A 57,671-nucleotide genomic window follows, 5' to 3' on the forward strand; every position below is an offset into this window, starting at 1 on the left:
GATCCGGTAATCCTGTGTGGCAATGCCGTCGGGCCCCAGAACGCGGGACCGTTCAGGCAATTGGGCCTGAATGGTCGAGACAGGTTGACCGATAGAATTGGCAAAGGGCTCACCCAGACAAAACGCCAGATCAACCGGCGCAGGTTCGGGCGACAGGGGCGCGTCCTCGGGCGCGGGTGTCTGGGTGCAGGCGACCAGCAAGGCCAGCGTGGGGATAAAACGGTACATTGGCGTTCCTTTTTCCGGCAATGTCGTTTCTGCAATATCAGATGTTTAACAAACCTGTCACCAAAGCGCAGTTGAAAACCTCCTGCGATTGCCGCAGGGTCGGGGCAAAGAAGACAGGGAGACAACGATATGCGTACCCGTGCCGCCGTCGCCGTTCAGGCGGGCAAACCTTTGGAAGTGATGGATGTGAACCTTGAAGGCCCCAAAGCGGGTGAGGTTCTGGTGGAAATCAAGGCCACCGGCATTTGCCACACCGATGAATTCACCCTGTCGGGTGCCGACCCCGAGGGGCTGTTCCCCGCGATTCTGGGCCATGAAGGCGCAGGCGTCGTGGTTGAGGTCGGCCCAGGCGTCACCAGCCTGAAGCCAGGCGACCACGTGATTCCGCTTTACACCCCCGAATGCCGCGAGTGTGAATACTGTCTGCATCCCAAGACCAACCTGTGTCAGGCGATCCGTGAAACGCAGGGACAGGGCCTGATGCCTGATGGCACCTCGCGCTTTTCGACCCTGGATGGTGATCCGATCCTGCACTATATGGGCTGCTCGACCTTCGCCAACCACACGGTTCTGCCCGAGATCGCGCTGGCCAAGGTGCGTGAGGACGCGCCCTTCGACAAGATCTGCTATATCGGCTGCGGTGTGACCACCGGTATCGGCGCTGTCATAAACACTGCCAAGGTGGAAATCGGCAGCCGTGCCATCGTATTCGGTCTGGGCGGCATTGGTCTGAACGTGATTCAGGGCCTGCGTCTGGCTGGGGCCGATCAGATTGTTGGCGTTGACCTGAACCCGGCCAAGGTCGAGATGGCGACCAAGTTCGGTATGACCAATTTTGTGAATCCGGCCGAGGTTGAAGGCGATCTGGTTCCTTATCTGGTCAACCTGACCAAAGGCGGCGGCGATTACACCTTTGACGCCACCGGCAATGTGGGCGTAATGCGCGCTGCGCTGGAGTCGGCGCATAAGGGCTGGGGTGAGTCGATCATCATCGGCGTGGCACCTGCGGGGGCCGAGATCTCGACCCGTCCATTCCAGCTGGTCACGGGCCGCTCGTGGCGCGGGACGGCCTTTGGTGGCGCGCGGGGCCGGACCGATGTGCCGAAAATTGTCGACTGGTACATGGAAGGCAAGATCGAGATCGACCCGATGATCACCCACACCATGGGTCTGGACGACATCAACCACGGTTTCGACCTGATGCATAAGGGCGAAAGCATCCGCTCGGTTGTGGTCTACTAAGGCCCTGAACCTGCGATTTTGAGGACGGCGCGCTGTGAACGGCGCGTCGTTTTTATTTGCCGGGACGGCTTGCGCCTGTGTCGGACCGGGGCGAGCGGACCCTCAGAACCGGGGTATTGACCGACGAGGTGTTCGCCCGGCTTTCGCGCCAGACCACATAGACGCCTGAGGCGATGATGATGCTGGCCCCAACGGCGACCCAGCCATCGGGCCGCTCGTTGAAAAAGACCATGCCGAACAATGTAGCCCAGATGATCTGACTGTATTGGCTGGGGGCGACCACGCCTGCAGGCGCGGCGCGATAGGCAAGGATGATCAGGTGTTGGGCGATGACCGAAAACACGCCCACCAGCGCCATCATCGCCAGATGCAGCAGCGAGGGTGGTTGGTAAACAGCGGGCTGCATCAAGCTCATGACCACAATGGCCAGCAGCATCGGATAAAGGATCAGTACGGCCGAGCGTTCCTCATTCCCGATCTTGCGTACCAAAACAGACCCTAACGCGCTGGAAAACGCCGCAGTGAGGGCCGCGAGATGGCCCAGAGTTATATCCGTGGCACCGGGGCGCAGGACGATCAGAACTCCGATCAGGCCACAGCCGACGGCGGCCCAACGCTGTGCGCGCACGACTTCCCCCAGGATCGGGATCGACAGGACTGTGACGAACAGAGGGAAGGCGAATAACAGCGAGTAGACCTCGGCCAGCGGCAGCGCCGAGAAAGCGTAGAAGGCGCAGACCATGGATGTCACCATCAGGGCCGAGCGCAGCAGGACTAGCCACGGATGATGTGGTCGGAAATTGCCCGTTGTCCGGTCGGTCAGGATCGTCACCGCCATTGGCACAAAGGAAAACAGCGTTGCGAAAAAAATGATCTGCATCACCGAATAGGTGCTACCCAGCACTTTGATCAGCACATCGTGGCTCGCAAAAACGGCAAAGCCCGCAAACGCATAGCCAAGCCCCCGAAGGGTGGTGTTCTGAGTGCTCATGAGGCGGCCTCGGGTGATGTGTCGGTGTAGGGGCGCAGCGCATTGGGGCTGTCGTACCCCTGAGTAAACCCATTTGGCCGACCCGCATAGCCCCTATTTTACCGCTAACATGGCAAAACCGCCATGTCCTGGGATCAACGCAGGATGGGAGGGGCGTCTTTGGGTTGGCGTGCAGATTGCACACCGGCCTTCATCCCCACACCGATCCGCCGGGCCAGAGCAACCCAAGGAGTCGCGGTTTCAGACGGCAAGGTCTGGATTGCGACCTCTTCGAACAGGTCCAGCCAATGCGCGAACATGTCGGGCTGCACGTCGGGCCGTTCAATATGGACCCGCTGCGGATTGCCGTCATAGCTGCGCTCATACAGGATGGCGTTGCGCCAGAAGGCGGCGATCTTTTCCTCATGCGTGGACCAGTCTTGGACATGTGGGTTGAAGACCGGTCCTAGCACCGCGTCCTCGCGCACGCGGGCGTAAAAGGCGGCGACCTGAGCATTGATCTGATCTGGGGTCGCGGGAAAGCGCGGCGGCAGCGTGGGGCGGGTCATGTTTGGTCCGTTTTCGACTCTGTTCTGGGCGATACCCGGTTTGGGCGTCACGCAACAGGTGTGGTTTTGTCGCGCGGCTCGGGCGTCAGCAGATGCCGGATCAGGGCCACTGGATGCGCCTTGAGGCTGAGGCGGGTGGCCACGTAATCTTCGACTACCTGCTCGCCTAGCGTCATCTGTGGCAGATAGGCTGCGGGCTCGTCCATCGCCTCGCCCTCCAGATCCTGCGAGAACAGCGGCAAGGGCTTCGCGGTGGCAATCGCTTTGGCCTGCCACAACGCCTCGCGCCTTGTCAGATCGCAGGCGGAGAAGGCATCGGCCTCAGCCAACCGTTCGATTACCGAGGGGCCAAGTCCGGCACGACGCCACACATCATCCACCTGATGGTAGCCATTACCGCGCGCGGCGGTCAGCCAGCTGGCATCTTCCTCGCTCAGGCCCTTGATCTGGCGGAACCCCAGCCGCAGAGCCAACCCGCCGTGACCGTCGGGTTCCATCACATTGTCCCAGAAACTGGCATTGATACAGACGGGGCGCACCTGAACCCCATGTTCACGCGCATCGCGCACGATCTGCGCTGGGGCATAGAACCCCATGGGCTGTGAATTCAGCAGCGCGCAGGCGAAAATCCCCGGATGGTGGCATTTGATCCAGGCCGAGGCATAGACTAGCAGCGCAAAGCTGGCCGCGTGACTTTCGGGGAAACCGTAAGAGCCGAAGCCTTCGATCTGCGAAAAACAGCGTTCGGCGAAATCCTGTTCATAGCCGTTCCGCTCCATCCCGCGCAGGAACAAGGACCGGAATTCGCTGACATTACCATGTTTCTTGAACGTCGCCAGCGACCGCCGCAGCCGGTCCGCCTGTTCGGGGGTGAAGCCCGCGCCGACGATGGCGATCTGCATCGCCTGTTCCTGAAACAGCGGCACGCCCAGCGTTTTGCCCAGCACCTCACCCAGCGCGTCCGAGGGGAAGCTGACCTCCTCTTCGCCATTCCGGCGGCGGATGTACGGGTGGACCATGTCGCCCTGAATGGGGCCGGGGCGGATGATGGCGACCTCGATCACCAGATCATAGAAATTGCGCGGACGCATTCGTGGCAGAAAGTTCATCTGCGCGCGCGATTCCACCTGAAACACCCCGACCGAGTCCGCCTTGCACAGCATGTCATACACTGCCGGATCCTCGGGCGGCAGGGTGGCAAGGGTATAGCCCGTCTGATGGTGCTGGGTGATCAAATCGAACGCCTTGCGGATACAAGTCAGCATCCCAAGGCTGAGGACATCGACCTTCAGAATACCAAGACTGTCGATATCGTCCTTGTCCCAGCAGATGACTGTGCGGTCCTCCATCGTGGCGTTTTCGATGGGGACGAGTTCGTCCAACCGCCCCTCGGTGATGATGAATCCGCCGACGTGTTGCGAGAGGTGGCGGGGGAAGCCGTCGATCTCATAAACCAATGTTAGAGTCTGTTTTAAGCGGCGATCTTCGGGATCAAGGCCGATTTCGCGCATCCGTTCCGCCTCGAGCCCCTTGGCCGAGAAGAACCCCCATAGCTGTGAGGACAGAGCCGAGATCGTGTCTTCGGTCAGGCCCATCGCCCGCCCGACCTCGCGGATGGCGCGCTTGCCGCGATAGTGGATCACGGTGGCGCAGAGGCCCGCGCGGTGGCGGCCATAGCGGTCATAGATGTGCTGAATCACCTCTTCGCGGCGTTCATGTTCGAAATCGACGTCTATGTCGGGGGGTTCGTCCCGCGCCTCGGAGACGAAGCGTTCGAACACCATCGTGCCCAGCTCGGGGCTGACCTCGGTGATGCCGAGGCAGTAGCAGACGACGGAGTTGGCTGCCGAGCCGCGCCCCTGACACAGGATATCGCGGGATCGGGCGAAGGTGACGATGTCACGGACGGTCAGGAAATAGGGTTCATATTTCAGCTTGCCGATCAGGGTCAGTTCATGCGCCAGCATCTTTTTGGCTTTTTCCGAGGCTCCTGCCGGATACCGCCATTTCAGCCCCTCATGCGCCAAACGGTGCAGGCGTTGGGTCGGGGTTTCCTGGTCACTGCCCTCGCTGGGGTATTCGTAACGCAGCTCATCCAGCGAGAATTGCAACTGTTCGCTGAGCATATGGGCGCGGGTGACAGCGCCTTCATGGCCTTTGAAAATGCGCAGCATCTCGGATTCCGAACGCAGGCGCTGCTCTCCATTGGCCAGAGCGTCGCGGCCCAGATCGTCGACCTTGCGGCGCAGTCGGATGGCGGTCAGCACATCGGCCAGTTTGCGACGGGTACCATGGTGCATCATCGGCGCAGCGCTGGCGAGGGTGGGAAGGTTGAGTTGCTTTGATTCAGTCTCTAATAAAATGAAATATTCACTGTCTGCGCCATCATACCGAGGATGCATCAACAGATGCATCCGCCCGGCAAAGCGGCGCGTCAGCTGTTGCGCCTGTGTCCGCCAAGCACTCGCGCCGCCCTGCGACCGGGTCGCTTGTGGCCAGAGCAGCAGGTGCAGACCGTCAGAGAATTCCAACAGGTCGGACAGGTGCAGGATGCAGTCGCCTTTTTCCGCACGCAGGCGGCCTTTCGACAGGATACGGCACAGGTTGCCCCAGCCCTGCCGGTTCAGGGGCAGGGCGGTGACGGTGGGCGCGTCGGTGAAGATCAATCGCGCAGCAGGGATCAGGCGTGGCACGGCGTGGATCGGGTAGGAGGGCGGTTTGGGAATGTGATCGGGGCAGGGCGGGCCGATGGGCGTGTTCTGCCCTTCCCATTCGATACGTTCGCGCACCTTTCGGGCAATCTCGCGCGCCTGGGTATGGGCACGCACGATCCCGGCGACCGAGTTGTCATCGACAATCGCGATGGCGGGCAGACCAAGTGTGACGGCACGCTGCATATACTCCTCGGGGTGCGAGGCCCCGGTGAGAAAGGTGAAATTCGACGTGATCGACAATTCGGCATACATGGCGATTCCACATTATATTCACCTTTTGTTCTTTTTCGAGTCCTTTGCGCAGGAAACGGGTCGCTTGCAGTGTCCCCTCTGGGCAGGGTGGCAGAAAAAGGAGACCCGAGATGTTCAAGATCACAGCATTGCCCACCCGCCAAGTCCGCGCGCTTCAGGCCGGAGGGCCGGACGCATATGGCGCCTCTCCCGAGCGCGCCGTTTCCGAAGGTGCGGGCAATCCATGCCGCCATTGCCTGCAGAACATTCCGGAAGGAAAAGAGATGCTGATATTGGCGCATCGCCCTTTTTCAGAGACACAACCCTACGCGGAAACGGGTCCGATCTTTCTGTGTGCCGCCCCGTGTGAACAGTATGAAGGGGATGAGATGCCCGAGATTCTGACCACCTCTCCCGACTATCTGATCAAAGGGTATGGGTTGGATGATCGGATCGTCTATGGCACCGGAGAGATTACGCCCACAGATCGGATCGGCGCAAAGATCAGTGATATCTTTGCTCGTCCCGATGTGGCCTATATCCACATCCGGTCCGCGCGGAACAACTGTTATCAGGCGCGGATAGATCGAGTCTAACGGTCAAATTCTTATCCGCGTGCAGATGTCAGGGCGAGGAACACATCCTCGAGGTCTGCCTCTTCGGTGCGGACGTCGCGAATACGGATGCCTGCGGTGCGGACCGATTCCAGAACTTGTTCGGCGCTGGTCGCAGTGCTGCGATATTGCAGCACCAGGCTGCCATCGTCACGCAGAGTGGCCTCGACCCCTTGCGTTGTTGGCAGTTCGGTCACCGGGCTGTCCGGAGCAATGACCATTGTCCGGCTGTCCATGCGACTCAGCAGGTTGGAGGTGCTGTCCTGCGCGATCTTTTCTCCGTGGTTGATGATCGCGATCTCGTCACACATTTCTTGCGCTTCTTCCAGGTAATGCGTGGTCAGGATGATCGTCATGCCCTGTTCGTTCAGCTTGCGCACATTGGTCCAGAGCATCTGACGCAGTTCTATGTCCACGCCCGCCGTGGGTTCATCCAGGACCAGAATGCGGGGATGATGCACAAGAGCCTTCGCCAACAGCAGCCGCCTACGCATACCCCCAGACAGAGTGCGCGCATAGGCTTCGGCCTTGTCGCCAAGGCCGACCAGTTCCAGAATCTCGTCGCTGCGGCGCTGGGCCTTGGGGACGCCATAAAGACCGGCCTGAACCTCTAAAGCGCCACGCGGGGTGAAGAACGGATCGAGGTTCAGCTCTTGCGGCATTACGCCAATTGCTGCGCGGGACTGGCGCGGATTTTTATCTTGATCAAACCCGCCGATAGAGACCGCTCCGGCCGATTTAACCACTAGCCCGGCAAGAATGTTGATCAATGTCGATTTCCCGGCCCCGTTTGGCCCCAGCAATCCAAAGACCGACCCGCGCGGGACCGTCAGGTCAACGCCTTTTAGCGCGTGCTTCTCGGGCTGTGCCTTGCTGCCGCGATAGGTCTTGTGCAGACCTTCGATCCTGATTGCCGCATCGCTCATGTGGCTCTTGCCCCCGGTTTGCTCATCGCTCATAAACGCACCTAATACATGCCCGCGAGGCCGACAACCGAAGAAGGATCGCCAGCCGTGACCATCGAAGCGCCGGAAACCAAGATCGTGGAAACCACCCGTGTCGCCTGTGACGGTGGCGAAGGGGCACTGGGCCATCCACGTGTCTGGCTGCAAATCCCTGAAGACACTGGTTGGGTCGAATGCCCCTATTGCGATTGCAAATACATTCTCAAAGGGTCCGCGGCCGAAGAGGCGCAATCAATCTGACATAAAACTGTTACAAGGGCTGACGCCGGGCAGGATATGCTGTAGCGTGCTGCGTCAGAATTCTTGTGTCATTTCCACGCGGATCCGGAATGATCTTTCCAGTGCAACTGGTTCACCTGTCCGACAAAGATCTTGTTGCCACAGGTGGCCACAGAAACGTCTACGCCTACCCTGACCAATCCGATCTTCTGATCAAGGTGACGCGCCCGCGCACGCGGCCCAACCGATCTTTTGCCAAGCGCGTTGTGCGGTATTTGCTGCCGGACTCGGTCTATCGCAATGCATTGAAAGAGCTGGAGTGCGAGATGAAGGCGGCGTTGAAAAGCGGCCCGGATATCGCGAAAATGCCATTGGCGCGGTCTTTTGGCGTTGTGCAAACGGATGCCGGGCCGGGCATTGTGGTCGAGCGTATGGAATCTGAGGACGGCTCGCTGGCGCAGGATTTGATGTCGTTGTCCCAGCAGCGCCGGCTGCCCCCCGAGGTTCTGAACAAGCTGAATGATTTTGTTCACAAGCTGTTCGACTTTCAGATCGTGGGTCGCGATATTCATGCGCAAAATATCGTTTACGGCAAGCGCGACTCAGTGCCGATGTTCGTGCTGATCGACGGGTACGGGGAACGCAATCTGGTCCCGTTGCGCAGCCTAAGCCGTCGACTGAATGACAGGTCGTTGAACAAGCAGATGCACGAGATCGCTGTAAAAACCGGATTGCGATGGGATGCGGCAACCAGAGCGTTCAGCGCCCCATAGCTTTGGTTTGCTGCTTGCCTGATGGCGGATCGCTGAATCGAAGAGATATGGTCATACAGGCACAGTTACGGTGCGTTTTCTGCAAGCAATAGTGTTCTCCCAAATACTGCCGTGGTTTTATGCTATGGCCGATTTGCAGATATTGGGATGAGTTCGATGACGGATGTTGCATCTACTGACACAGCCAGTCCGGTTTTCGGCTGGATTGGGTTTGGTATTGGTGCCCTTGCGCTGTTTGCCGCGTTGTTCGTGTTTTGGGCAGGGCCGTTTGCGCCGCAGCAATCGACGGGCGTTTCACTGGGCGAATTGGCCGCCGAGATCGGCAAGTCCACCCTGCGCTCGGCCGCGGGGCTGGAACAGCCCGAGCCCGTCGCGCGCAGCCGTGATCTGGATGACTTTCTACAGATCGGCGTGGCCATGCTTGGGGCCTTGGCAATCGTTGTATCTGTGATTGGGCTGCTGCGTCACGAAAGACGGCGCCCTGCAATTGCCGGTACCGTGATTGGCGTAGGTGCGATTCTGTTTCAGTTTTTTGCCATGGCCTTCTTCGCCTTTTTGGGCGTGCTGGTTATCATGGCGCTGCTCAACAGTTTTTCTGACATGTTCAGCGGCTTGTTCGGTGGCTGACGCGCGTTCTTGACTGGCCACCTGATCGGCCCTGTGGCACAACGTCCCCTGACCGACAGGGAGAGCGCGCATGAGAAATTTCGGAAAAGGATGTCACCTGCATCTGATCGACGGATCGGCCTTTATTTTCAGGGCCTACCACGCGCTGCCTCCGCTGACACGTAAGTCGGATGGCTTGCCAATTGGCGCGGTGTCAGGTTTCTGCAACATGCTGCAGAAATATGTCGAAGGGAACGCGGGGCCGGATGCGCCGACCCATGTGGCGGTGATCTTCGACAAAGGGTCACACACGTTCCGCAATGATCTCTATGACCTGTACAAGGCCAACCGCGAGGCCATGCCCGAAGATCTACGCCCGCAGATGCCCCTGACCCGCGAGGCGACCCGCGCCTTCAACATCGCCTGCAAAGAGTTGGAAGGCTATGAGGCCGATGACATCATCGCCACGCTGGCCGTGCAGGCGCGCGAGGCTGGGGGGCGGGTGACTATTGTCAGCTCGGACAAAGACCTGATGCAGCTTGTGGGCGGCGGCGTTGAGATGCTGGACGCGATGAAGAACAAACGTATCGACAAGGATGGCGTGTTCGAGAAGTTCGGTGTGGGTCCCGAACGCGTGGTTGATGTGCAGGCGCTGGCAGGCGACAGCGTAGATAACGTGCCCGGCGCGCCGGGGATCGGGGTCAAGACCGCCGCCTTGCTGATCAATGAATATGGCGATCTGGAGACCCTGCTGGATCGCGCTGAAGAGATCAAGCAGCCCAAACGCCGCCAGACCCTGATCGAAAAGCGCGACCAGATCGAGCTGTCGAAGAAACTGGTGCAGTTGGACGAAAACACGCCGCTGGATTTCACGCTGGACGATTTGGAGGTGCAGGACCCCGACCCCGAAACCCTGCTGGGGTTCCTGGCGGATATGGAGTTCCGCACCCTCACCAAACGCATTGCCGACAAGCTGGGGGCCGAGGCTCCGGTGATCGCTGATGCGCCTGCGCCCGAAGTGGTGACCGAGGCTGAGGATATCCCCTTTGACGCCTCGAAATACGAATGTGTGCGCGATGCGGCGGCGCTGCAGGCGTGGATCGACCGGGCCTATGAAACCGGCTGGGTGGCTGTCGATACTGAGACCACCGGATTGAACGAAATGATCGCCGATCTGGTGGGCATTTCTCTGTGTGTCACGGCGGGCGAGGCTTGTTACATTCCGCTGACCCACCGCGATGGGGCCGCTGATGATCTTTTCGGGTCGGATGCACTGGCCGAGGGGCAGATGCCGTTGGATGAGGCTCTAACTTTGCTCAAACCGATGCTTCAGGACGCCTCGATCCTGAAGATCGGGCAGAACATGAAATACGACGCCAAGATTTTCGCGCGTTATGGCGTAGAAGTGGCGCCGATCGACGACACGATGCTGATGTCTTATGCGATGCATGGCGGTGAGCACGGGCATGGGATGGATACGCTGTCCGAGCGTTACCTGAATCACACGCCGATTCCGATCAAACCGCTGCTGGGGTCCGGCAAATCGGCCATCACTTTCGACAAGGTGCCGATTGACGAGGCGACGGCTTACGCCGCCGAGGATGCGGATATCACCCTGCGCCTGTGGAAGCTGTTCAAACCGCAACTGCATCAGGTGCAGGTGACGACGGTTTATGAGACGCTCGAACGCCCGCTGGTGCCGGTTCTCAAAGAGATGGAGATGCATGGCATCAAGGTGGACCGCGATGTCCTGAGCCGCATGTCCAACGCTTTTGCGCAGAAAATGGCCGGGCTAGAGGCTGAAATTCATGAACTGGCTGGTGAGAACTTCAATGTCGGCTCGCCAGCGCAACTGGGTGAGATCCTGTTCGACAAGATGGGACTTGAGGGCGGTAAGAAGGGCAAGACCGGGAAGTTTTCGACCGGGGCGGACATTCTGGAAGACCTTGCCACCGAACACGAGTTGCCCCGCCGGGTGTTGGATTGGCGGCAGCTTTCCAAGCTGAAATCGACCTATACCGACGCGCTGCAGACCCATATCAACCCGGATACAGGCCGGGTGCATACATCTTATTCGATCACGGGGGCGAATACGGGGCGTCTGGCCTCGACCGATCCGAACCTGCAGAACATCCCGGTGCGCACCGAAGAAGGTCGCCGCATCCGCGAGGCCTTTATCGCCGAGCCAGGTAATGTGATGGTCAGCCTCGACTACAGCCAGATCGAGCTGCGCATTCTGGCTCATATCGCTGAGATACCCGCGTTGAAACAGGCCTTTGCCGATGGTCTGGACATTCACGCCATGACCGCCTCCGAGATGTTTGACGTGCCGCTTGATGAGATGACGCCTGATATCCGCCGCCAGGCTAAGGCGATAAACTTTGGCGTGATTTACGGGATTTCAGGCTTTGGTTTGGCGCGCAACCTGCGCATTCCACGCGCCGAGGCGCAGGGTTTCATCGATCGGTATTTCGAGCGGTTCCCGGGTATCAGAGCCTATATGGACGACATCGTCGCGTTCGCCAAAGAACATGGGTATGTGCAGACGCTGTTTGGCCGCAAAATCCACACGCCCGAGATCAATGCCAAGGGGCCGCATGCCGGGTTCTCGCGTCGAGCGGCGATCAACGCACCGATTCAGGGGACAGCGGCAGATGTGATCCGGCGGGCGATGGTGCGGATGCCGGAGGCGATCAACGGGCTGCCTGCCAAGATGCTGCTACAGGTGCATGACGAATTGCTGTTCGAAGTGGCCGAGGATGCGGTGGACCAGGTGATCACTGTGGCGCGCGACGTAATGGAGGGGGCATCGGACCCCGCTGTTAAACTGGATGTCAAGTTGAGCGTCGATGCCGGACAGGGCGCCAACTGGGCCGAAGCGCATTAAGGGCGCGCTGCTCATCAGGCCCGGCGGGCCCTCTTTGCAGCGGGTCAATCCTGCGTCTTGACCCAACCTTCGACCATACGTTTGACGAAAGGTCCAAGGCTTAGAATAACAAGAAATGCGATGGGCCAACAAAAGGCCCAGGACCCGAACCAGTCACCCAGGGTGGTGGGACCAAAACCAACTGCCTTGACGGTTGCGATACCTGTAACGATACAGGACATCAGTCCTGACATGATCAGACCGAAAAGGGCGTGGGCGAAACGGGCTGGTATCATTGAGGGCGCTTTCGAAGTCGAGACGTTCTTCATTTGCTGGATTTTTTGTCAAGAATCCAGAGTTATGGGGTCATCCAACCAAGACTGTCTGCGGAATTTTGCGTGGACGGGGTGTATTCGGCACTGACCCAACCTGTGTACCCATGTTGGTCCATTGCCGCGAACAGGGCCGCGAAGTCCGTTGGGCCTTTGCCCGGTTCAGCCCGGTTCGGTGCGGCGCCGATCTGAGCATGAACAACATGTGGGCGATAGCGGTTCCAGATTTCCAGCGCGTCGCCATGGATCATATGCGCGTGAAAGCTGTCGTATTGCAGGCCGATATTGGGGCGGTCTACCTGGGTCAGAACCTCGGCGGCAAGCGCGTAGTCGTTCAGGAAGTAATCCGGTTGCGAGACAGGGTTCAGCGGCTCGATCGTGAACTGCTGCTGTGGCGCTGCATCGGCGGCCCATTGCAGGTTACGCACAAACGTCTCAAGCGCATCAGGGCCCGAAGAATAGCCCGACATGATGTGGATCAGCCCCGGTTTCAGCACTTCCGCATAGCGTATCACCCGGCGGATATCGGACTGAAATCGCCCTTCGCCGCCTGGTACGGCCGCATAGCCCGGCTGCCCGCCGGTATAGTTGGGCGGCGGGGCGTTGATCAGCACAAGTTCAAGCCCATTGGCCAGCAGGGCGCGGCGGGTTTCCTTGGCGGCCAAATCATAGGGAAACAGGATTTCGACGGCTTTGAACCCGGCCTCAGCCGCCGCTTGGAACCGGTCGAGATAGGGCAGTTCGGCGAACAGCAATGAGATATTGGCGGCAAATTTCGGCATGATCAGACCCGGTTTGATGGTGGCTGGACCTTAGCGGGCCGGGTTTGGCGGTGAAAGGGCCTGAAAACGACAGATTGTCGAAAATCGGCCAGAACGCCCGGCGCAGATCAGAGACATTCGGGACAATGCGGCGAATCATTTCCGGTCGCCGATCCAACAGAAGGTCTGACACCATGGCGATGAGCCCTGACCCCGTGCGCGGGAACGCTCTCTCTGTGTCTGCCGGGCGCAGTTCTGCCTTATCGGGCAATGGCTTGGCGGTCGCCAGTATGCTGACGTGGGCGGCAGGGTTTCCGGCGGCTGAGGTGCTGCTGCAAAGCTGGCCTCCGGTCGCGTTGCTGGTGGCGCGGCTGGCGTTGGCGGTGCTGGTTATGGTGCCGATCTGGGTGCTGTTTGACGGCCCGACCCGTGTGCTGCGAGCACGTTGGGGTCATGCGATGCGGGTCGGCGGCACGCTGGGCGTGGCAATGTTCCTGATCATCCTCGCGCAGAAGCTAACCGATCCCGTGACCGTGGCGATCATCGCATCCTGCGCGCCCTTGTTCGCAACGGTATTAGAAGTGGCGACGGGCGCACGGCGGCTGCGGTGGAATTTTGCGTTGGGCGTGATCGTGTCGATTGTCGGTGGTTTAATTGCCACCAGCGCGGTGGCCCCGGCGCAGCTGGGCTTGGGTGCGGTTTGCGCCATTGCGTCCACGGGCCTGTTCTGTTGGGCCAGCATGGCGATTGCGCGGGATTTCCCCGATCTCAGCCAGACAGGGCGCAGCACCATCACCTTTGTCGGGGGGCTGGGAACCGCTGCCGTGTTGTTCGCCGGTGCCGCGCAGATGGGGATGGAGGTGATGCCTACAACCGCACTCGACATGCAGCAGGCGGGGATGCTGGTGATTTATGCGCTGATCTCCATGGGGTTGAGCCAGGTGTTTTTCATCGCATCCGTGGGCAAGATCGGCGTTGCGTTGGCCTCATTCCACATCAATATCGCGCCATTTTACGTGATGCTGATCATGCTGGTGCTGGGCGAGGAGTGGAACTGGACCCGTGCGCTGGGCGCGGGGATCGTGGCAGTGGCCGTGATACTGGCGCAAGAGCGTCGAGCGCAGGTGGTTTAATCCGGTAGATCATCCGAGCGGATCAGATGGAAAAACTGCCCGCCGGACCAGACGCCGAACCACTCACCACTATGCTCGGCGATGTCGACCAGCCGGTAAAAACTTTTGCGGTCGATCCGCGCCTCTAGGTTTGCGCGTACCAATATATAGGGGGCAGGCTCCTCTGTTTCGGTATCAATGACAATCCGGAGCGGATGGTCCGCACCTGCGACTGCCGTGTCGCCCACATGTGTGGTGAATGTCAGCTTTTGCGTCTCGCCGCTGCCTTCGACCTCGAAATCGACGGCTACGAAAGGCACGTCCTCGACAGTGATTCCCACCTTCTCGACCGGGGTGACGAGGTAATATTTTCCGTCTTCTTTCTTAAGAATTGACGAAAACAGCTTCACAAGCTCGAACCTGTTGATCGGCGACCCTAGATAAGACCACGAGCCATCTTTGGCGACATTAATGTCCAGATCGCCACAAAACGGAGGATTCCAAAGGTGAACCGGCGGCGAACCCCGCGTTTTGGCAGCTTTGACTGATGCTTCAATGCCATCTGGTGACGGGGTCACAGGTTTTTGTCCGCTCATTGCTTTTGCCATTTCCTCTCAGCGCGATACACTCTGCTTATAATAGTCCACGGAAGGGAAAGTCATGACCGAACCTGCCGACCTCGTGTCCGAGATCGAAGCGCTGGAATCGAAACTGCAAGAGGCGAAGGCCTCGATCACCCGTCGCTTTATCGGACAGGAAAGGGTCGTGGACCTGACCCTGACCGCGCTGCTGTGCGGCGGGCATGCGTTGCTGATCGGTCTGCCCGGTCTGGGTAAGACGCGACTGGTTGAAACGCTGTCGACCGTAATGGGCCTGCACGGCAACCGCATCCAGTTCACGCCGGACCTGATGCCTGCCGACATTCTGGGGTCCGAGGTTCTGGATACCGCCGAAGATGGCAGCCGCCATTTCCGCTTTATTTCGGGTCCGATCTTTTGCCAGTTGCTGATGGCGGATGAGATCAACCGCGCCAGCCCCCGAACGCAATCGGCACTGCTGCAAGCGATGCAGGAGCGTACGGTGACAGTGGCGGGCGAGGATCGCTCGCTGGGTACGCCCTTTCACGTGTTGGCGACGCAGAACCCGATTGAGCAGGAAGGCACCTATCCGCTGCCCGAGGCGCAGTTGGACCGCTTCCTTGTGCAGATCGACGTGGAATACCCCGATCGCCAGACCGAACGTGACATTCTGCTGGCCACCACGGGCGTCGAAGAAGATGACGCGCATGAGATTTTCACCAAAGAAGAGCTGCTGGCCGCTCAGGTTCTGTTGCGGCGCATGCCCGTCGGAGATTCGGTGGTTGAGCTGATCCTCGATCTGGTTCGCGCCTTCCGCCCGGATGAGGCTGGCGTGTCCGAACGGGTGGCGGAAACGGTCGCTTGGGGGCCGGGTCCACGTGCGGCGCAGGCGCTGATGATGACAGTGCGCGCGCGGGCGATGTTGCAGGGACGATTGGCCCCGAATGCCGAGGACGTCTTGGATATGGCGCGCCCTGTGCTCAGCCACCGGATGGCGCTGAACTTTGCCGCCCGGGCGCGCGGGGACAGCCTTGCTGATCTGATCGAAAGCACCGCTGCCGGCTTGATCCGCACCGAGGCTGCGGCGTGAATGCTGCACTAACCCTTCGTGAAAGATCCGAGGCCGAGGCGTCTCGGCTGCCGCCGCTGTTGGCGCGGGCTGAGCATCTGGCCGGAACCGTTCTGCTGGGCGATCACGGGCGCAGGCGGTCGGGTCTGGGTGATGATTTCTGGCAGTACCGCCCGGCTCAGATCGGGGACAGCCGTCGGATGATCGACCATCGCCGCTCGGCGCGCGGGGATCAGCAATTTGTGCGCGAACGCGAATGGCAGATTGCGCAATCGGTGATGCTGTGGGTCGATCAGGGTGCCTCGATGCGATTTGCGTCTGACAAGAACCACCCGACCAAGGCCGACCGTGCGCGTCTGCTGGGGCTGGCCACGGCCATCCTGCTGGTGCGAGGCGGAGAACGCGTGGGCCTGACCGGCACCACCCTACCGCCACGGCGCGGCAACGCACAAATCGTGCGGCTGGCGCAGGCCTGGTCCGAAGATGCCGAGGCCGATTATGCGCCGCCCGAACACCGCGCCATGATACCACATGCGCGGGCTGTGTTCATTTCCGATTTTCTCGGACCGATGGATGAGGTCGAACTGGCCCTGACCAAGGCTGCCGACCGGGGCGTGCGCGGTGTTCTGTTGCAGGTTCTGGACCCAAACGAGGAAAGTTTTCCCTATCGCGGTCGGACAATATTCGAAAGCGTCGGCGGCACGACCCGCCACGAGACATTGAAAGCCGGAGAGCTGCGCGATCGCTATCTGGATCGGCTTGCCAAACGCAAGGATGCGCTGACGCAGTTGTGCCGCGCGACCGGTTGGCAGCTTGGGTTGCACCACACGGGTGACAGCGCGCAGGCGGCTCTACTGTGGCTCTATCGTGCGTTGGATCGGGGGTCTGTATGACGGTTTTGGCGGGTATTGGCTTTACTGCGCCTTGGGTGCTGCTGGGTTTGCTGACCTTGCCGATCCTGTGGCTGATCCTGCGTGCTGTGCCACCTGCGCCGATCCGTCGGTTGTTCCCGGCGGTGACGTTGTTGCTGGGCTTGAAAGATGAAGAAAGCGTCTCGGATCGGACACCCTGGTGGCTATTGCTGTTGCGAATGCTGGCAGCTGCGGCGATCATCATCGGGCTTGCAGGTCCGGTTCTGAACCCCTCGCGTGATCAAGCCGGGTCAGGACCGTTGATGTTGGTGCTGGATGCCAGTTGGGCCGGGGCCACGCAGTGGCCGTCGACGCTGGACCAGATCGATGCGCAACTGGCTGAGGCTGGGCGCGCTGGGCGGACCGTTGCAATCCTGAGCCTGACCCAACCTGAGATGCCGGTGTTCCAGTCTGCCGAAGACTGGCGCGGCAGGTTGCCCGGTCTGGCGCCCGCCCCGTGGCAGCCAACCGAGATCCAGATAGAACAAAGCGCTGCTGCGTTGAACCAGCTAGATGGCGGGTTCGATACGCATTGGTTCAGCGACCGATTGGACTATGACGGGTATGACGCGATCCTTGCAGAGTTGCAGCGGCGGGGCGAAGTGACGGTGTATCAGTCTGCCTCGCCTGTATTTGCGATCCTGCCGGCGTCTTATCAGGACGGGCTTATACAACTGACCGCGCAACGGTCTGAGGCCGGACCGGCTGAGGAAATCTCTGTTCTAGCACAGGGCCGCGATCCAGCCGGTGCGATGCGTGTTCTGCAGTCGGTGGATATGACGTTCGACAGCGGTGAAACACAGGCCCAGGTCGATCTTTCCTTACCGTCCGAGTTGCGCGCCCGCATCACGCGGTTCGAAATCCAGGGCCAACGCTCGGCCGGCGCTTTGACACTGACCGATGACAGCCTGCGGCGACGCGAAGTTGCCCTGATCGCCGGCACCTTGAACCGCGAAGGGCTCGAGCTGTTGTCACCGCTGCACTACCTGACGCAGGTGCTGATCCCAACGGCAGATTTCGTCGAGGGTGGTTTGCTGGACGTTTTGCCCGCCAACCCGGACGTGATCGTTCTGGCTGATGTGGCGAAACTGTCCGCGGGTGAGCAAGAGGCCGTGGTCGAATGGGTTGAACAGGGCGGGTTGCTGTTGCGCTTTGCCGGGCCACGTATGGCCGCCAGCGATCTGGGTCGCGACGCCGAGGATGCTTTGCTGCCGGTGCGCCTGCGCAGCGGGGGCCGCTCGGTCGGAGGTGCGATGAGCTGGGGCGAGGCCAAGGGGCTGGCTCCGTTCCCGGAAGAATCGCCCTTTTACGGGCTCGAGGTGCCGTCGGACGTTTCGGTGACCACGCAAGTAATGGCCCAACCCGACCCTAATCTGGCGGATCGGGTGATTGCCTCGCTTTCGGATGGCACACCGCTGGTGACGCGCAAGGCTTTGGGTCTGGGTCAGGTGGTGCTGTTTCATGTGACTGCAGATGCGGAATGGTCCAGTCTGCCGCTGTCGGGTCTGTTCGTCGAAATGCTGGACCGTCTGGCGGTCGCGTCGGCGGCCAAGTCACGGCAAGAGTCACAGTTGCAGGGCACCACGTGGGAGCCGATTCAGGTAATGGATGGCTTTGGTGCCCTAACGGATGCGGGCAACCTGTCCGGTGTGGACGGTGTCGATCTTGTCTCGGGCCAGATCGGCCCGGATCTGCGTCCGGGGCTGTATGAAAGTGGTAAACAAAAGCTGGCGCTGAACGTTCTGACCGAGGATGCGGCTCTGACCCCTATTTCCTGGCCAGCAGATGTGCCGATCAAGGGGCAAGAGATCAGTACCGAGACCCCGATCGGCGGTATCCTCCTGAGCCTCGCGCTTTTGCTGCTGACGTTGGATGTTATAGCGTCACTTGCGCTGTCAGGACGTCTGGGATTGGCCCGCGCTGCGGCTGTGGCGCTGGGCGCTGTACTGATTGCGCCGGACGCGCAGGCGCAGACGCCCGAAGATACCGAGTTTGCCTTGAATGCCACGACCGAGCTGGTGCTGGCGCATGTGTTGACGGGCAACGCAGAGGTTGACGATATCGCAGGCGCGGGCATGCGCGGGCTGGCGCAGACGCTGTTCTACCGTACATCGGTCGAACCGGCCGACCCAATCGGAGTGGATCTGGAACGTGATGAGCTAGCCTTTTTCCCGTTGCTATACTGGCCGATCACTCCGGATCAACCGCAACCCTCGGCCGAGGCATATTCCAAGCTGAACGCCTATTTGCGGTCGGGCGGGATGATCCTGTTTGACACGCGCGATTCAGATGTGGCGCGGTTCGGCGCCGCCAGTCCCAATGGCCGCAAGTTGCAGCAACTGGCAGGACCGCTGAACATCCCATCGCTCGAACCTATTCCCCGTGACCATGTGCTCACGCGGACCTTCTATCTGCTGCAGGATTTTCCCGGTCGGTATGCAAGCACGGATGTTTGGGTCGAGTCTGCACCGCTGGATGCCGAGCAGATCGACGGGATGCCGTTCAGGAACCTCAACGACAACGTGACGCCTGTGGTGATCGGCGGCAATGACTGGGCCGGGGCATGGGCCGTGGATCGAAATGGTCAGGCGCTTTTGCCCGTTGGGCGCGGCTATGCCGGGGAACGTCAGCGTGAGCTGGCCAACCGCTTCGGGGTCAATCTGGTGATGCATGTGCTGACCGGAAACTACAAATCGGATCAGGTACATGTACCTGCGCTGCTAGACAGGTTGGGACAATGACCGGAACCGTACTTTTTGATCCGTTGATCCCGTGGACGGTTTTGGCGGTTGTGGCTGCCATTGCCGTGGCGGGTGTGGCGTTGGCCCTGTGGCGTGGGCTGTCGGGCTGGGCGTTGCGTGGTTTGGCGGCGCTAGTGGTGGTCGCGGCATTGACTGGGCCCGTTTATCAGGTCGAAGATCGCGCTCCGCTGACCGACATCGTATTGATGATCGAAGACGAAAGCGCCAGCCAGACTTTGTCGGATCGGGCTGAACAAACGGTCCAAACTGTCGATAATCTGGCCGCCGAGATCGAGTCTCGCGACAATACCGAACTGCGTCGTATCAAAGTTGGCGACGGCGAGGGCGACGAGGGTACTCAGGTCATGGCTGCGCTGAACGAAGCGCTCGCCGAAGAGCCCCGCGCCAGAATTGCGGGCATTCTGGTCGTCTCGGACGGTATCATCCACGACGCAGAGCAGGCGCCGGACCTTCCTGCGCCGATGCACCTTTTGCAGACGGGACGTGCCGATGATTGGGATCGTCGTCTGATCGTTCGTAACGCTCCGGCCTTTGCCATTATCGGCGAGCCCGTCACCCTGACATTGCGGGTCGAAGACAGCGGTGCCGCTCCGGCGGGTGCGGCAACCGCCCCGCTAGAAATCTCGGTCGATGGCGCCGAGGCAGAGCAATTTACCATTCCCATCGGTGTCGATGTCGAGTTGCCCATCACTCTGCCCCATGGCGGGCGCAATGTTCTGCAGTTCACGGTACCACAGGCCGAGGGCGAGCTGACCGACCGCAACAATACAGCGCTGATCCAAATGAACGGTGTGCGCGACCGGTTGCGGGTGCTGCTGGTCTCGGGCGAGCCGCACCCCGGCGGGCGGACTTGGCGGAACCTGCTGAAATCCGACAGCTCGGTTGATCTGGTGCATTTCACCATTCTGCGCCCACCCGAGAAACAGGACGGTGTACCGGTTGACGAACTTTCGCTGATCGCTTTTCCAACGCGCGAGCTGTTTCTCGAGAAGATCAACGATTTCGACCTGATCATCTTTGACCGCTACAAGCGTCGCGGCATTCTTCCGGCGATCTATCTGGACAATGTCAGCAACTATATCAACGAAGGTGGCGCTGTGCTGATCGCCGCGGGGCCGGATTTTGCCAGCGCCGACAGTATCTTTCGATCTCCGCTTGCGCCCATACTTCCCGCACAGCCGACCGCGCGTGTGATCGAGGAGCGGTTTGTTCCGATGGTAAGTGATCTGGGTCGCAGGCATCCGGTGACGACCGATTTGGGCGACTCGGATCAATGGGGGGCGTGGTTACGCCAGATCGACGTCAAGCAACGCAAGGGTGACGTGCTGATGACCGGAGTGGAAGACCGGCCATTGTTGGTGCTGGACCGGGTGGGCGAGGGTCGCGTGGCCATGCTGGCCTCGGATCACGCCTGGCTGTGGAGTCGCGGCTTCGAAGGCGGCGGGCCGCAGTTAGAACTGTTGCGCCGTCTGGCGCATTGGATGATGAAAGAGCCCGAGCTGGAAGAAGAGGCCCTGTGGGCCGAAGCCAACGGCCAAGTCATGCGCATTATTCGCCAAACTTTGGAAGATGAAGTTGGCCCGGTCACTGTCACGCAACCCAATGGCGAAACGCTTGAGGTGACATTGGACGAGGTCTCACCCGGTCGGTTCGAAGCGCAATATTACGGGCCTGAGATTGGCCTTTACCGTTTGCAGGAGGGTGAGCACTCGGCGGTGATCGGCCTTGGCCCGGCCGCGCCAAAAGAGTTCGAGCGCACGATTGCCACCTCGGAGGTGCTGGACCCTATTCTGGCGGAGTTGCGCGGAGGCACCATCCGGATCGAGGATGGTATGCCGTCAATCCGCAATGTGCGGGCCGGTCGACCGGCCTCGGGTCGCGGTTGGATCGGCCTGACGCCGCGCAACGCTTATGAAACGCGGGATGTGACTCAGGCCGGATTGTTGCCGCCATGGTTGGTTTTGCTGTTGGCTGGCGGTTTCCTGATTGGTGGATGGATGCGCGAAGGGCGGCGTTGATCCCGAAGTCTCTGACGACAAGGCCCCGTTTGGTCAGAGCACCGAGCGTCGTTCCGCCCGCTGGCAACAGGGTGGTCAGAGTATTTGGCATGCAAGCTTGGGCAAACCGATCTGGCCGTCTGTTACGCATTCTGACAGCGTCGAGCGACAGGGCCGATGGCTGACAATTTTCTGTGCGCGGCATGAAGCTCCTTAGGTTTCATCCAATCCCTGATCCACGATCAGCTGCTCAGGTGACGGCTTAAACACTTCTTCACGCTCTGCCGCGATGCTGGGTTGGAAATGCTTTGGGATCGTCACGGATGAGTCTTGCAACAAAACTGGCACAGGAAAGACGCGCGCGGCTGGCTGCCGAACGGTTGCTTGAGATGAAACAGGCCGAGCTGTCGGCGGCCAATCGCAAACTTGGCTTGCACGCGATGGCCCTGACCAAACGTATTGGCGAAACGCAGGCCGAGGTTGAGACCGTTCGCGATGAGAACGAAAAGGTCAAATCTGATCTGACGCTGGCCAATGCCAAGATCGAAGTGGCCGAGCGTCGGCTGTGGCATTCGATACAGACATTCCATGACGGGTTTGCGTTTTTCGATGGCGACAATCGCCTGATCGGAGCGAACACGGCCTACCTGAGTGTGTTCGAAGGTATTGACGAGGTTGCGCCCGGTATCGCCTATCCCCGTATTCTGGAAATTCTCACGACCGAGGGATTGATTGATCTTGGCGATGAGGCTGCGTGCGATTGGATACGGCGAATGCAGGCCAGGTGGGCGAAAACGAACCCCGAGCCTGAAATTATTCGCCTTTGGAACGGCCACTACTTCAAACTGATTGACCAGCGCGGCAACGGGGGGGACGTGGTCAGCCTGGCGCTGAACATTTCTGCGTCGGTCCAACACGAGGCCGAGCTGAAAGCCGCACGTGAAAGGGCTGAAGCCGCAAACCGCGCAAAGTCTGCGTTTTTGGCAAATATGAGCCACGAGATCAGAACCCCGATGAATGGTATCGTGGGCATGACTGAACTGATGTCGGAAACGCCACTGGATGAAGAACAAAGGCTCTATCTCAATACTATCCGCAATTCCGGCGAGGCGTTGTTGGTCATCATCAATGATGTTTTGGACTATTCGAAGATCGAAGCTGACAAGCTGATCCTGCATCCCGAACAATTCGATTTTGAGCGATGCATACTGGAAGTATCTATGCTGCTGCAGCCCAGTGTTCGGGACAAGGGGCTGACATTGCTGGTCGACTACGACCTGTTCCTGCCTACTCTTTTCGTGGGGGATCCGGGGCGCGTGCGTCAGGTTTTGACCAATCTGGTTGGCAACGCAGTTAAGTTCACGTCACACGGTCATGTGCTCATTCGGGTAACAGGAGTACCCAATACGGATCTGCGCACCTGCGATATCCATTTGGCAATCGAGGACACCGGGATAGGTGTCGATGCCGAGAAAATTGACCATATTTTTGGTGAATTCAACCAGGTCGAGGATGAACGCAACCGGCAGTTTGAAGGAACAGGGTTGGGTCTGGCCATCACTAAACGGTTGATCGCTTTGATGGGTGGCACGATCTGGGTTGAAAGTGAACCACGCGAGGGCTCGTGCTTCGGGTTCCGAATTTCTCTGCCGACAATTGAAGGCCCCCAGCCCGAACCGCCTGATCTGGCGGAGGGGCCGAGGCACGTCATCGTGGTCGAAGATATGGCTGTAAACCGTGCCATCCTGGCCAAACAGTTCAGTCGTCTGGGCGCTCGGGTAACGGTTTGTAGCTCTGGCAGCGAAGCGTTGTCGAAGATTGACGACAGCGTGGGACTAATTCTGTGCGATCACGATCTGCCTGACATGGATGGAATAGAGCTTGCCACCACACTCAAAGATCGGGGATGGGACGACCTGCCCATTGTCCTGATGTCGGCCAACCCAGCTATGATCCACGCCAATCCAGCCCGCCATCTTATTGAAGGTGTTCTGCAGAAACCCATACCCAGAGCCGAACTCTATTCGCGACTGACCGCTTTGGGTCGCGCAGCGCAAACGGATGACGTGCCGCCTGTTACAATCATAGCGGCTTCCTTGTCCAACGGGTCGCAAAAACGGCTCATGCGGGTTCTGGCCGCCGAAGACAACAGGACCAACCAGTTGATCCTGCAAAAAATGGTCAAAGATCTGAACATCGATCTGCGCTTTGCAGAAAACGGGACTGAGGCTGTTGAGGCTTATCAGGACTTCGACCCCGATCTTGTTTTCATGGACATATCTATGCCAGGCATGGACGGCAAACAGGCGACGGCAGAAATCCGACGACGAGAGATTGAGACGGGCCGCCACGTTCCCATCATCGCCCTGACTGCGCATGCAATGGCAGGAGATGATCAGGGTATCCTGTCGGCAGGGTTGGACCATTATCTGACCAAGCCGCTGCAAAAGCGGAAAATTCATCAGATGATCCAAAACCACCAACCTGATGGGACACACCCGTTGATTGCCGAGGCGTATGTGCCGGGCTAGGCTTTCACAATGACTGAACTCCGCGGCTTTCACCCTCGCGCCTTGGGCGAGATCGCCATCCGCTGCGCTGATATGGCGGCGATGGTGGCATTTTACGAAGACGTCATCGGCCTGCAGCGCCTGAGCGGCGACCACAACAGCGCCATCACCTTTTTCCGCATTGCCGAAGGCTTTGCAGGTCATACGCAGGTGCTGGCCCTGTTCCATTATGCTGCCGCCCCACGACCGGGGCTGCACCCCAGCGCTGCCGACCGACCTGCCACAGGGGCCGGATCATCGCTGCACCACATCGCGCTGTCGCTACCGTTCGAGGAGCAAGAGGCCGTGATGCGCTGGTATGACAAAATGGGCCAACCCTACCGGGTTGAGCAGTTCGGCTGGATCGGGTGGCGAGGGATTTTCACCGAAGACCCCGAGGGCAACACTGTGGAGTTGGTAGCCTATGATCCTTCAATGCTGAATCAGGACGAATAGGGGCGCACAAAGACCGGTTTATCGTCAGACGAAAGGTCGGGACGATAGGCATATCCGCCAGTGTTGAAATCCAACAGACCAGCCGGATCGGTTAGGCGGTACTGAATGATATAGCGGGCCATGGCCCCGCGCGCTTTCTTGGCGAAAAAGCTGACGATCTTGGGGGTGCCCGCCTTGTCCTCCATGAACACAGGAGTGATCACCCGCAGTTTAAGCGCTTTGGGATCAACCGCGCCGAAATATTCCTGACTGGCGCAGTTCACCAGCACGTCCGACCCAATCTGCGCGCCCTGCGCGTTCAAAGCCTTGCTCAGCTGATCGCGCCAGTATTCATACAGGTTCTTGCCGCGCCGGGTTTTCAGCTTGCTGCCCATCTCAAGCCGATAGGCCTGAATGGCGTCCAGCGGACGCAGCACGCCGTAAAGCCCCGACAGAATGCGCAGGTGATCCTGTGCCCGTGCCATTTCATCTGCATCCAAAGATGCGGCTTCAAGCCCCTGATAGGTGTCACCGGCAAAGGCCAGCGCTGCGGGGCGGGTCAGATCGGCCTCGGGCGCATCAGAAAAGGTGCGATAGCGGTCGCGGTTCAGGCGTGCCAGATCATCACTGAGGTCCATCAGCTTTTTCAGATCGCCCAGCGTCAGGTTGCGGGCGGTTTTCGACAGCCGGATCGCGTCGTCCTGAAAATCGGGTTGGGTGACCGTCACATCGCGCTCGGCCCAGTCCAGCCGCTTGGCCGGGGAAATCACTACCAGCATATCCGCCCTTACTCCTTGCCTGATAGGGCGTATTTAGCCCGCCTGTTCCAGCACGTCCAGAAAGGCAGCGCCAAACCTTTCGTGACGACGGCCGCCCAGCACCTGTTCCAGCCCGCGCTGATCGCCGGGCCGCAGTTGGGCCACCTTGGCCAGTTGCGAGGCCGAACATGTCAACGGTTTGTCGATCCCGTCCGGCCCGCGGGTCAGGTCATTCTGTGCGGCCAGAAGCTGGTCGTAAATCTCGCCCTGATCGCGCCCGGCCAGTTTGCGGCGGGCCGGGTGCAGGGCGGCGGCCTCACCCGCGATCACTTCAAGGAAAGTATCGCCATAGCGTTCCAGCTTTTTCGCGCCAATACCCCCGATCCGGGCCATATCGTCCAGCGTCATCGGGCGGGTTTCCGCCATTTCGATGAGGGTGCGGTCGGGAAAGATGACATAGGCCGGAACCCGTTGGGATTCTGCCAGCGCGCGGCGTTTGGCCTTGAGCGCCGACAGCAGCGGCGCGTCTTCTTCGGCCACCATAGCCTTGACGGCGGGGCGCCGGGTGGCTTTGCGGATAGTGTCCTTGCGCAGGTTGATCTGCGCCTCGCCCTTCAGGATCGGCTTGGCGGCCTTGGTCATGCGCAGCGCGCCGTGGCGGTCGGGATCGGGACGGACCAGATCATGTCCCATCATCTGCCGGAAAATCGCCTGCCATTGCGGGCGGGACCAGTCCTTGCCAATGCCCCATGTGGACAGGGCGTCATGCCGCCGCGCGCGGACCTTGTCGGTTTCATTGGCCAGCAGGATGTCGATCAGATGGCTCGATCCAAACCATTCCTCGGTGCGCAAGATGGCAGACAAGGCCATGCGGACGGGGGTGGTGCCGTCGAACACTTCGGGCGGGGTGTCGCAGAGATCGCATTTGCCGCAGGGCTCGGCCTTTTCGCCGAAATAGCCCAGCAGGGTTTGACGGCGACAGACCAGCGCCTCGGCCAACCCAAGCAGAGCATTCAGACGGGCATGGTCGGCCATACGCCGTTCAGCCGGGGCCAGCCCTTCGTCGATTTGCGAGCGGCGCAGGCGGAAGTCATCGGGTCCAAACAGGGTCAGAGTCTCGGCCGGGCCGCCGTCGCGGCCCGCGCGGCCGATCTCCTGATAATAGGCCTCGATGGACTTGGGCAGGTCCGCATGGGCGACCCAGCGGATGTCGGGTTTGTCGATGCCCATACCAAAGGCGACGGTCGCGACCACGATCAGCCCATCTTCGCGCGCAAAGCGGGTTTCGACAATGCGGCGATCTTCGGGCTCCATACCGCCGTGATAGTGACAGGCTGAGTGCCCCTCGGCGCGCAGGGCCTGCGCCAGCACCTCGGTCTTGTTGCGGGTGCCGCAATATACGATGCCGGATTGCCCTTTGCGCGCGGCGGCGAACTCCAGCACCTGTTTGCGCGGGCCATCTTTGGCGGCAAAGGCAAGATGGATGTTGGGCCGGTCAAACCCGCGCAGGAACTTGCGCGGCGCAGTGCCATCGAACAGTTTCTCGACAATCTCATCCTGCGTTTCCGCATCCGCTGTGGCGGTGAAGGCTGCCAAGGGGACGTTCAGCGCGCGCCGCAGCTCTCCGATCCGCAGGTAATCGGGGCGGAAATCATGGCCCCATTGGCTGACGCAATGCGCCTCGTCCACCGCAATAAGGCTGACATTGATCCGGCGCAGCATCCCCAATGCCGACCCGGCGGCCAGACGTTCGGGGGCCATGTATAGAAGTTTCAGCCGCCCGGCCTCCAACGCCTGCCAAACCGCATCGGTTTCTTCGGGAGTGTTGCCCGAGGTCAGCGCGCCAGCCTCAACCCCGGCCTCTTGCAACCCGCGCACCTGATCGCGCATCAGGGCGATCAGGGGGGAAATCACCACCGTCACGCCGTCGCGCAGCAGGGCAGGTAGTTGGAAACACAGGGATTTGCCGCCACCCGTGGGCATGATGGCCAGAACGTTCTCGCCTGCCGTCACGGCGTCGACGATCTCTTCCTGACCGGGTCGGAAATCGTCGAATCCAAAGACATCTCGCAGCAAAGGCGCGGAGTCGAACATCTGCGGGGTTGCCCTGTTTTAAGGTTTATCTGCTCTTAAGACAGGACAATCACATACTAAGATTCGGTGAACAAGAGGTCAGACGAAATAGACCATATTGTTGATCAGAATGATCCGCGCCGCATAGACGCCGACCAGCACGACCAGAGGCGTCAGGTCCAGCCCGCCCATATTGGGTAGGATACGGCGGATCGGGCCGTATATCGGCTCGAGTATGCGGTTCAGGCCGTACCAGATTTGCGCCACCAGCTGTTGATGCAGGTTTAGCACCTGAAAATTGATCAGCCAGCTCATGATCACATGGGCCAGAATGATGAACCAGACAATGTCCAGGATCAGCAGAAGGATTTGGATCAGCGACAGCATGGGGCCTCCGGGGTATTGCTTTGTCGAGACGTAAGCGCCCCGGCGTCAAAGAGCAAGCCCGCGCCAACACAACCCTTGCGAATTGGGGTAAAGCCCCGTCTTATAAAGACAACGATAACAGGGGCAGTCATGGCAGAGATTTCCAAGCGCAAGCGCATCTGGGGCTGGTGGTTTTTTGACTGGGCCAGTCAACCCTATCACACATTGCTGGTCACTTTTGTATTTGGCCCCTATTTTGCAGGCGTTGCGGCGGGGTACTTCAGCGGCACCGGGCTGGATGCACAGGCCGCCGCCGCGCGGGCGCAAACGGTTTGGGCCAATTGCCTGACGATCACCGGGCTGATCATCGCTTTTGGTGCCCCCTTGTTGGGCGCTATGGCGGATGTATCTGGGCGGCGCATCCCATGGATATTTGCGTTCTCGGTGATGTATGCGGTGGGCTCGGCTGCGCTGTGGTACACGCTGCCTGATGGGTCGAACATGTGGCTGATGCTATCGGCCTTTGGTCTGGGCTTTGTGGGGGCGGAATACGCGCTGATCTTCATCAATTCGCAATTGCCTGATCTGGGCGATGACAGCGAAGTGGGTGAGATTTCGGGATCGGGCTTTGCCTTCGGTTATTTCGGCGGGCTGATCTCGCTGGCGATTATGTTGCTGCTGTTTGTGGAACAGCCCAATGGCAAAACACTGATCGGTCTGGACCCGGCCTTTGGATTAGACGCCGCCGCGCAGGAGGGGACGCGCTTTGTCGGCCCCTTCACCGCGTTGTGGTTCGTGCTGTTTATGGCGCCTTATTTCTTGTGGGTTCGCGACGATCCGCAGACCGAGAAAACAGGTAGCCTGGCTGAGGCGCTGCGGTTGCTGGGCAAATCCATCTCGGATCTGCGGCACCGGGTCAGTCTGGCGACCTATCTGGGGTCATCCATGTTCTACCGCGATGCGCTGAACGGGCTTTACAGCTTTGGTGGCGTTTACGCGCGGTTGGTGCTGGAATGGGATCTGATCAAGATCGGCGTTTTTGGGATTGTCAGCGTTCTGGCCTCGGCCATCTTTGCGTGGATCGGGGGCAAGGCGGACAAGAAATACGGCCCTAAACCAGTGATTTTGATCGCGATCTGGGTGCTGATCTTTGTCTGTATCACAGTGGTGTCGATGGACCGGACACAGATTTACGGCATTGCTTTGCCCGAAGGGTCGGGCCTGCCGGATATGGTGTTCTTTGGTTGTGGCGTCCTGATCGGCGGTATGGGGGGCATCCTGCAATCGGCCAGCCGGTCGTTAATGGTGCGCCACACGGACCCAAAAGCCCCGGTCGAGAGCTTTGGCCTGTATGGCCTGTCGGGCCGGGCCACCGCATTTGCCGCGCCTTTGTTGGTGGGGATTGTCACGGCGGCCACAGGAAGTGCGCGTCTGGGGGTGTCACCGATCATTGCTTTGTTTATTCTGGGCTTGTTCCTAATGCGCTGGGTTAAACCGGAAGGGGATCAGAGCAGATGATTTTATTACGTTTTTTGACCGTATTGGCGGCCATAGCATGGGCAGGCGCAGTGGGCGCACAGCCGCTGGCCAAACAGCTTTTCGGGGCGCAAAAGCAAAGTTCGCAGCAAAAACCAGCCGCGTTCGGCAGTTATTCGCGCGGATGTGCCGCCGGTTCGGTGCAGCTGCCCGAAACTGGACCCACGTGGCAGGCCATGCGCCTGTCGCGCAACCGCAACTGGGGGCACCCAGTGGCGATCGACTATGTGCAGGATCTCAGCCGGTTTGCTGCGAAACAGCCAGGCTGGAATGGGCTTTATATCGGGGATATCAGCCAGCCGAGGGGCGGGCCGATGACATCCGGTCACCGCTCGCACCAGTTGGGCCTCGATATCGACATCTGGATGCTGCCCGGCGACAACATGCGACTGGGGCGCAAAGCGCGCGAGAACATCTCGTCAATTTCCCTGCGCCGGTCCGCAGGGGCCTTTGTGAATGACAACTGGACCCGACAACACCACGAGATCCTGAAAGCCGCCGCCAAGGACAAGCGCGTGGCGCGGATTTTTGTCTTTCCTGGCGCCAAGGTGCAAATGTGCAAGGATGAAAAGGGCAACCGCGCCTATTTGCGAAAAATTCGGCCATGGTGGGGGCATCACTATCATTTCCATGTTCGACTGGCCTGTCCGCGTGGTTCGAAAGGATGCGTCAATCAGGACCCGCCACCCAAGGGCGATGGCTGTGATCAAGCGCAGCAATGGGTGAACAACATTCTCAACCCGCCTCCGCCCGATCCCAATGCGCCTGCACCGAAGCCCCGGCGTGAATATCGTTTGGCCGATCTGCCTCAGCAATGCGCCGCCGTTCTGCAATCCAACTGATCTGCGCGCTGCCCTTTGCGGGGGCAGCAACAGCGGTCGAGGTCAAGTCCGCGATCCATCTGCAAAGCCATGTGTGGCGTCACACCGCTGATTGGTTCGGCGGGTTTTCGGCCCTGCAGATGTCAGAGGGTGGCCGCAAGATGGTCGTGCTTAGCGATCGGGCGACGTTGGTGAGCGCGACCATTGCGCGGGATAAGAACGGTATCCGAGATATCCAAATCACAGGCCACTGGCCGGTTCTGTCCAGCAAGGGGCGACCTTTGACAGGAAGGGTTGGCGATTCCGAGGGTATCGCCTTTGCGTCCGATGGCAGCTTTTACATCTCATTCGAGGCCCTGCACCGCGTGGCGCATTATCGCGCCCCAAGTGCCAAAGCCAGTGTGCTACCCCGGTCGCAAGCATTCCAAACCCATGACCTGAACGGGTCTTTCGAAGCTTTGGCAATTGACGCTGCAGGTCAGCTTTACACCATGCCCGAGAAAAGCCGGACTCCGCATGGCGACATCCCCGTCTATCGCTGGGATGGGCAAGCGTGGTCGACACCGTTTGTGCTGCCGCAGAGCGGAAAATTCCTGCCTGTATCGGCCGATTTCGACCCCGACGGCAGGCTTTACGTGTTGGAACGGGCGCTGGGGTGGACGGGGTTTAAATCCCGGTTGCGGCGCTGGCAGATTGACGCAGACGGGCCTCAGACCGAAGAAACCCTGTTCCAGACCGGCACCGGCGCGCATGACAACCTGGAAGGTCTGTCCATCTGGCGCGACGATCAGGGGCGGCTGCGGGCAACGATGATCTCGGATGACAACTTCCTGGCCTTACAACGCACCGAGCTGGTGGAATACCTGCTGCCCGATTGACTTAGGTCCCCCAAACGTCTAAACGCACGGCTTGCCTTGGGATACCCCCTGGCCAAGTCGCCGCTACCTTGACAAAACGGGCATCAAAATATGCAACGCGCTTATATTCCCGGCATTCTTGCCATGGCCGCCATCGTCGTGGCCTCGAACATTCTGGTCCAGTTCCTGATCTTTGACGGGCTGTTGACCTGGGGTGCTTTCACCTATCCGCTGGCCTTTCTGGTCACAGACATCATGAACCGCGTCTACGGCGTGGCCACGGCCCGCAAGGTTGTGTTCGCAGGTTTCATCACCGGTATCATCTGCTCGCTGATCGGCAGCCAGATCATGCTGCAGGGCGACGGGTTCACCTATGCCGCCGTGCCGCTGCGCATCGCCGTGGCCTCGGGCACCGCGTTCCTGATCGCGCAGCTGACCGACGTCACCGTGTTCAATGCAATGCGCGGAGGCCGCTGGTGGCGCGCGCCGCTGGTCTCGACCCTGGTCGGATCGGCGCTGGATACGGCGCTGTTCTTCACCATCGCGTTCTCGGCCTCGATCACCGTGTTTGGCGCCAATGCCGACGCCGCGATCAACTGGGCGTGGGAGCCGGTACCCTTCATGCTGACCGGTCCAATGGCCCCCCTGTGGGTGACGTTGGCTTTCGCGGATTGGCTGGTGAAACTGTCGCTGGCCATGATCGCGCTAATCCCGTTCAAAGTGATCGTCTCGCGCCTGACCGCACAGCCTGCGTAAAAAAACGTTTGGAGATTGGCGCATCTTGTGTCACCATCCTTATCAACCGCAACAGATAGATAAGGAGGTGATCCAGTGTCGAGAAAGAGATTGGAGAGAGGTGTCGGAACAACCGGGGGGATCGCCTGTTAGGGCAGCCCTTGGCGGAGCGCTCGCTCCGGCTGGTCGATTGATCTAACCGACCCAACCTCCTGAACTTTCGAAGGGCTGTCCCGCCGGGGCGGCCCTTTTTGTTTTGTGCTCGGGCAGTTAAGGTCGCGCCTATGTTGCGCATCACCGACGATATCATTCTGCAAGACTGGGAAATGACCGAAAGCTTTGTGCGGTCCTCCGGTCCCGGCGGGCAGAACGTGAACAAGGTCTCAACTGCCGTTGAGCTGCGGTTCGAAGCTGCGCGGTCTCCGTCGCTGCCTGATCCGGTGAAAAACCGGCTGAAAAAGCTGGCCGGGCGACGCTGGACTAAAGAGGGCGCGATCATCATCCAGTGCGAGGAAACCCGCAGCCAAGCCCGCAACCGCGAGTTGGCCCGTGCCCGTCTGGCCGAGCTGATCGCCCGCGCACTGGTCAAGCCTAAACGACGGGTTGCGACCAAGCCCACCTATGGCTCGGTCAAACGGCGGCTGGCGGCGAAAAAAGCGCGCGGAGACGTCAAGGCGCTGCGTGGGCGGGTCAGCGAAGATTGAACTGGCAGTTTCCCCGCGCCTTGCTAGTCTGACCTCCAAACGGGAGGGCAAGACCATGAGGCTTCAGGGCAAGACCGCAATCGTCACCGGCGGCGCGTCGGGTTTTGGTGCCGGTATCGTCGAGCGGTTCCTTGAAGAAGGCGCACGGGTCATGATCGCCGATATCAATGGCGATGCGGCGCAGGCATTGGCGCAACAGCACGAAAACGCCACCGCCCAAACGGTCGATGTGGCCAACGCGGCCTCAGTTCAGGCCATGGCCGATGCGGCCGGCGATGCGTTCGGCCCCGTCGATATTCTTGTCAATAATGCGGGCGTCACCCATCTGCCAACCCCGCTCGAGGACGTGTCCGAAGATGATTTCGACCGTGTCTTCAACGTGAATATGAAATCCGTCTACCTGACAGCGCGCGCTTTTGTTCCGCATATGAAGGCGCGCGGCGCGGGTGCAATCCTGAACGTGGCCTCGACGGCGGGCCTGTCACCGCGCCCGAACCTGAACTGGTACAACGCTTCGAAAGGTTGGATGATCACCGCCACCAAAACCATGGCCGTCGAACTTGCCCCATCAGGCGTTCGCGTTAACGCCATCTGTCCCGTAGCGGGCGAGACTCCGTTGCTGAAATCCTTCATGGGCGAGGACACCCCCGAAATCCGTGCCAAATTTCTGTCCACCATCCCGCTGGGCCGCTTCTCAACCCCGCAGGATATGGCGAACGCCGCCCTGTTCCTGTGCTCGGACGAGGCCAGCATGATCACCGGCACAGCTTTGGAGGTCGACGGTGGCCGCTGTATCTGATCCGCTCTTCATCTGGCCAAAAATATCTCCGCCGGAGGCAGCGCGCCTGCGCGCTTCCCCTCCCCACACGATTACCTAGAAATGACGCCCGGACCGAAAAACCTGATCACCGATATCCCCGGCCTGCGCGTCGGCAACGCGCAAGACGGCGCGTTGAAATCCGGCACAACAGTGCTGACGGCGGACGCGCCCTTTACCGCCTCGGTACATGTGATGGGCGGTGCGCCTGGGACACGGGAAACCGACCTGCTGGCCCCGGACAAATCGGTGCAGCGGGTGGATGCGATCACCCTCTCTGGCGGTTCGGCTTTTGGGTTGGACGCGTGCTCGGGTGTCTCAGACGCCTTGCGCGCGGAAGGCAGGGGCTTTGTCGTCGGCCCCGCCATCGTCCCCATCGTTCCCGGAGCCATCTTGTTCGATCTGCTGAACGGGGGTGATAAGACATGGACCGAGAACCCTTATCGCGCGCTGGGACGCACCGCGTTCGAAAACGCAGCCTCTGATTTCGCGCTGGGCACAGCGGGCGCAGGCACAGGAGCTTTGGCCGCCCGACATAAAGGCGGGCTGGGTTCTGCCTCGGTGGTGCTGGAAAACGGTGTCACTGTCGGCGCATTGGTTGCCGCCAACCCGCTGGGCAGTGTCACCACGGCCAGCGACCGTCATTTCTGGGCCGCCCCGTTCGAACAGGGCGGCGAATTCGGCGATTTAGGGCCTGATCCGACCTCGGGGCTTGGACAGCCCGCGCCCAGCCTCAAGGCGCAGGTCATGCACCCGGCAGCACCTGACAAGGGCAATACAACCATCGCCATTGTCGCCACGGATGCAACCCTATCGAAACCGCAATGTCAGCGGTTGGCGGTTGCGGCTCATGACGGCATCGCCCGTGCGATCCTGCCCGCCCACACCCCCGGAGATGGCGATCTGGTCTTTGGAGTCAGCACCGGCGCGCGACCCCTGACGTCGGATGCGGATCTGGCGCTGATCGGCCACACGGCCTCGATCTGCCTTGCACGGGCCATTGCCCGCGCCGTCTATCTGGCCACACCCGAGTTGGGCGATCTGCTGCCATGTTGGTCACAGACGCACGACTTTGGTTAAGGACGACTAAAGTCGGGTTGTGACACTGTGTCGTTGCGCGGCAATCTGCGCGTTGACTCTTTTCTGTGCCGGCGTTCCATTCGGTGCAGCCAATATGTATCGGAGCAAAAGCCATGAATCGCATTCTCGCGACTGCAATTGTCGGCCTTCTGGCCCTTCCTGCCTATGCTGAAGGTGACGCAGAAGCTGGCAAGAAAGCCTTCAACAAGTGCAAATCCTGCCACATGATCGCTGATCCGGATGGCGAAGTGATCGTTAAAGGTGGCAAGACCGGCCCGAACCTGTACGGTATCGCGGGCCGCACTGCTGGCACGGTTGAAGACTTCAAATACGGTGACAGCATCGTGGCCGCAGGTGAAAACGGTCTGGTCTGGGATGAGACAACCTTTGTCGAGTACTCTCAGGACCCCAAAGCCTTCCTGAAAACCTATCTGGATGACACAGCGGCCAAGTCGAAAATGACCTTCCGGCTGAAATCTGGCGGTGAAGACGTCTATGCCTATATCGTCAGCGTTTCGGGCGAATAATATCTGACACCGATCTACTGAGATTCATCGAAAGGCCGCAGTCCCCCTGCGGCCTTTCGTGCGATTGATAAGAGTGCTCAACATCGCCACCTTGGAAGTACGCAGCCGAACGAGTCCGACCTGTCCGTCGGGCAGGCAGCAGGAGTTGAAAGATGGGAATCATGATCCCGGCCTGGGTCGATGGCGAGTTGACCCCCGTGGACAAGCTTGAAGCGCATGAAAAGGGTTTGCGGCACAAGGCGGTGTCGGTCTTTGTCGTGCGCGGGACCGAGATTTTGCTGCAACGTCGGGCGATGGGCAAATACCACACGCCGGGCCTGTGGGCGAATACCTGCTGCACCCATCCTGACTGGGGTGAGACGCCCTCGGAATGCGCGGTGCGCCGCCTGCGCGAAGAGTTGGGGATTACCGGGCTTTATCCAGAATATCGCCACCGGCTGGAATACCACGCTGATGTGGGCAATTCGATGATCGAGCATGAGGTGGTGGACGTGTTCCTCGCCCATGTACGTGGGCCATTGCAGATCGAACCGAACCCAGATGAGGTGATGGATATCCGCTGGATCGACTATCACGACCTTCTGGCCGAGGTGCAGCGCCACCCCGCGCGATTCACGCCCTGGCTCAAGATTTATCTGCACAACCACGCCGACACGATTTTCGGCCCCGACCTGATCATCTCGGCCAAGACCTGAGGGCTTGCAAGGCCGCCCCAAGCCGCCTAAATCAACGCGTCATGGCCAAGCAAAAGCAGAAGACCGACCCGAATTACAAAGTCATCGCCGAAAACCGGCGGGCCCGCTTCGATTACGCGATCGAAGAGGATATAGAGTGCGGCATCATGCTGGAAGGCTCCGAGGTCAAATCCCTGCGCGCAGGTGGCTCGAACATTGCCGAAAGCTATGCCTCGGTCGACGACGGTGAGCTGTGGCTGATCAACAGCTATATCGCCCCGTATGAGCAGGCGAAAGTCTTCAAACACGAAGAACGCCGCCGTCGCAAGCTGTTGGTTTCGCGGAAAGAATTGTCGAGTCTGTGGAACGCTACTCAACGCAAGGGCATGACGCTGGTGCCGCTGGTTTTGTATTTCAACCACAAGGGCCGGGCCAAGCTGAAGATTGGAATCGCCAAGGGTAAGAAACTGCACGACAAGCGTGAGACGCAAGCCAAACGCGACTGGTCACGTCAGAAACAGCGGCTGATGAAGGATCACAGCTGATCCTTCACCGGATTCAGAACGCCATCGCGGCCGACACGGCCCGTTTCCAACGGTCATAGGCGGCGTCGCGGTCCTCTTGCGACATCTCTGGTTTAAACCGGCGATCCAGCGCCCATGTTTCCGAAAACCCTTGCTGATCGGGATAGACCCCCGCGCGCATTCCGGCCAGCCACGCCGCACCCAGAGCAGTTGTTTCCTGCATCACCGGACGGTCAACTTCGGCCCCCAGATAGTCCGACAAACCCTGCATCGCCCAATCCGAGGCGCTGGCGCCACCGTCGACGCGCAGCGTCACATCGGTATCCGCGCCCCAGTCGCCCTGCATGGCGTGCCACAGATCGCGGGTCTGGTAGGCGATGCTTTCCAAGGTGGCTTTGGCGAACTCGGCCCGACCTGAGTTGCGGGTCAGACCAAACACTGCGCCCCGGCAGTCAGGTTTCCAGTAAGGCGCGCCCAGCCCGGTAAAAGCGGGCACCAGCACGACATGCTGATTAGGGTCTGCTTGTTGCGCCAATTCTCCGCTTTCGGGGGCCGTTTCGATGATCTGCAACGCATCACGCAGCCATTGCACCGCGGCCCCGGCGACAAAGATCGAGCCCTCCAACGCATAGGTCCGTTTGCCGTCCAGCTGGTAGGCGATGGTAGTCAGCAGGCGGTTTTTCGACTCAACCGGTTTGTCGCCCGTGTTCAGCAGCGCGAAACAGCCCGTGCCGTAGGTGGATTTCATCATCCCCGGCTGAAAACACGCCTGCCCAATGGTGGCAGCCTGTTGGTCGCCCGCCACGCCCAAAATGGGGATATTCCCCCCTAATAGAGTCGTTTCCCCGAAGTCCGAGGCACAATCATGGACCTGCGGCAGCATATTCATCGGCACGTCCAGCAGATCACAGATCTCCGTGCTCCATTCGCCTTTGTGGATGTCGAACAACAGGGTGCGGGCGGCGTTTGTGGCGTCTGTGGCGTGGCTGCGGCCTTCGGTTAGACGCCAGATCAGGAAGCTGTCGATGGTGCCGAACAGCAGCTCTCCGGCTTCGGCCTTTTCGCGCGCGCCGGGGACAGTATCCAGCAGCCATTTCACCTTGGTGCCCGAGAAATATGGGTCCAGTAGCAGGCCGGTCTGGGCGGTCACATCATCCTCGCACCCGGCTTGTTTGTAGCGCGCGCAAATCTCGGCGGTGCGGCGGTCCTGCCAGACGATGGCGTTGTGGATCGGTTTCCCGGTGGCGCGATCCCAGACCACCGTGGTTTCGCGCTGGTTGGTGATGCCGATGCCGGCGATCTGGTCGGAGGTGACGCCGTTGGTGTCCATCACTTCGCGGCAGACGCGCAAAACGCTGTCCCAGATTTCCTCGGGGTCGTGTTCGACCCAGCCTTCCTGCGGGAAATGCTGGGTGAATTCGTGCTGTGCGGTGCCCGCGCGCTGCATTTCAGCGTCAAACAGAATGGCCCGCGATGATGTGGTGCCCTGATCAATAGCGAGAATATAGGTCATGCCCCGCGCCCCCCTCCGGTATTGGTTTTGCAGGAGTTTAGCGCAAACAATAGCGCGGGTGCCAGAGCGTTCAGACCGGAATATTGTCGATCAGTCGCACGCCATCTGCCCAAGCGGCCACAAACAGCCGGGCGGGGCGGTCGGCGTGGGTCAGCGGTTCCAGCGTCTCGGCGCAGCGCAGTTGGATATATTCGACCTGCGTAAACCCTGCGGCCAGCAGATCGGTCTGCGCCTGCGCGGCCAGAGCGTCAAACTCTGCCCCGTCTCGTAGTGCGTTGGCCAGATCACTCATGATCCGATGCTTGTTGGCAGCAACCTCCAACCCCTCGGGTGACAGGCGCAGGTTGCGCGAAGACATCGCCAGCCCCGAGGGTTCGCGAACGGTAGGGCAGCCAACGACCTCAATCGGGATGTCCAGATCGCGGGCCATACGGCGCACGACCATCAGCTGTTGATAGTCTTTTTCTCCGAAATAGGCTCTGTCTGCCTGAGTTTGTAGGAACAGTTTTGCGACGACAGTGGCGACGCCGTCGAAATGTCCGGGGCGGAATTCACCCTCCATCACATTGGTCAGGCCAGTGACGGACACAGTGGTGGCAAAGCCCTGCGGATAGATCTCATCAGGATCGGGCACGTATATCGCATCCACGTCAAATGGGCCCAGTTTCTGCGCGTCCTCATGTTCCGTGCGCGGATAATTGGCCAAGTCTTCGGGGTTGTTGAACTGCTTGGGGTTCACAAAAATCGTGACAATGACGCGGTCGGCCCCGGCCTTGGCGGCCTCAACCAGCGACAGATGCCCCTGATGCAGCGCGCCCATGGTGGGGACCACGCCGATGACCTCGCCGTTGCGGTGCCATTGGGATGTCAGCGCGCGCAGATCGGCAAGGCGGCGCAGGATGGGGGCTGTCATGTCTTTGGTCCTTTGGACGGGGCCTGATCCGCAAAAACATGTTCGTCCGCCGGAAAGCTGCGGGCGCGCACTTCGGCGGCGTATTCGGCGATGGCGGCCTCGGCCAGCGGGCCAAGTTCGGCATAACGTTTGACGAATTTCGGTTTGAAGGCGGTGAAAAAGCCCACCATGTCGTCGACCACAAGGATTTGCCCGTCACAGCCAGCCGAGGCGCCGATGCCAATGGTGGGGATCGCAACGTCGGCCGTGATGCGGTCGGCCAGACCTTGCGGAACTTTCTCTAACACGACCGAAAACGCGCCTGCGCCTGCGACGGCGTGGGCGTCGGCCAGAACCGCCTCGGCCTGATCATCGCGGCCCTGTACCTTGTAGCCGCCCAGCGTGTTGATCGATTGCGGGGTCAGGCCGATATGGGCCATCACCGGAATGCCGCGTTGAACCAGAAAGCGGATGGTCTCGGCCATCTCGACCCCACCCTCCAGTTTGACGGCCCCCGCGCCGGTTTCAGCCATCAGTCGCGCTGCGTTGCGGAACGCGTCGGCAGGCGAGTGTTCATAGCTGCCAAAGGGCATGTCGATGACCATCATCGCATTGCTCAGTCCGCGGGCGACGGCTTGACCGTGCATCACCATCATCTCCATCGTCACGCCCAACGTCGATTCCAGTCCGTGCAGGACCATGCCGACGCTGTCGCCGACAAGAACGAAGTCGCAATGGTCGTCCATCAATCGGGCCATCGGCGTCGTGTAGGCGGTCAGCGAGACCAGAGGCTCGCCCCCTTTGCGCGCCCGAATATCTTCGGCGTTGGGGGCTTTTTTGCGGGCGGTGGCGCTCATGATCGCTCCTCCGGGGTTTATGTTGCAGCGCGGCATAGCAGATTGCGGCACCGCATAGAAACCCCGGTTGCGCGAACATTTCCTTGATTGACTGTAGGTTTATGGGAAGATTGGTCTGACAATAGCCCGAAAAAACACGCGGCTGCATATTTCAGTGGGGAGTGATTTTCATGACAAAGCAGAGATTTCGGTCCTTTGCGTCCGCTTTGGCCGTCGGTGCCAGCTTGTTCGCAGGCGAGGCATTGGCCAAATCAGATATTACCATTGCGATGCAGCTTGAGCCGCCGCATCTGGACCCGACAAGCGCCGCCGCGCAAGCCATCGATTCGGTGGTCTATACCAATATCTTCGAAGGGCTGACCCGTTTTATGGGGGACGGCTCGGTCGTGCCCGGTCTTGCGGAAAGTTGGGAGATCTCGGAAGACGGGACGATGTATACGTTCAAGCTGCGCGAAAGTGTGACGTTCCACGATGGATCGACCATGGATGCCGAGGACGTCAAGTTCAGCCTTGACCGCGCTCGCGCCGAAGACAGCGCGAATGCGCAGAAAGCTCTGTTCGCCGGGATCGACAGCGTCGAGGTGGTCGATCCGCTGACCGTCAAGGTCACTTTGTCCGCGCCGAATGGGAATTTCCTGTTCAATATGGCTTGGGGCGACGCAGTGATTGTCGCGCCCGAGAGTATCGACGACATCAAGACCAATCCCGTGGGAACAGGGGCCTATACCTTTGGCAACTGGGTGCAGGGCGACAGCATCACGGTGAATCGCAACCCGAACTATTGGGGCGATCAGCCCAGCCTTGAGACAGCAACGTTCAAGTTCATCTCGGACCCCACCGCAGCCTTTGCCGCAATGATGGCCGAGGATGTGGACGTGTTTGACAACTTCCCGGCGCCCGAGAACCTGCCGCAATTCGAGGCCGACCCCCGTTTTCAAGTGCTGGTCGGTTCGACCGAGGGCGAAACGATCCTGTCCACCAACAATAAGAAAGCACCATTCGACGACATAAGGGTGCGGCAGGCTATGGCCCATGCGATCGACCGTCAGGCAATTATCGACGGCGCGATGTTTGGCTATGGAACCCCCATCGGCACCCATTTTGCGCCGCACAATCCAGCCTATGTCGATCTGACCGGCAATTCGGCCTATGACCCCAAGAAAGCTGCGCAGCTTCTGGCTGATGTTGGCTATGCCGACGGGTTCGAGACCACGCTGCATCTACCGCCCCCCTCTTATGCCCGTCGCGGCGGTGAGATCATCGCCGCGCAGTTGGCCGAGGTTGGGATTAAAGCCGAGATCATCAATGTTGAATGGGCGCAATGGTTGGAATCGGTGTTCAAGGGCAAGGATTTCGGCCTGACTATCGTCAGCCACACCGAGCCGATGGACATCGGCATCTATGCGCGGCCCGACTATTACTTCCAATATGACAGCAGCGATTTTCAAGCGTTGATGGAACTTCTGAACGAGACCACCGACCCTGATGAGCGCAAGAACCTGTTGGGCGATGCGCAACGCCTGATAGCCACCGATTTCGTCAATGGCTACCTGTTCCAGCTGGCCAAGCTGGGTGTTGCCAAAGCCGGTGTGCAGGGCCTGTGGGAGAACGCGCCCACAGCTGCCATCGATCTGACGCAGATCAGTTGGTCTGAATGACCGGAACTGGGGTCGCATTGTGCGGCCGCAGTTTTTCAAGGGTCGGGGTGAACGGTATCATGACGTCTTTTCGTGTTCTTTTGCTATGCGTGTTAACGCTGTGCGGGCTGGCCTCGATGGCCAGTGCGCAAAATGCGCTGAGCACCCGGTTGGACGCACTGGCTGGCACCCCTGAAAATCCGCTGAATGTGGGCGTCGGGATCAGGATCGACCAGATCACCGGCGTTGATCAAAAAGCGGAAAACTATGGGGCGGTGGCGGTTTTGCGGTTCGAATGGACGGACCCTCTGCTGGCGTTTGACGCAGAGCAGACGGGGCGGGACATTCGGGTCTTCAACCCGTCTGACCTGGCGGACCACGCGGCCGAAATTGGCGCCGTCATGCCCGCTTTCGTGATCCACAATCAGCAATCCAACAAATGGATACACGAGGCCGCCGCCTCGGTGCGCAGTGACGGGCGAGTGGTTTATGTCGAGAAATCCTCGCTCACCTTGCAGGCACCTCACTTCGATTTCCGTAAGTACCCGTTCGACACGCAGGATTTCTATTTCGAGGTCGTTTCAGTCTTTCCCGCGGATTACGTGACGTATTACCCGCTGGAAGACTACTCGGGTCTGGGCGATCTGCTGGGCGAGGAAGAATGGGTTCTGGGCAATGCGCGAATGGTGAAAACCCAGGTTCAGGGTCTGTCGGGGAAAGATAGCGATCAGTTGGCGCTGGCCTTTCAGGGCAGCAGGCATCAAACCTACTACATGATCCGGGTGTTCATGCCCATGCTGGTACTCGTTGCTGTTGGCTGGGCGCTGTTCTTTCTGGACGAATACCGCAAACGGATCGAGATTGCGGGCGGCAACCTGCTGGTCTTCGTTGCTTTCAACTGGGCGATTTCTGCTGATCTGCCCAAGCTGGGCTATCTGACCTTTCTGGATTTCGTTCTGCAATGGATGTTCCTGATGACCGGGGCGCTGATCGTGTTCAATGTCGCCTTGCGCAGACTCAAGGTCGCCGGGCGCGAAGACACGGCGCGAAAGCTGGACAATTACGCGGTTAAGTGGATCTATCCTCTGGGCTATGCCGCGATCGTCGGCTACGCGGTTTCTGCTTATTTGCTGATACCTTAGACGCTGGACCAACGGCTCCTGTGACCCTAACGTGCGATCTATGCTGCGCTACGCTCTCAAACGCCTGATATCGCTGATGATCAGTTTGGCCGTTGCCTCGGTCGTGATCTTCGCGGTGATCGAGGTCGCGCCGGGCGATCCGGCGTCCTTCATGCTGGGCGTAAACGCGCAAGAGGACACGCTGGCTGCGCTACGGGCCGAGCTGGGCTTGGATGGCTCAAAGCTTGAACGCTACTTCAACTGGGTCAGCGGAATGCTGGTGGGTGATTTCGGCACGTCTTATACCTATCGCACGCCGGTCTCCCAAATGATCGCCGACCGTATGTGGGTGTCCCTGCCGCTGGCGCTATACGCGCTGACCCTGTCGACGCTGATCGCGTTTCCCGCCGGGATTTATGCTGCTGCGCGTCGGGGCAAGCCTGGCGATCTGACCGTAATGGGTGCGACGCAGCTGGGCATCGCGGTACCTAATTTCTGGTTTGCCATGATGCTGGTGCTGATCTTTGCCATCAACCTGCGCTGGTTCAACGCCGGAGGGTTCGCTGGCTGGGATCAGGGGCTTTGGACCGGGCTGCATTCGTTGACTCTGCCCGCCATCGCGCTGGCCTTACCGCAGGCGGCGATTCTGGCACGGGTCATGCGCTCATCCCTACTGGATATTCTGGGCGAGGATTTCATGCGCACCGCCCGCGCCAAGGGTCTGTCGCGCCGTCAGGCCCTGTGGCGGCACGGCGTTCGCAACGCGCTGATCCCGGTGCTGACCATCATTGGGCTGCAGTTTTCATTCCTCTTGGCTGGGTCGATCATCATCGAACAGGTCTTTTACCTGCCCGGCCTTGGGCGTTTGGTGTTTCAGGCGATCTCGGCCCGTGATCTGATTGTGGTGGAATCGGTTGTCATGTTGCTGGTCTTTGCCGTCATCACCGTGAATTTCCTGGTCGATCTGGCCTATGCCGCCGTCGATCCCCGCCTCAGGAGTCGGACATGAGCCGCAACCTGATCCTTGGCGCCTTGCTGGCCTCGCTGGTTCTGCTGGCGGCTTTGGTGTCCTTTGTCTGGACACCTTACGACCACGCCGCGTTGGATATTCCCGGCAAGCTAAAGACGCCAAGCGCACAGAACTGGTTCGGGACGGATCATTTCGGCCGCGACATGTTTTCGATGATTATGGTCGGTGCGCGCACGTCGATTGCGGTTGCTCTGGTTGCCGTGGGGATCGGTATGGCGCTGGGCGTGCCGCTTGGCCTGACAGCGGCGGCGCGCAAAGGATCTTGGCTGGATGAGGTGATCATGCGCGGCAATGATCTGGTCTTTGCCTTCCCATCGCTGGTCATTGCGATCCTGATCACAGCCGTATTCGGCGCAGGGGCGATCAACGCGATTATCGCCATCGGTATCTTTAACATCCCCGTCTTCGCCCGTATCACCCGCGGCGCGGCGCTGTCCCTGTGGGAGCGTGAGTTCATCCTCGCCGCCCGTGTCTCGGGCAAGGGTGCTGCGCGCATATCGGCGGAACATATCCTGCCCAATGTCGCCAATCTGCTGATCGTACAGGGCACCATCCAGTTCTCGCTAGGGATACTGGCCGAAGCCGGGCTGTCTTACGTCGGACTTGGTGCGCAACCGCCCACACCTAGCTGGGGCCGCATGCTGGCCGATGCGCAGACAATGGTCAGTTTTGCCCCGCATTTGGCTCTGATACCAGGGCTGGCGATCATTGTCACGGTGCTGGGTCTGAACCTGCTGGGCGACGGGCTGCGCGATTGGCTGGACCCTCGGATCAGGGTGGCGCGCGCATGAGTTTGCTTGAGGTCGAAAACCTGTCGCTGTCCATCCACGGGGCGCCGATCCTGAAGAAGATTAACCTGTCCATTGATCCCGGCCAGATCGTCGCTGTGACAGGTGAAAGCGGCTCGGGCAAGTCGATGACCGCTTTGGCCGTGATGCAACTGTTGCCCAACGGGGCGCAGACGCAGGGCGAGATCCGGCTGGAAGGGCGCGACGTGCTGACCACTCCCGAAGCTGAGATGTGTGCCCTGCGCGGGGCCGCAATCGGGATGGTGTTTCAGGAGCCGATGACAGCCCTGAACCCGGTGAAGACCATCGGCGATCAGGTCATGGAAACGATCCTGATCCATAAGGCCATGCCTGCCACGCAGGCTCTGGACCGGACGAAGGAAGTGTTGCGCCGCGTGGGCCTTCCCCCGGAGCGCTTTCCCCTGTCTCGCTATCCGCATGAGTTGTCGGGCGGGCAACGCCAGCGCGTTGTCATCGCCATGGCCATTGCCTTGCGGCCCACGTTGCTGATCGCGGATGAGCCGACAACCGCGCTGGATGTAACAACGCAGGCGCAAATCCTCGATCTGCTGAAGGGGTTGGTGCGCGAATACGGCATGGGTCTGCTGATGATCACCCATGATCTGGCCGTGGTCGCTGACATGGCAGACCAGATCGTCGTGATGCGGCACGGCGAGGTCGTGGAAGCTGGCCCCACCGACGATCTGCTGCGAAACATGCAGCACCCTTATACCCGTATGCTGTTTGAGGCCTCGGGTCATCAGGTGGCCTTGCCCGACACAGCGGGGGATCGCCCGTTGTTAGAGGTCACTCAGGTCGTCCGCGACTATCACTTGCCGCGCAAGGGTCTGTTCGACAAGCCGGGCCACCACCGCGCGGTGGATCAGGTCAGCTTTACGCTCAATCGTGGTGAACGACTGGGTTTGGTAGGTGAGTCTGGATGTGGAAAATCGACCCTAACGCGTGCGATTCTGGGCTTGGAAGAGGTGCAAGCGGGGGAAATCCGTCTGGATGGCGCACCCGTTTTCACGGGCCACAAACCAAACCCTGCGGTGCGTCGTAAAATGCAGGTGGTGTTTCAGGACCCCTATGGCAGCTTCAACCCCCGCCACAAAGTCGCGCGTTTGATCACCGAACCGTTTCATTTGCTGGACACGCCGCCTACTGGGACCGAGCGGCAGGACCGGATCGCAGAAATGCTGACCGCCGTCGGCCTCAGCCCTAATGACGCTGGGAAATACATCCACGAGTTCTCGGGCGGGCAGCGTCAGCGTATCGCCATTGCCCGTGCCTTGATCATCCGCCCCGAATTGATCCTGTTTGATGAAGCGGTCTCGGCCCTTGATGTTTCAGTTCGTGCGCAAATCCTGGATCTGCTGGCCGAGCTGTGCGCGACCTATGACCTGACCTATCTGTTCATCAGCCACGACCTGAGCGTGGTGCGCACGATCACTGATCGGGTGATGGTCATGCAGGCGGGCAAGATCGTGGAACAAGGCGAGACCGAGCAGGTCTTTACCCATCCGCAGCACAGCTATACCCGTACCCTGATCGACGCCGCGCCGGTGCTGCCTGATATCGGGGCGCTTGCTGGCTGATATGTATGATTAGAGCCTGAATGGAGAGAAACATGCCCAATCCTCTTTGGTTCAACCCCGCACTTTGTTTGATCGGTGGAGAGTGGATCGCGCCCTCTGCTGGCGTCGACCTGCCTTTGATCAACCCCTCGGACGGTACTGAAATCTGTCACATCGCTCGGGGGGATGCGTCCGATATCGATGCGGCGGTCGCTTCTGCGCAGGCGGCACTGGATGGGGATTGGGGTCGAAAAACCGCACTGGAGCGCGGGCGCATCCTGACTCGTTTAGGTCAGTTGGTACTTGAACGCATGGACGATCTGGCCGCGTTGGAGGCGATGGATGTGGGCAAACCGCTGACTCAGGCGCGCGCGGATGCGGTGGCCTTGGCGCGGTATTGCGAATTCTACGGCGGCGCGGCGGATAAGGTTATGGGCGAGACGATTCCCTATCTGGACGGCTACACCGTTTATACCCTGCGCGAACCCCATGGGGTGACGGGCCATATTGTGCCGTGGAACTACCCGATGCAGATCATCGGGCGTTCGGTCGGGGCGGCACTGGCGATGGGCAATGCCTGCGTCCTGAAACCTGCGGAAGAGGCTTGCCTGACCGCGCTGGCCTTAGCTCATCTGGCCCAACAAGCGGGTTTGCCAGCTGGTGCGTTAAACGTGGTGCCAGGTTTAGGGGCCGAAGCCGGAGCGGCACTGTCGGCGCATCCGGGCGTCCACCATATCTCGTTTACAGGGTCGGTCGCGACAGGGGCCTTGGTGCAGCAGGCGGCGGGGCGCAATGTTGTACCAGTAACATTGGAATTGGGCGGAAAATCCCCGCAACTGGTGTTTGATGATGCCGATCTGGACGCGGCCCTTCCGTTTCTGGTGAATGCGGGTATTCAGAACGCGGGGCAAACCTGTTCGGCCTCGTCCCGTATTCTAGTGCAGCGTGGGGTTTACGAGCAGGTCAAGGCGCGCATGGTTGCGGCCTATGCTGATCTGACCGTTGGACCTGCGGCGCAGGATTTGCGGGTGGGGCCGTTGATCTCGGCCCGTCAAAAAGAGATTGTCGAAGGGTTTCTGGCCAAAGGCAAAGATCTGACCATCGCCGGCCAAGGACAGATCGTTGAGGATGCTCCGGCTCAAGGTGCTTATGTGCGGCCAACCCTGTTCGCCGATGTGCCGCCTGATCACATGTTGGCGCGGGAAGAGATTTTCGGCCCGGTGCAGGTGCTGATCCCTTTCGACACCGAGGACGAAGCCGCAGAGATCGCCAACAGCACCGACTATGGGCTTGTCGCCAGCATCTGGACCCGCGACGGCGCACGGCAGATGCGGCTGGCGAAACGGCTGAATGCGGGGCAAGTCTTCGTCAATAACTACGGGGCAGGCGGCGGGGTCGAGCTGCCCTTTGGCGGCGTCGGCAAATCCGGTCATGGCCGAGAAAAGGGTTTCGAGGCGCTATACGGCTTTTCACAACTTAAAACCGTGGCAAATTACCATGGTTAGGGTCTAGACGATCACCTCAATCGCTTTTTGCGCGCCAACGCCGAAGACGCGTTTGTAACGTTCGATCTCGTCTGCCGGTCCCATCGCCTTTTCAGGGTTGTCCGACAATTTCACCGTCGGACGGCCATTGGCCGAGACCGCTTTGCACACCAGCGAAAACGGTGCCAGTGCGTCATGCGAGACCAGCCCGCGGAAATCGTTGGTCAGCAATGTACCCCAGCCAAAGGACACTTTTGTCCGTCCGGCGAATTGGCCATGCAGCTCTCGGATCTTGTCGACATCCAGCCCATCCGAGAAGATGACGCGTTTTTCACGCGGGTCCTCGCCGCGTGACTTCCACCAGTTGATCGCGGTTTCCGCCCCCGTTGCTGGGTCGCCACTATCGACACGGATGCCAGTCCAGCCTGCAAGCCAGTCGGGCGCACTGTCCAGAAAGCCCTGTGTTCCATAGGTGTCCGGCAAGATGATGCGCAAGTTGCCGTCATGTTCTTCATGCCAGTCGCTGAGAACATCATACGGAGCTTGCGCCAGTTCCGCGTCCGTATCGGCCAGCGCGGAATAGACCATGGGCAGTTCATGCGCGTTGGTGCCGATGGCTTCAACCTCGCGCCGCATGGCGATCAGGCAGTTCGAGGTGCCGGAAAATGCAGACCCTAATCCTTCGATCATGGCTTGTACGCACCAGTCCTGCCACAGGAACGAATGACGCCGCCGGGTGCCGAAATCCGCAATGCCCAGTCCATCAATGTCGCGCAATTGTTCAATCTTTTCCCAAACGCGGGTCATTGCGCGGGCATAGAGCACCTGCAGCTCGAACCGGCGCATGTCGTTCAGCACGGCGCGCGAGCGTAGCTCCATCAGTACGGCAAGCGCGGGAATTTCCCACAGCATGACCTCGTGCCATTTGCCCTCGAACGTCAGCTCGTACTGATCGCCCTTGCGTTCCAGATGATAGGGGGGCAGGCGCAGATTCTCGAACCACTCCATGAAATCGGACCGGAACATCTGTCGTTTGCCGTAGAACATATTGCCCCGCAGCCACGTGCTTTCGCCACGGCTGAGGCTGAGTGAGCGGATATGATCCAGCTGTTCGCGCAGTTCACCCTCGTCGATGAGCTTGGCCAAAGGGATGTGATTCGACCGATTAATCAGCGAAAACACAACATCCGTTTGGGGCCGATTTCGAAACACTGACTGGCACATCAGCAGTTTGTAGAAATCTGTGTCGATTAAAGACCGTACAATCGGGTCAATCTGCCATTTATGATTGTACACACGTGCCGCAATATCGACCATGAGGAACTCCTGCGATTTCCGTTGTTAGATCAATCGGTGCGTGGAATGGCAAGAGTCGCTGGTTTGGTGACAATGACAATGTCAGGTCACAAAGCGAGCATATTGTGTGTTCTTTTCACCGGTTAGTGAGAAGAGAGGTCGAAGGACGAGGTTAAGTTGGTGAATGGTTCTCGAGTACGATTTTGACATTGTTGTCGTCGATCCGGGGGAAGGGGATTCAGATTCGGGCCCGGATGGTTTTTCGAAGAAACCAGTGCTGCGTGCGATGTTTCGCAGTGTGAAGACTGCGGATGCTCTGAGGGCGGCCTCTCCAAAAATTCGCAAGATTTTTCAGGATGCGGGCTTTGGTCTGGACGCAACCGGCAGCGATCTTGTGCACGGCCTATACCGGCCAAGGGATGAGGCTGAACGGGAGCGGATCCTGCGCGCTCTGTTTGCCAATATTCGCAAGATGGGCGTTCAGGGCGAATATTGCGGCGAGTTCGATTTCCGAAAGTTCCTTCGGGACATAAAAAACGCCCGTCCGCGCAATGGTCAGCGCCGTACAGTTGCGGACTGGACGCCAAACCCTCGGTACAAATCCCCAGCATCGCCCGAACGCCGTACCTTGCCGGGACGGATCGGCGTGGCACTTGGGCTGGCCGTAATTCTGTTTGTTATTGTCAAATACCTGGCCGAGCGTGGCGCGACCCCTTAGGACAGCGTTACACCGGCGTCACGCATCGCGGCTTCAGCCGTCGCCAGTGAACCATCCAGATCAATAGCGCGGCAAACGTCCAACCGAACTGTGACCTCGAATCCCAGCCGGGCTGCGTCCACGGCCGAGAAGTGTACACAGAAGTCTGTTGCCAACCCTACAATCGTCAGTTTTCGTATGCCGCGCGTGTTCAGGTATCCTTCCAACCCTGTTGGGGTGGTCTTGTCGTTTTCGAAAAAGGCAGAATAGCTATCGATGGTTGGGCGGAACCCCTTGCGGATGATCAGGTCCGCATCTGTGCGCAGATTGGGGTGAAACATGGCACCGTGCGTATCTTGCACGCAATGATCCGGCCAGAGCACTTGCGGGCCATAGGGCATTTCTGTCGCGTCAAAAGGGTTCTTTCCTGCATGAGAGCTGGCGAATGAGGAATGCCCTGCCGGATGCCAGTCCTGCGTCAGGATCACCGCGTCGAACTCATCCATAATCGCGTTGATCGGGGCGACGATCTCATCGCCGCCGGGAACGGCCAACGCACCGCCGGGGCAGAAATCGTTCTGGACGTCGATTACGATCAGGGCATGGGTCATTGTGCTCTCCTTTTCGGTTATCGGTAAGGGCGCGCGCGGGGGGCGTCAATCCGGTCCCTTGCGACTCTGCGCGCGTGGGGCTAGACCGCGCGCATGTATACCATCGCTGCCCTCTATCACTTCACCCGTTTCGCTGATCACGCCGCCCTGCGCGAACCCCTGTTGGACCTTTGCCTCGCGCAATCCGTCAAAGGTACGCTGCTGCTTGCGCAAGAGGGGATCAACGGCACCATCGCGGGCCCCCGCGCCGGGATTGACGCGGTGCTGGCCCATATCAAGGCGCTGCCGGGTTGTGCCGATTTGGAGTGGAAAGAGGCCACCGCCGACCACCCGCCCTTTGGCAAGATGAAGGTGCGCCTGAAGAAAGAGATCGTGACCATGGGCCAACCGGATGTCGATCCGCTTGCCCGCGTCGGCAATTATGTCGAGCCTGAGGAGTGGAACGACCTGATCCGCTCGGACGATGTGGTGGTGATCGACACGCGCAACGATTACGAGGTGGCGATTGGTACGTTTGAGGGCGCTATAGACCCTGAAACAGCCAGTTTCCGCGAATTCCCGGCGTGGTGGGAAGAAAACAAGGAGCGCTTCCACAACAAGCGCGTGGCCATGTTCTGCACCGGCGGTATCCGCTGTGAGAAATCAACCAACTTCCTGCTGGGGCAGGGGGTCGAGGATGTCTATCACCTCAAGGGTGGTATCCTGCGTTACCTTGAGGAAATGCCCGCCGAGGACAGCACCTGGCAAGGTGAGTGCTTTGTGTTCGACAACCGCGTTTCTGTGGGGCATGGGCTGGTCGAGGGGCCTCATAACCTGTGCCACGGCTGCCGCCGCCCGATCCGGCCCGAGGATATGAAACGGCCCGAATATGAGCACGGCGTTGCGTGCCACCAATGCGTAGATGAGACCTCGGAAGCGGACAAAATGCGCTTCCGCGAGCGGCAAAAGCAGATCGGTCTAGCACGTTCGCGCGGGCAGGAACATCTGGGAGCAGATTAAGCCAATTCCGGTTGCAGGCCCCGGTGCAAACCGGGATGATCACACGCAGACCCTGTGACCGGAGGCCCAATGTCGCGCAAACCCACCACTCTGGAGGAATGGAAATCGACCCTGCTGGCGGCGGGTGGCATGGTTGTGGCCAGTTTCGTGGCGTGGTTCGGCCTATCACGCCTGAGCGAGGCCACCGCAGGCGATACGATCGGTACCCTCGCCTCGGTCGGTTTGCTGTTGTGGATCGTGTCGCAGTCCTGGTTCTACATGACCCAAGTGAAATCGCCGCGTCGTGTGCTGTTCTTGATGGGCGTTTCCTTTATTCAGGTCGTCCCCTTCCTGTTCGCCGCCGTCTACGGTGCGTTCGGCTATAAAGACAACTGCGTGGTCGGTGCCAGCGGACCGGGGGACATCCTGTATTTCTCATACGTCACCTTCACCACCGTTGGATATGGTGACATGGCCCCGACCGGCCTGTGCCGCGCGTTGGCCGTGTCCGAAGCGGTGACAGGCTACATCTTGCTGGGCCTCTTCGTCGCCGCTGCAGTGGCACTTTATGCCCGAAACCACTCGGATTAGAGCCTATTTGTTGGTGTCAATCCACCGGGACATCATGTGCTTGTCGCGGAAACACTCAGACGGTATCGGTCTGCGTTTGGAACGCGAGATCCGTTCAGCAAAAGCGACCTGTTTGCCAGTGGGGTAATTGGCAAATGGCGACGGGTCATCTTGTTTATGCGCCGAAATCCACTGGGACATGGCCCTGCGGTCGCGTTGTGCCTCGACCGGGATTTCAAGCGCCGATTGCTGGGCAATCGCGCGCGCATAGCGCATCTGCCGGTCCGTGACGGGCAGCATGTGATAGTCGTTGCTGGGTGCGTCGTACCAGCTTTGACGGGCAGCGTTGGCCATAGCTCGAATACCTCCGTTCCACCTCAGACATTCATGTGGAACAAATATAGAACATTTTAGGAACTTTTCAAGATTTCTGCTGATCCACGCGGTCTTCACCGTGTTTCAAACCAGCCTGTCCCGTCGCGTTTCGACCAATTCGGCACGTATTTTCGTGCTTCCTAATTTAATCAAAGAATCAGTGCGTCTCATTTCAAGACACAAACGCTCACGACATCGCGCGTTTGGTGCCACCGGGCGATGATCCGCCGACGCGGCCTTTGCTTCCGGCGTTTTGATCGTCATTACCGACATTTTGCGTCGGGAACAGAGCATCAGTAGCCCCTGACCTGTGGCTGACTTTCCTGCAAGCTCTGTAGGAGGTGCGCCAATGAAAACCCATGCTCAGGCCGTTGTCATCGGAGGGGGGCTGGTCGGCTGCTCGATCCTGTATCACCTGGCCAAGCTGGGCTGGACTGATGTTGTCCTGCTGGAACGCGATGAGCTGACCAGCGGATCCACGTGGCACGCGGCGGCCAATATCCACGGGCTGCACGACAACAACAACATCACCCGTATCCAGCACTATACGATGAACCTGTATAAGCAGCTGGAGGCTGAAACCGGGCAGGGCTGTGGCGTGTTTCAATCCGGCTCGCTCTATTTGGCGCAGACTGAGGATCGCGAACACCAACTGCGCCTGCAAGAAGCCAAGGCGCGTTTCTACGGTCTTAACTTCCACGAGATCAGCCGCGAACAGGCCATGGAACTGCACCCTCTGGCGCAATTCGATGATATCCGCTGTATCATGTTCGAACCCGATGGCGGCAATGTTGACCCCTCGGGCGTGACCCATGCCTATGCGGCCGGAGCACGCGCGATGGGTGCCAGCATTGAGCGATTTTGCCCTGTGTTAGGCACTGAACAGCAACCAGATGGATCGTGGATCGTACGCACCGCAAAGGGCGATATCCACACGCAATGGGTGGTGAATGCCGGCGGCCTGTGGGGGCGTGAGGTGGCCGCATTGGCGGGTATTGAACTGCCCCTGCAACCGACTGAACATCAGTATTTCGTCACCGAAGCGATTGATGAAGTCGCCGCGTTGGGCCGCCGCTTGCCGTCCATCGCCGACCGGGATGGCGAGTACTACTTCCGGCAAGAAGGCAACGGTTTGCTGATCGGTGCCTATGAAAAAGACATGCAGTTTTGGGCTGAGAACGGCACGCCGCTTGATTTCGCCCATGATCTGTTCCCCGACGATTTGGATCGCATCATGGAGAACGTCATCCGCGCAACCGACCGTGTACCAGTGGCCGCGACCGCCGGTGTGAAGCGGGTGATCAATGGCCCGATGATCTGGTCGCCGGATTCGAACGCGATCTGGGGGCCTGTGCCCGAGCTGCAGAACTATTTCTGTTGCACCGGCATCATCCCCGGATTTTCGCAATCGGGCGGGCTTGGCCTGTTGTCGGCGCAATGGATGATCGAGGGCGAGCCGCAATACGACATGTTTGCCTGGGATCTGGCGCGGTTTGGCGACTGGGCCGACAAGGCCTTCACAAAAGCGCGGGTGCAGGACGTTTACACGCACCGCTTCGCCATTCACTTCCCGAACGAAGAACGCAGCGCGGGCCGCCCCGCCCGTGTGCGCCCTGCCTATCAGATGCAAAAGAACATGGGCTGCGTCTTTGGCCTGAACTGCGGGTGGGAGCACCCCCTCTGGTTCGCCGATCAGCCTGGTGTGATCGAGACTGCCGGCTTCACCCGCCAGAATTGGTGGGAACCGGTTGGCCGTGAAGTCCAGATGCTGCGGGACAATGTGGGTGTGATCGACATCTCGAACTTCGCCAACTACGTGATCAAGGGATTGGGGGCGCACGATTGGCTGGATCGTCTTGTTGCTAACCGGGTACCGACCGAGGTTGGACGCTCCTGCCTGACGCCTTTGATCTCGGTACGTGGTGGCGTGGCGGGCGACTTTACCATCACCAAAGTCGCAGATGACGAATACATGATGATCGGTTCAGGCATGGCCGAGCGGTACCACCAGCGGTTCTTCAACATGGTTGATCTGCCAGAAGGCACCAGTTTCGAGGTTGCCACAAACCGCATCGCTGGCTTCAACGTTGCCGGCCCCAGATCGCGCGATCTGTTGCAACGGCTGACGAATGCAGACCTGTCTAACGAGGGGTTCCGTTTCATGCGGTCTCGTCAAATCGAGGTGGCGGGCGTTCAGTGTTTAGCCATCCGTGTCAGCTTTACCGGGGATTTGGGGTGGGAGTTGCACTGTGCCGAAGAGGATCAAGTTAGGCTCTATACTGCGCTTTTAGACTCTGCAAACGATCTTGGCGGAGGCCCTGTTGGTGGTCGCGCGCTGGGGTCTTTGCGCATCGAAAAGGGGTATGGGTCGTGGGGTCGCGAATATTCACAGGAATATTGGCCGCACGAGGTCGGCCTGTCAGGATTGATCAAACTGGATAAGGACTTCCTGAACAAAAACGCCTATCTGGCAATCAAGGACACTCCGCCCCGAGAAGTACTGTCGATCTTTGAGATTGATGCCAAGATAGCCGATGCGTCGGGGGGAGAGCCCATTTTCACGCCTGACGGACGCCCGGTCGGGCGCGTCACATCGGGTGCTTATGGGTATTCCGTCGGCAAGTCGCTCGCCATTGGATATGTGAACCCCGACGCTGCGCAACCCGGCGACAAGGTCGAGGTATTCATTCTGGGCACTCCACACAGCGCAACTGTCTTGGCAGAGCCTCCGTTCGATCCGTCCGGGCTTCGCTTGCGCGGCCTCCATCAACCCGCAGCAGAGCCCGCCGAATGACCAATGCTTTCACCCGTGTTGCTGAGTTTACCTTGGACCGGCCAGCGGCGGATATGCCAGAGTCCGCCAAGGAAGCGGCTGCGCTGATGATGCTGGATACGATGGGTATCCTGATCGCGTCCGCCCAGATGGAGGCTGGTGTGATCGCGCGGGATACCGCAGCGCTGCTCTATGCCAGTTCCGATCCTGGTTTCAGCGCGCACATGATGTTTGACGGGCGGACCGTAAGCCTGGCCGGCGCGGCCTATGCTGCGGCAACGCAGATTGACAATCTGGACGGCCATGACGGCTACAACCCTACCAAAGGGCATATCGGCGTGGTGGTTTTACCGGCTCTGGTCGCTCTGGCTGAACATTGCCCGGACCTGACCGGCCCCGAAGCACTGGCAGCCGTCGTCACCGGGTACGAGGTTGCCGGGCGTGCCGGTATGTCACTGCACGCATCTGCCAGTGATTATCACACATCGGGCGCCTGGAATGCGTTGGGCGTTGTCGCCATGGCATCCCGGATGCGCCGCCTTTCTAGCGAACAGATGCGACATGCCATGGGCATTGCCGAATATCACGGCCCGCGCAGTCAAATGATGCGCGAGATTGCGAACCCTACCATGTTGCATGATGGCTCGGGCTGGGGGGCATTGGTCGGGCTCTCTGCCGCCGTTCTGGCCGAACGCGGGTTTACGGGCGCTCCAGCGATCACGGTCGAGGCCGAGTCGGCCGCGCAGTACTGGGCTGACCTGGGCCAGTTCTGGCAAGTCGAGCATCAATACGTGAAGCCTTACCCTATCTGCAGATGGGCCCACGCTGCCATTGACGGGGTGCGAATGCTGATGCTGAACAATGCACTATCGGCGGATCAGATCAAAACGGTGCAAATCAACAGCTTTCATGAAGCCGCCCGTTTATTCGCAGGAATGCCCGATACGACGTCTCAAGCACAATACTCGCTGCCTTTTGCGGTTGCCGTTCAGGCGATTTACGGGCGGATCGGGGTCGAACATATTTCTGGCGCGGGTCTGTGCGATCCAAAAGTCGCCGCCTTCATCACCCGTATTCAGGTATCCGAGGATCAACGTCATTCCCTACGGTTTCCCGAAGGACGTTGGGCTGATGTGCGTATTACTACAACTGACGGCCGTGTCTTTGCGTCGGGCGACGTTCACGCGCGAGGCGGGCCAGAAGATCCGTTCAGCCGCGCAGATGTGATCGCAAAGTTCAAGGACTTTGCCATGCCTGCGATCGGTGTCGAGCGCACAGACGCCATCGCCGCGGCTATTTTGGGCTGGACAGGTGAGTCTTCACGATTTTCCGATCTAAGCCCGCAGCTTTTTGCACCTGCTTATAGAAAAGCACAGTAAATTTCAGAGACTCAAAAAGTTAGTCTTTCAACGTTTCAAGAAGCGTCGAGATATTTTCCCGTGTATCCGCACTGTCCTGCAAAAGGCCCTCTGCATCTGCCAAGGGTTCTCCGGGGTGTCGTTCAGGCGAACTGGTGAGAGTCTGCGTCAAGTCGTTGATCGTTCCATATTTGGCTTCAAGCTCTTTGGTGATTGCGTCGGATTGACCAGCTAGCCAGAATAACCTGTTGGCTTCATCATGGTCGTTAGCATCGCCCAAAAGTTGTCCCGCTTGTACAAAATCCCCGATGTCCTGCAAGGCCCGCGTCTTAAGAGCCAGCGCGTCTTGGGATACGTCTCCTTCCAACTCCAGCAAAGCTTGATGTGGACGTCCCTGCAGTATCGATGAATGCGCCCTGACCCTTGCTCTTTTGGACCTAAAAGACGTGTCCTGAGGCCGGTTCGCTAGCGCAAATGCCCGGCTGGCGAACCCAAGTTCTACCAACCGCTCTGCGACAGAGACAGCGGTTTCAGTGGTCAAAACCTTCGAGATATTGCTGGATAAGCCGATTGTATGGCGCAGAAATGTTATGTCATCGGACCGCTCAACCAGAATTTGCACAACGCGGTTAACGGCTCCCTCGTGGTCTTGCCCATCGGGTATTTGCAGTGCGGTATCCATCGCCTGATCAAAATCATTGCTTAGGCTTAGTGCAACCGCATGCGCACGCTGTAACGTTGGATGCATCTTGGACTCGCGATATTCTATCTCAAAGGCCGCAGCCAAACCCAATTCCTTGGGTGAAACCGCACCGCGTTCAGACCAACGTTTTTCAATAAGGCGCGCCAACGAAAGGGGCGCTTCGGAACCCGCATCTTCCGCTTCGATTGCTTCTTTCAGACGGAGCTCTGTTTCTTGACCGTCGCCTTCCGCCTCAGCTATCGCGGCTTTAGCTATGGACGTATCGGCGCTGCTGGCGTTCTCAACCCGATCAACGGATCGAAGCACCCGTCTTGCGGCTTCCAATTGGCCGCCTTCCACCATAATTTCCGACAGTCTGGGACCAAGTTGCTTGCGCAAATGATCAGGGAGACGAGAAAATGCACGTTCGATTGACCTCAGTTGCGCATCTTTTGCTAGTACGCCTTCCGACAATACAGACCAAAAGGCTGCGTCACTGTCGCATCGCTGTTGCCCCTGAAACGGGTTCGGCTCATCTACCGAGCGTTCGTCAAGAATCTGGGCGATTGTTGCAATCATATGCCGCTCGCTTTCGTCAGGCGTCGCAAGGTCCAACATGGCGAGCGCCTCAACGCCAAACCCGTGATAGGCATAGAGCCTTGCAAGCCCTAACGCGCGTGCGCGATCGACGCGGTCAAATTCATGAAACAGAGCGGCGCGGGCGCTTGCCACTTGTTTCGAGAACGGTCGCAGGTCAGACCAGGTGTCAAACCCAATCTCGGCGTTGGTAATGCAGGACGGCTGACGTTCAAGTTCAATGAGATCTGGGCCAAGCAGATCGTTCAATTCGTCAAGAATTGAGGTGACATTGATATTCGCCCCCAGATTTGAAGGCAGAAGAGGCGCGTTTTGGAATCCGGTTGATCTTGGGCCAGCAGGAGTAATGTTCAGATCGACGATAGAACGATCTGCACCTTGCAGCAGTTTTGTGGATAGCTGATTTTCAAATTGCCGCGCGTTCAAATTAAGCAAGGGAAGCGCCACCACCTCGGTTTTCTGGACTGTCTCAAGCGGGTTTTCCTGCACAGCCGATTTGGGGAGCAAAGGCCGTGGGATATCTTCGCTGAGCGGTGGAAGGGAGGCAGCGGGCGCAATATCCACCACGATCATCGTGTCTTTGTAAAGAAATGAGGACGCCACACAGTCGCAACCAAATTGCAACTCTAGCGCATCCCCCGGTTTCTTTTGTGATAATGCCGACAGGCGATTTTGCGTTAAACGGCGGAACACAGACCCAGTTTCGAAAGTCACGTCATCAAGTGCCACGTTGAGGCGGGCACCATTTTTCGTTTGAGCCAGAATCCAGCCGGTATCAGGCGGGATCTGTACAACCAATCGGGTATAACCGTCATGTTCACCCGTCCGGACGGTCAATTCCTCGGCGGAAACGGCTTGAG

52 protein-coding genes (2 of these 52 cut by a window edge) are annotated in these 57,671 nt (G+C 59.5%); 34 read left to right on the forward strand and 18 right to left on the reverse strand.

Annotated features, from left to right (window positions below; all coding sequences use genetic code 11):
• Positions 1–228, reverse strand: the 5' portion of a protein-coding gene (locus GOW48_RS15610) for an I78 family peptidase inhibitor (protein ID WP_170755159.1). The gene continues 60 nt to the left of window position 1, outside the view; 228 of the gene's 288 nt are visible here — the first part of the coding sequence; the start codon lies at positions 226–228; its stop codon lies off the left edge, out of view.
• A gap of 129 nt (positions 229–357) precedes the next feature.
• Between GOW48_RS15610 and GOW48_RS15615 the strand changes: the two genes are divergently transcribed.
• A complete protein-coding gene (locus tag GOW48_RS15615) occupies positions 358–1,470 on the forward strand; it encodes an S-(hydroxymethyl)glutathione dehydrogenase/class III alcohol dehydrogenase (protein ID WP_170755160.1) in 1,113 nt (370 codons plus the stop codon).
• 52 nt (positions 1,471–1,522) lie between these two features.
• Here the strand turns inward: GOW48_RS15615 and GOW48_RS15620 are convergent, their stop codons facing one another.
• The 3 genes from GOW48_RS15620 to GOW48_RS15630 form a co-directional block, all read right to left on the reverse strand.
• A complete protein-coding gene (locus tag GOW48_RS15620; RefSeq protein ID WP_170355825.1) occupies positions 1,523–2,461 on the reverse strand; it encodes a DMT family transporter in 939 nt (312 codons plus the stop codon).
• 134 nt (positions 2,462–2,595) lie between these two features.
• Positions 2,596–3,009 carry a group III truncated hemoglobin gene (locus tag GOW48_RS15625; RefSeq protein WP_170755161.1) on the reverse strand — a complete coding sequence of 138 codons (414 nt, stop codon included), beginning with the start codon at positions 3,007–3,009 and terminating at the stop codon, positions 2,596–2,598.
• 47 nt (positions 3,010–3,056) lie between these two features.
• Positions 3,057–5,975, reverse strand: coding sequence for an error-prone DNA polymerase (locus GOW48_RS15630; protein WP_170755162.1), 2,919 nt, complete (start codon positions 5,973–5,975; stop codon positions 3,057–3,059).
• Positions 5,976–6,085: 110 nt separating this feature from the next.
• Here GOW48_RS15630 and GOW48_RS15635 point away from each other — a divergent pair, with 110 nt between their 5' ends.
• Positions 6,086–6,550, forward strand: coding sequence for a DUF1203 domain-containing protein (locus GOW48_RS15635; RefSeq protein ID WP_170755163.1), 465 nt, complete (start codon positions 6,086–6,088; stop codon positions 6,548–6,550).
• A gap of 11 nt (positions 6,551–6,561) precedes the next feature.
• Here the strand turns inward: GOW48_RS15635 and GOW48_RS15640 are convergent, their stop codons facing one another.
• Positions 6,562–7,494: an ABC transporter ATP-binding protein gene (locus GOW48_RS15640; protein ID WP_170755280.1), complete on the reverse strand. Its 933-nt coding sequence runs from the start codon at positions 7,492–7,494 to the stop codon at positions 6,562–6,564.
• Positions 7,495–7,581: 87 nt separating this feature from the next.
• On the opposite strand from GOW48_RS15640, the gene GOW48_RS15645 reads away from it, so the two are divergent.
• From GOW48_RS15645 to polA, 4 genes are all read left to right on the forward strand, one after another.
• Positions 7,582–7,773, forward strand: coding sequence for a zinc-finger domain-containing protein (locus GOW48_RS15645; RefSeq protein ID WP_170355833.1), 192 nt, complete (start codon positions 7,582–7,584; stop codon positions 7,771–7,773).
• Positions 7,774–7,862: 89 nt separating this feature from the next.
• The gene (locus tag GOW48_RS15650) at positions 7,863–8,525 is read left to right on the forward strand and encodes a YrbL family protein (protein ID WP_170755164.1); all 663 of its coding nucleotides are present in this window, start codon (positions 7,863–7,865) and stop codon (positions 8,523–8,525) included.
• 156 nt (positions 8,526–8,681) lie between these two features.
• Positions 8,682–9,152, forward strand: a complete 471-nt coding sequence (locus GOW48_RS15655) for a hypothetical protein (protein WP_170755165.1) — start codon at positions 8,682–8,684, stop codon at positions 9,150–9,152.
• A gap of 70 nt (positions 9,153–9,222) precedes the next feature.
• On the forward strand, positions 9,223–12,018 hold the full coding sequence (gene polA, locus GOW48_RS15660) for a DNA polymerase I (protein WP_170755166.1): 2,796 nt from the start codon (positions 9,223–9,225) through the stop codon (positions 12,016–12,018).
• A 44-nt stretch (positions 12,019–12,062) separates the two neighbouring features.
• Here polA and GOW48_RS15665 read toward each other — a convergent pair whose 3' ends face one another.
• Entirely contained in the window at positions 12,063–12,293 is a 231-nt protein-coding gene (locus GOW48_RS15665; protein WP_170356052.1) for a DUF2798 domain-containing protein, read from the reverse strand.
• 62 nt (positions 12,294–12,355) lie between these two features.
• The gene (locus GOW48_RS15670) at positions 12,356–13,111 is read right to left on the reverse strand and encodes a hydroxypyruvate isomerase family protein (RefSeq protein ID WP_170755167.1); all 756 of its coding nucleotides are present in this window, start codon (positions 13,109–13,111) and stop codon (positions 12,356–12,358) included.
• A 173-nt stretch (positions 13,112–13,284) separates the two neighbouring features.
• On the opposite strand from GOW48_RS15670, the gene GOW48_RS15675 reads away from it, so the two are divergent.
• Positions 13,285–14,223, forward strand: coding sequence for a DMT family transporter (locus tag GOW48_RS15675; protein WP_234899492.1), 939 nt, complete (start codon positions 13,285–13,287; stop codon positions 14,221–14,223).
• Here GOW48_RS15675 and GOW48_RS15680 read toward each other — a convergent pair.
• Positions 14,220–14,810 (reverse strand): DUF1285 domain-containing protein, encoded by a 591-nt coding sequence (locus GOW48_RS15680; protein ID WP_170755169.1) that lies wholly within the window; start codon positions 14,808–14,810, stop codon positions 14,220–14,222. The genes GOW48_RS15675 and GOW48_RS15680 overlap by 4 nt on opposite strands.
• Positions 14,811–14,862: 52 nt before the next feature.
• Here GOW48_RS15680 and GOW48_RS15685 point away from each other — a divergent pair, with 52 nt between their 5' ends.
• The 6 genes from GOW48_RS15685 to GOW48_RS15710 all read left to right on the forward strand — a co-directional run bounded on the left by GOW48_RS15685 (position 14,863) and on the right by GOW48_RS15710 (position 24,524).
• On the forward strand, positions 14,863–15,870 hold the full coding sequence (locus GOW48_RS15685; protein ID WP_170755170.1) for an AAA family ATPase: 1,008 nt from the start codon (positions 14,863–14,865) through the stop codon (positions 15,868–15,870).
• On the forward strand, positions 15,867–16,742 hold the full coding sequence (locus tag GOW48_RS15690; protein WP_170755171.1) for a DUF58 domain-containing protein: 876 nt from the start codon (positions 15,867–15,869) through the stop codon (positions 16,740–16,742). The genes GOW48_RS15685 and GOW48_RS15690 overlap by 4 nt, the downstream gene beginning before the upstream one ends.
• Complete coding sequence (locus tag GOW48_RS15695; protein ID WP_170755172.1) at positions 16,739–19,501, forward strand: DUF4159 domain-containing protein; 2,763 nt, start codon at positions 16,739–16,741, stop codon at positions 19,499–19,501. Before GOW48_RS15690 ends, GOW48_RS15695 begins: the two co-directional genes overlap by 4 nt.
• Positions 19,498–21,540: a hypothetical protein gene (locus GOW48_RS15700; protein WP_170755173.1), complete on the forward strand. Its 2,043-nt coding sequence runs from the start codon at positions 19,498–19,500 to the stop codon at positions 21,538–21,540. Before GOW48_RS15695 ends, GOW48_RS15700 begins: the two co-directional genes overlap by 4 nt.
• A 302-nt stretch (positions 21,541–21,842) precedes the next feature.
• Positions 21,843–24,050 carry a response regulator gene (locus GOW48_RS15705; RefSeq protein WP_170755174.1) on the forward strand — a complete coding sequence of 736 codons (2,208 nt, stop codon included), beginning with the start codon at positions 21,843–21,845 and terminating at the stop codon, positions 24,048–24,050.
• 9 nt (positions 24,051–24,059) lie between these two features.
• Positions 24,060–24,524, forward strand: coding sequence for a VOC family protein (locus GOW48_RS15710; protein WP_170755175.1), 465 nt, complete (start codon positions 24,060–24,062; stop codon positions 24,522–24,524).
• Here GOW48_RS15710 and yaaA read toward each other — a convergent pair.
• The 3 genes from yaaA to GOW48_RS15725 all read right to left on the reverse strand — a co-directional run bounded on the left by yaaA (position 24,512) and on the right by GOW48_RS15725 (position 27,721).
• On the reverse strand, positions 24,512–25,282 hold the full coding sequence (yaaA, locus tag GOW48_RS15715; protein WP_170755176.1) for a peroxide stress protein YaaA: 771 nt from the start codon (positions 25,280–25,282) through the stop codon (positions 24,512–24,514). The two genes, GOW48_RS15710 and yaaA, sit on opposite strands and share 13 nt — an antisense overlap.
• Positions 25,283–25,315: 33 nt before the next feature.
• On the reverse strand, positions 25,316–27,355 hold the full coding sequence (recQ, locus tag GOW48_RS15720; RefSeq protein WP_170755177.1) for a DNA helicase RecQ: 2,040 nt from the start codon (positions 27,353–27,355) through the stop codon (positions 25,316–25,318).
• Between the two features lie 78 nt (positions 27,356–27,433).
• A complete protein-coding gene (locus GOW48_RS15725; protein WP_170355859.1) occupies positions 27,434–27,721 on the reverse strand; it encodes a YggT family protein in 288 nt (95 codons plus the stop codon).
• 129 nt (positions 27,722–27,850) lie between these two features.
• On the opposite strand from GOW48_RS15725, the gene GOW48_RS15730 reads away from it, so the two are divergent.
• The 10 genes from GOW48_RS15730 (at position 27,851) to smpB (ending at position 35,996) form a co-directional block, all read left to right on the forward strand.
• Positions 27,851–29,218 (forward strand): MFS transporter, encoded by a 1,368-nt coding sequence (locus tag GOW48_RS15730; protein WP_170755178.1) that lies wholly within the window; start codon positions 27,851–27,853, stop codon positions 29,216–29,218.
• Positions 29,215–30,078 (forward strand): penicillin-insensitive murein endopeptidase, encoded by an 864-nt coding sequence (mepA, locus tag GOW48_RS15735; RefSeq protein WP_170355862.1) that lies wholly within the window; start codon positions 29,215–29,217, stop codon positions 30,076–30,078. The genes GOW48_RS15730 and mepA overlap by 4 nt, the downstream gene beginning before the upstream one ends.
• Positions 30,051–30,935, forward strand: coding sequence for an esterase-like activity of phytase family protein (locus GOW48_RS15740; RefSeq protein WP_170755179.1), 885 nt, complete (start codon positions 30,051–30,053; stop codon positions 30,933–30,935). The genes mepA and GOW48_RS15740 overlap by 28 nt, the downstream gene beginning before the upstream one ends.
• 90 nt (positions 30,936–31,025) lie before the next feature.
• Positions 31,026–31,670 carry a queuosine precursor transporter gene (locus GOW48_RS15745; RefSeq protein ID WP_170755180.1) on the forward strand — a complete coding sequence of 215 codons (645 nt, stop codon included), beginning with the start codon at positions 31,026–31,028 and terminating at the stop codon, positions 31,668–31,670.
• Positions 31,671–31,933: 263 nt separating this feature from the next.
• Positions 31,934–32,353, forward strand: a complete 420-nt coding sequence (gene arfB / locus GOW48_RS15750) for an alternative ribosome rescue aminoacyl-tRNA hydrolase ArfB (RefSeq protein WP_170355867.1) — start codon at positions 31,934–31,936, stop codon at positions 32,351–32,353.
• A 55-nt stretch (positions 32,354–32,408) separates the two neighbouring features.
• Positions 32,409–33,152 (forward strand): SDR family oxidoreductase, encoded by a 744-nt coding sequence (locus GOW48_RS15755; protein ID WP_170755181.1) that lies wholly within the window; start codon positions 32,409–32,411, stop codon positions 33,150–33,152.
• Between the two features lie 81 nt (positions 33,153–33,233).
• A complete protein-coding gene (locus tag GOW48_RS15760; RefSeq protein ID WP_170755182.1) occupies positions 33,234–34,250 on the forward strand; it encodes a P1 family peptidase in 1,017 nt (338 codons plus the stop codon).
• A gap of 113 nt (positions 34,251–34,363) precedes the next feature.
• On the forward strand, positions 34,364–34,777 hold the full coding sequence (locus GOW48_RS15765) for a c-type cytochrome (protein ID WP_170755183.1): 414 nt from the start codon (positions 34,364–34,366) through the stop codon (positions 34,775–34,777).
• A gap of 152 nt (positions 34,778–34,929) precedes the next feature.
• The gene (idi, locus tag GOW48_RS15770) at positions 34,930–35,472 is read left to right on the forward strand and encodes an isopentenyl-diphosphate Delta-isomerase (RefSeq protein ID WP_170355873.1); all 543 of its coding nucleotides are present in this window, start codon (positions 34,930–34,932) and stop codon (positions 35,470–35,472) included.
• A gap of 41 nt (positions 35,473–35,513) precedes the next feature.
• Positions 35,514–35,996, forward strand: a complete 483-nt coding sequence (gene smpB / locus GOW48_RS15775) for an SsrA-binding protein SmpB (protein WP_170755184.1) — start codon at positions 35,514–35,516, stop codon at positions 35,994–35,996.
• A 13-nt stretch (positions 35,997–36,009) separates the two neighbouring features.
• Here the strand turns inward: smpB and glpK are convergent, their stop codons facing one another.
• The 3 genes from glpK to panB all read right to left on the reverse strand — a co-directional run bounded on the left by glpK (position 36,010) and on the right by panB (position 39,237).
• Positions 36,010–37,488: a glycerol kinase GlpK gene (gene glpK, locus GOW48_RS15780; protein ID WP_170755185.1), complete on the reverse strand. Its 1,479-nt coding sequence runs from the start codon at positions 37,486–37,488 to the stop codon at positions 36,010–36,012.
• A 70-nt stretch (positions 37,489–37,558) separates the two neighbouring features.
• Positions 37,559–38,401, reverse strand: coding sequence for a pantoate--beta-alanine ligase (panC, locus tag GOW48_RS15785; RefSeq protein WP_170755186.1), 843 nt, complete (start codon positions 38,399–38,401; stop codon positions 37,559–37,561).
• Positions 38,398–39,237: a 3-methyl-2-oxobutanoate hydroxymethyltransferase gene (gene panB, locus GOW48_RS15790; protein WP_170755187.1), complete on the reverse strand. Its 840-nt coding sequence runs from the start codon at positions 39,235–39,237 to the stop codon at positions 38,398–38,400. Before panB ends, panC begins: the two co-directional genes overlap by 4 nt.
• 170 nt (positions 39,238–39,407) lie before the next feature.
• On the opposite strand from panB, the gene GOW48_RS15795 reads away from it, so the two are divergent.
• From GOW48_RS15795 to GOW48_RS15820, 6 genes are read left to right on the forward strand one after another with little or no spacing between them, the layout of a single operon-like run.
• Positions 39,408–40,895 (forward strand): ABC transporter substrate-binding protein, encoded by a 1,488-nt coding sequence (locus tag GOW48_RS15795; RefSeq protein ID WP_170755188.1) that lies wholly within the window; start codon positions 39,408–39,410, stop codon positions 40,893–40,895.
• 59 nt (positions 40,896–40,954) lie between these two features.
• The gene (locus GOW48_RS15800; protein WP_170755189.1) at positions 40,955–42,016 is read left to right on the forward strand and encodes a ligand-gated ion channel; all 1,062 of its coding nucleotides are present in this window, start codon (positions 40,955–40,957) and stop codon (positions 42,014–42,016) included.
• A gap of 40 nt (positions 42,017–42,056) precedes the next feature.
• Positions 42,057–43,004, forward strand: a complete 948-nt coding sequence (locus GOW48_RS15805; RefSeq protein WP_170755190.1) for an ABC transporter permease — start codon at positions 42,057–42,059, stop codon at positions 43,002–43,004.
• Positions 43,001–43,816: an ABC transporter permease gene (locus GOW48_RS15810; protein WP_170755191.1), complete on the forward strand. Its 816-nt coding sequence runs from the start codon at positions 43,001–43,003 to the stop codon at positions 43,814–43,816. Before GOW48_RS15805 ends, GOW48_RS15810 begins: the two co-directional genes overlap by 4 nt.
• Positions 43,813–45,411: an ABC transporter ATP-binding protein gene (locus GOW48_RS15815; RefSeq protein ID WP_170755192.1), complete on the forward strand. Its 1,599-nt coding sequence runs from the start codon at positions 43,813–43,815 to the stop codon at positions 45,409–45,411. The genes GOW48_RS15810 and GOW48_RS15815 overlap by 4 nt, the downstream gene beginning before the upstream one ends.
• A 32-nt stretch (positions 45,412–45,443) precedes the next feature.
• A complete protein-coding gene (locus GOW48_RS15820; RefSeq protein WP_170755193.1) occupies positions 45,444–46,895 on the forward strand; it encodes an aldehyde dehydrogenase family protein in 1,452 nt (483 codons plus the stop codon).
• A gap of 3 nt (positions 46,896–46,898) precedes the next feature.
• Here GOW48_RS15820 and pncB read toward each other — a convergent pair whose 3' ends face one another.
• Positions 46,899–48,191: a nicotinate phosphoribosyltransferase gene (gene pncB / locus GOW48_RS15825; RefSeq protein WP_170755194.1), complete on the reverse strand. Its 1,293-nt coding sequence runs from the start codon at positions 48,189–48,191 to the stop codon at positions 46,899–46,901.
• A 163-nt stretch (positions 48,192–48,354) separates the two neighbouring features.
• Between pncB and GOW48_RS15830 the strand changes: the two genes are divergently transcribed.
• Positions 48,355–48,888 (forward strand): hypothetical protein, encoded by a 534-nt coding sequence (locus tag GOW48_RS15830; RefSeq protein WP_170755195.1) that lies wholly within the window; start codon positions 48,355–48,357, stop codon positions 48,886–48,888.
• On the opposite strand, the gene pncA is transcribed toward GOW48_RS15830, so the two are convergent.
• The gene (gene pncA, locus GOW48_RS15835) at positions 48,885–49,478 is read right to left on the reverse strand and encodes a bifunctional nicotinamidase/pyrazinamidase (protein ID WP_170755196.1); all 594 of its coding nucleotides are present in this window, start codon (positions 49,476–49,478) and stop codon (positions 48,885–48,887) included. The genes GOW48_RS15830 and pncA overlap by 4 nt on opposite strands.
• Before the next feature lie 93 nt (positions 49,479–49,571).
• On the opposite strand from pncA, the gene trhO reads away from it, so the two are divergent.
• Positions 49,572–50,477 (forward strand): oxygen-dependent tRNA uridine(34) hydroxylase TrhO, encoded by a 906-nt coding sequence (trhO, locus tag GOW48_RS15840; protein WP_170755197.1) that lies wholly within the window; start codon positions 49,572–49,574, stop codon positions 50,475–50,477.
• 69 nt (positions 50,478–50,546) lie between these two features.
• Complete coding sequence (locus GOW48_RS15845) at positions 50,547–51,047, forward strand: potassium channel family protein (RefSeq protein WP_170755198.1); 501 nt, start codon at positions 50,547–50,549, stop codon at positions 51,045–51,047.
• A 3-nt stretch (positions 51,048–51,050) separates the two neighbouring features.
• Here the strand turns inward: GOW48_RS15845 and GOW48_RS15850 are convergent, their stop codons facing one another.
• On the reverse strand, positions 51,051–51,380 hold the full coding sequence (locus GOW48_RS15850; RefSeq protein ID WP_170755199.1) for a hypothetical protein: 330 nt from the start codon (positions 51,378–51,380) through the stop codon (positions 51,051–51,053).
• A 370-nt stretch (positions 51,381–51,750) separates the two neighbouring features.
• On the opposite strand from GOW48_RS15850, the gene GOW48_RS15855 reads away from it, so the two are divergent.
• Positions 51,751–54,195 (forward strand): GcvT family protein, encoded by a 2,445-nt coding sequence (locus GOW48_RS15855; RefSeq protein ID WP_170755200.1) that lies wholly within the window; start codon positions 51,751–51,753, stop codon positions 54,193–54,195.
• Complete coding sequence (locus tag GOW48_RS15860; protein ID WP_170755201.1) at positions 54,192–55,553, forward strand: MmgE/PrpD family protein; 1,362 nt, start codon at positions 54,192–54,194, stop codon at positions 55,551–55,553. The genes GOW48_RS15855 and GOW48_RS15860 overlap by 4 nt, the downstream gene beginning before the upstream one ends.
• 19 nt (positions 55,554–55,572) lie before the next feature.
• Here GOW48_RS15860 and GOW48_RS15865 read toward each other — a convergent pair whose 3' ends face one another.
• Positions 55,573–57,671, reverse strand: partial view of a hypothetical protein gene (locus GOW48_RS15865; RefSeq protein ID WP_170755202.1) — the 3' portion only. The gene runs 43 nt beyond the window's last position; only the last 2,099 of its 2,142 coding nucleotides appear in the window; the start codon falls outside the window, past its right edge — the gene reads right to left on this strand; its stop codon occupies positions 55,573–55,575.

The organism is Ruegeria lacuscaerulensis (genome assembly GCF_013033355.1).
In the GTDB taxonomy this organism is placed as follows: Bacteria; Pseudomonadota; Alphaproteobacteria; order Rhodobacterales; family Rhodobacteraceae; genus Ruegeria; species Ruegeria lacuscaerulensis_A.

Coding starts and splice junctions, on each gene's coding strand:
- GOW48_RS15615 (WP_170755160.1), top strand. CDS start 358: ATGCGTACCCGTGCCGCCGTCGCCGTTCAGGCGGGCAAACCTTTGGAA.
- GOW48_RS15620 (WP_170355825.1), bottom strand. CDS start 2,461: ATGAGCACTCAGAACACCACCCTTCGGGGGCTTGGCTATGCGTTTGCG.
- GOW48_RS15625 (WP_170755161.1), bottom strand. CDS start 3,009: ATGACCCGCCCCACGCTGCCGCCGCGCTTTCCCGCGACCCCAGATCAG.
- GOW48_RS15630 (WP_170755162.1), bottom strand. CDS start 5,975: ATGTATGCCGAATTGTCGATCACGTCGAATTTCACCTTTCTCACCGGG.
- GOW48_RS15635 (WP_170755163.1), top strand. CDS start 6,086: ATGTTCAAGATCACAGCATTGCCCACCCGCCAAGTCCGCGCGCTTCAG.
- GOW48_RS15640 (WP_170755280.1), bottom strand. CDS start 7,494: ATGAGCGATGCGGCAATCAGGATCGAAGGTCTGCACAAGACCTATCGC.
- GOW48_RS15650 (WP_170755164.1), top strand. CDS start 7,863: ATGATCTTTCCAGTGCAACTGGTTCACCTGTCCGACAAAGATCTTGTT.
- GOW48_RS15655 (WP_170755165.1), top strand. CDS start 8,682: ATGACGGATGTTGCATCTACTGACACAGCCAGTCCGGTTTTCGGCTGG.
- polA (WP_170755166.1), top strand. CDS start 9,223: ATGAGAAATTTCGGAAAAGGATGTCACCTGCATCTGATCGACGGATCG.
- GOW48_RS15665 (WP_170356052.1), bottom strand. CDS start 12,293: ATGATACCAGCCCGTTTCGCCCACGCCCTTTTCGGTCTGATCATGTCA.
- GOW48_RS15670 (WP_170755167.1), bottom strand. CDS start 13,111: ATGCCGAAATTTGCCGCCAATATCTCATTGCTGTTCGCCGAACTGCCC.
- GOW48_RS15675 (WP_234899492.1), top strand. CDS start 13,285: ATGGCGATGAGCCCTGACCCCGTGCGCGGGAACGCTCTCTCTGTGTCT.
- GOW48_RS15680 (WP_170755169.1), bottom strand. CDS start 14,810: ATGGCAAAAGCAATGAGCGGACAAAAACCTGTGACCCCGTCACCAGAT.
- GOW48_RS15685 (WP_170755170.1), top strand. CDS start 14,863: ATGACCGAACCTGCCGACCTCGTGTCCGAGATCGAAGCGCTGGAATCG.
- GOW48_RS15695 (WP_170755172.1), top strand. CDS start 16,739: ATGACGGTTTTGGCGGGTATTGGCTTTACTGCGCCTTGGGTGCTGCTG.
- GOW48_RS15700 (WP_170755173.1), top strand. CDS start 19,498: ATGACCGGAACCGTACTTTTTGATCCGTTGATCCCGTGGACGGTTTTG.
- GOW48_RS15705 (WP_170755174.1), top strand. CDS start 21,843: ATGAGTCTTGCAACAAAACTGGCACAGGAAAGACGCGCGCGGCTGGCT.
- GOW48_RS15710 (WP_170755175.1), top strand. CDS start 24,060: ATGACTGAACTCCGCGGCTTTCACCCTCGCGCCTTGGGCGAGATCGCC.
- yaaA (WP_170755176.1), bottom strand. CDS start 25,282: ATGCTGGTAGTGATTTCCCCGGCCAAGCGGCTGGACTGGGCCGAGCGC.
- recQ (WP_170755177.1), bottom strand. CDS start 27,355: ATGTTCGACTCCGCGCCTTTGCTGCGAGATGTCTTTGGATTCGACGAT.
- GOW48_RS15725 (WP_170355859.1), bottom strand. CDS start 27,721: ATGCTGTCGCTGATCCAAATCCTTCTGCTGATCCTGGACATTGTCTGG.
- GOW48_RS15730 (WP_170755178.1), top strand. CDS start 27,851: ATGGCAGAGATTTCCAAGCGCAAGCGCATCTGGGGCTGGTGGTTTTTT.
- mepA (WP_170355862.1), top strand. CDS start 29,215: ATGATTTTATTACGTTTTTTGACCGTATTGGCGGCCATAGCATGGGCA.
- GOW48_RS15740 (WP_170755179.1), top strand. CDS start 30,051: ATGCGCCGCCGTTCTGCAATCCAACTGATCTGCGCGCTGCCCTTTGCG.
- GOW48_RS15745 (WP_170755180.1), top strand. CDS start 31,026: ATGCAACGCGCTTATATTCCCGGCATTCTTGCCATGGCCGCCATCGTC.
- arfB (WP_170355867.1), top strand. CDS start 31,934: ATGTTGCGCATCACCGACGATATCATTCTGCAAGACTGGGAAATGACC.
- GOW48_RS15755 (WP_170755181.1), top strand. CDS start 32,409: ATGAGGCTTCAGGGCAAGACCGCAATCGTCACCGGCGGCGCGTCGGGT.
- GOW48_RS15760 (WP_170755182.1), top strand. CDS start 33,234: ATGACGCCCGGACCGAAAAACCTGATCACCGATATCCCCGGCCTGCGC.
- GOW48_RS15765 (WP_170755183.1), top strand. CDS start 34,364: ATGAATCGCATTCTCGCGACTGCAATTGTCGGCCTTCTGGCCCTTCCT.
- idi (WP_170355873.1), top strand. CDS start 34,930: ATGGGAATCATGATCCCGGCCTGGGTCGATGGCGAGTTGACCCCCGTG.
- smpB (WP_170755184.1), top strand. CDS start 35,514: ATGGCCAAGCAAAAGCAGAAGACCGACCCGAATTACAAAGTCATCGCC.
- glpK (WP_170755185.1), bottom strand. CDS start 37,488: ATGACCTATATTCTCGCTATTGATCAGGGCACCACATCATCGCGGGCC.
- panC (WP_170755186.1), bottom strand. CDS start 38,401: ATGACAGCCCCCATCCTGCGCCGCCTTGCCGATCTGCGCGCGCTGACA.
- panB (WP_170755187.1), bottom strand. CDS start 39,237: ATGAGCGCCACCGCCCGCAAAAAAGCCCCCAACGCCGAAGATATTCGG.
- GOW48_RS15795 (WP_170755188.1), top strand. CDS start 39,408: ATGACAAAGCAGAGATTTCGGTCCTTTGCGTCCGCTTTGGCCGTCGGT.
- GOW48_RS15800 (WP_170755189.1), top strand. CDS start 40,955: ATGACGTCTTTTCGTGTTCTTTTGCTATGCGTGTTAACGCTGTGCGGG.
- GOW48_RS15805 (WP_170755190.1), top strand. CDS start 42,057: ATGCTGCGCTACGCTCTCAAACGCCTGATATCGCTGATGATCAGTTTG.
- GOW48_RS15810 (WP_170755191.1), top strand. CDS start 43,001: ATGAGCCGCAACCTGATCCTTGGCGCCTTGCTGGCCTCGCTGGTTCTG.
- GOW48_RS15815 (WP_170755192.1), top strand. CDS start 43,813: ATGAGTTTGCTTGAGGTCGAAAACCTGTCGCTGTCCATCCACGGGGCG.
- GOW48_RS15820 (WP_170755193.1), top strand. CDS start 45,444: ATGCCCAATCCTCTTTGGTTCAACCCCGCACTTTGTTTGATCGGTGGA.
- pncB (WP_170755194.1), bottom strand. CDS start 48,191: ATGGTCGATATTGCGGCACGTGTGTACAATCATAAATGGCAGATTGAC.
- GOW48_RS15830 (WP_170755195.1), top strand. CDS start 48,355: ATGGTTCTCGAGTACGATTTTGACATTGTTGTCGTCGATCCGGGGGAA.
- pncA (WP_170755196.1), bottom strand. CDS start 49,478: ATGACCCATGCCCTGATCGTAATCGACGTCCAGAACGATTTCTGCCCC.
- trhO (WP_170755197.1), top strand. CDS start 49,572: ATGTATACCATCGCTGCCCTCTATCACTTCACCCGTTTCGCTGATCAC.
- GOW48_RS15845 (WP_170755198.1), top strand. CDS start 50,547: ATGTCGCGCAAACCCACCACTCTGGAGGAATGGAAATCGACCCTGCTG.
- GOW48_RS15850 (WP_170755199.1), bottom strand. CDS start 51,380: ATGGCCAACGCTGCCCGTCAAAGCTGGTACGACGCACCCAGCAACGAC.
- GOW48_RS15855 (WP_170755200.1), top strand. CDS start 51,751: ATGAAAACCCATGCTCAGGCCGTTGTCATCGGAGGGGGGCTGGTCGGC.
- GOW48_RS15860 (WP_170755201.1), top strand. CDS start 54,192: ATGACCAATGCTTTCACCCGTGTTGCTGAGTTTACCTTGGACCGGCCA.